The 56,511-nt window shown below is 53.5% G+C and carries 55 protein-coding genes, 3 tRNA genes and 1 pseudogene (1 of these 59 only partly in view); 16 read left to right on the top strand and 43 right to left on the bottom strand.

What is annotated here, in order from left to right:
* The 3 genes from QT231_RS16900 to QT231_RS16890 form a co-directional block, all read right to left on the bottom strand.
* A protein-coding gene (locus QT231_RS16900) for a TolC family outer membrane protein (protein ID WP_308338004.1) crosses the window boundary here: on the bottom strand, positions 1–836 show its 5' portion. It extends 748 nt beyond the left edge of the window; only the first 836 of its 1,584 coding nucleotides appear in the window; the start codon lies at positions 834–836; the stop codon falls past the left edge of the window.
* Positions 837–1,120: 284 nt separating this feature from the next.
* The gene (locus tag QT231_RS16895) at positions 1,121–1,999 is read right to left on the bottom strand and encodes a DMT family transporter (RefSeq protein ID WP_308338003.1); all 879 of its coding nucleotides are present in this window, start codon (positions 1,997–1,999) and stop codon (positions 1,121–1,123) included.
* On the bottom strand, positions 1,996–2,265 hold the full coding sequence (locus QT231_RS16890; protein ID WP_308338002.1) for a SelT/SelW/SelH family protein: 270 nt from the start codon (positions 2,263–2,265) through the stop codon (positions 1,996–1,998). Before QT231_RS16890 ends, QT231_RS16895 begins: the two co-directional genes overlap by 4 nt.
* Positions 2,266–2,357: 92 nt before the next feature.
* On the opposite strand from QT231_RS16890, the gene QT231_RS16885 reads away from it, so the two are divergent.
* The 4 genes from QT231_RS16885 (at position 2,358) to ettA (ending at position 6,596) form a co-directional block, all read left to right on the top strand.
* Positions 2,358–3,671 carry an MFS transporter gene (locus QT231_RS16885; RefSeq protein ID WP_308338001.1) on the top strand — a complete coding sequence of 438 codons (1,314 nt, stop codon included), beginning with the start codon at positions 2,358–2,360 and terminating at the stop codon, positions 3,669–3,671.
* Positions 3,672–3,910: 239 nt separating this feature from the next.
* The gene (locus QT231_RS16880; RefSeq protein ID WP_308338000.1) at positions 3,911–4,336 is read left to right on the top strand and encodes a PAS domain S-box protein; all 426 of its coding nucleotides are present in this window, start codon (positions 3,911–3,913) and stop codon (positions 4,334–4,336) included.
* Positions 4,337–4,532: 196 nt separating this feature from the next.
* On the top strand, positions 4,533–4,760 hold the full coding sequence (locus QT231_RS16875) for a PA3496 family putative envelope integrity protein (protein WP_308337999.1): 228 nt from the start codon (positions 4,533–4,535) through the stop codon (positions 4,758–4,760).
* A 174-nt stretch (positions 4,761–4,934) separates the two neighbouring features.
* Positions 4,935–6,596 carry an energy-dependent translational throttle protein EttA gene (gene ettA, locus QT231_RS16870; RefSeq protein WP_308337998.1) on the top strand — a complete coding sequence of 554 codons (1,662 nt, stop codon included), beginning with the start codon at positions 4,935–4,937 and terminating at the stop codon, positions 6,594–6,596.
* 122 nt (positions 6,597–6,718) lie between these two features.
* Here the strand turns inward: ettA and coq7 are convergent, their stop codons facing one another.
* The 6 genes from coq7 to phaR form a co-directional block, all read right to left on the bottom strand.
* On the bottom strand, positions 6,719–7,360 hold the full coding sequence (gene coq7 / locus QT231_RS16865) for a 2-polyprenyl-3-methyl-6-methoxy-1,4-benzoquinone monooxygenase (RefSeq protein ID WP_308337997.1): 642 nt from the start codon (positions 7,358–7,360) through the stop codon (positions 6,719–6,721).
* Positions 7,361–7,399: 39 nt separating this feature from the next.
* Positions 7,400–7,741, bottom strand: a complete 342-nt coding sequence (locus QT231_RS16860) for a histidine triad nucleotide-binding protein (RefSeq protein WP_308337996.1) — start codon at positions 7,739–7,741, stop codon at positions 7,400–7,402.
* Between the two features lie 11 nt (positions 7,742–7,752).
* Complete coding sequence (locus tag QT231_RS16855; protein ID WP_064234683.1) at positions 7,753–8,625, bottom strand: phosphoribulokinase; 873 nt, start codon at positions 8,623–8,625, stop codon at positions 7,753–7,755.
* Positions 8,625–9,065, bottom strand: a complete 441-nt coding sequence (locus QT231_RS16850) for a thioesterase family protein (RefSeq protein ID WP_308337995.1) — start codon at positions 9,063–9,065, stop codon at positions 8,625–8,627. Before QT231_RS16850 ends, QT231_RS16855 begins: the two co-directional genes overlap by 1 nt.
* Before the next feature lie 82 nt (positions 9,066–9,147).
* On the bottom strand, positions 9,148–10,431 hold the full coding sequence (gene purD, locus QT231_RS16845; protein WP_308337994.1) for a phosphoribosylamine--glycine ligase: 1,284 nt from the start codon (positions 10,429–10,431) through the stop codon (positions 9,148–9,150).
* Between the two features lie 67 nt (positions 10,432–10,498).
* The gene (phaR, locus tag QT231_RS16840) at positions 10,499–11,005 is read right to left on the bottom strand and encodes a polyhydroxyalkanoate synthesis repressor PhaR (RefSeq protein ID WP_308337993.1); all 507 of its coding nucleotides are present in this window, start codon (positions 11,003–11,005) and stop codon (positions 10,499–10,501) included.
* A gap of 137 nt (positions 11,006–11,142) precedes the next feature.
* Here phaR and QT231_RS16835 point away from each other — a divergent pair, with 137 nt between their 5' ends.
* Positions 11,143–11,856, top strand: a complete 714-nt coding sequence (locus QT231_RS16835) for a 16S rRNA (uracil(1498)-N(3))-methyltransferase (RefSeq protein WP_308337992.1) — start codon at positions 11,143–11,145, stop codon at positions 11,854–11,856.
* A 31-nt stretch (positions 11,857–11,887) separates the two neighbouring features.
* Here the strand turns inward: QT231_RS16835 and QT231_RS16830 are convergent, their stop codons facing one another.
* The 12 genes from QT231_RS16830 to hemH form a co-directional block, all read right to left on the bottom strand.
* The gene (locus QT231_RS16830; RefSeq protein ID WP_308337991.1) at positions 11,888–12,457 is read right to left on the bottom strand and encodes an ATP-dependent zinc protease; all 570 of its coding nucleotides are present in this window, start codon (positions 12,455–12,457) and stop codon (positions 11,888–11,890) included.
* Between the two features lie 41 nt (positions 12,458–12,498).
* Positions 12,499–13,767 carry a lytic murein transglycosylase gene (locus QT231_RS16825; RefSeq protein ID WP_308337990.1) on the bottom strand — a complete coding sequence of 423 codons (1,269 nt, stop codon included), beginning with the start codon at positions 13,765–13,767 and terminating at the stop codon, positions 12,499–12,501.
* Positions 13,768–13,836: 69 nt separating this feature from the next.
* Entirely contained in the window at positions 13,837–15,282 is a 1,446-nt protein-coding gene (locus QT231_RS16820) for a DASH family cryptochrome (RefSeq protein WP_308337989.1), read from the bottom strand.
* Positions 15,283–15,336: 54 nt separating this feature from the next.
* Entirely contained in the window at positions 15,337–15,477 is a 141-nt protein-coding gene (locus QT231_RS16815) for a DUF2256 domain-containing protein (protein WP_308338013.1), read from the bottom strand.
* A 219-nt stretch (positions 15,478–15,696) separates the two neighbouring features.
* A complete protein-coding gene (gene mnhG, locus QT231_RS16810; protein WP_308337987.1) occupies positions 15,697–16,101 on the bottom strand; it encodes a monovalent cation/H(+) antiporter subunit G in 405 nt (134 codons plus the stop codon).
* Positions 16,094–16,363 carry a cation:proton antiporter gene (locus tag QT231_RS16805; RefSeq protein ID WP_308337986.1) on the bottom strand — a complete coding sequence of 90 codons (270 nt, stop codon included), beginning with the start codon at positions 16,361–16,363 and terminating at the stop codon, positions 16,094–16,096. The genes mnhG and QT231_RS16805 overlap by 8 nt, the downstream gene beginning before the upstream one ends.
* Positions 16,363–16,836: a Na+/H+ antiporter subunit E gene (locus tag QT231_RS16800; RefSeq protein WP_308337985.1), complete on the bottom strand. Its 474-nt coding sequence runs from the start codon at positions 16,834–16,836 to the stop codon at positions 16,363–16,365. Before QT231_RS16800 ends, QT231_RS16805 begins: the two co-directional genes overlap by 1 nt.
* Positions 16,833–18,434, bottom strand: coding sequence for a Na+/H+ antiporter subunit D (locus QT231_RS16795; RefSeq protein ID WP_308337984.1), 1,602 nt, complete (start codon positions 18,432–18,434; stop codon positions 16,833–16,835). Before QT231_RS16795 ends, QT231_RS16800 begins: the two co-directional genes overlap by 4 nt.
* Positions 18,431–18,778: a Na+/H+ antiporter subunit C gene (locus QT231_RS16790; protein ID WP_308337983.1), complete on the bottom strand. Its 348-nt coding sequence runs from the start codon at positions 18,776–18,778 to the stop codon at positions 18,431–18,433. Before QT231_RS16790 ends, QT231_RS16795 begins: the two co-directional genes overlap by 4 nt.
* 18 nt (positions 18,779–18,796) lie before the next feature.
* Positions 18,797–19,228, bottom strand: a complete 432-nt coding sequence (locus QT231_RS16785) for a Na+/H+ antiporter subunit B (RefSeq protein ID WP_308337982.1) — start codon at positions 19,226–19,228, stop codon at positions 18,797–18,799.
* Positions 19,221–21,572: a putative monovalent cation/H+ antiporter subunit A gene (locus tag QT231_RS16780; RefSeq protein ID WP_308338012.1), complete on the bottom strand. Its 2,352-nt coding sequence runs from the start codon at positions 21,570–21,572 to the stop codon at positions 19,221–19,223. The genes QT231_RS16785 and QT231_RS16780 overlap by 8 nt, the downstream gene beginning before the upstream one ends.
* A gap of 229 nt (positions 21,573–21,801) precedes the next feature.
* The gene (hemH, locus tag QT231_RS16775) at positions 21,802–22,881 is read right to left on the bottom strand and encodes a ferrochelatase (RefSeq protein ID WP_308337981.1); all 1,080 of its coding nucleotides are present in this window, start codon (positions 22,879–22,881) and stop codon (positions 21,802–21,804) included.
* 131 nt (positions 22,882–23,012) lie between these two features.
* Here hemH and QT231_RS16770 point away from each other — a divergent pair, with 131 nt between their 5' ends.
* Entirely contained in the window at positions 23,013–24,638 is a 1,626-nt protein-coding gene (locus tag QT231_RS16770; protein WP_308337980.1) for a cryptochrome/photolyase family protein, read from the top strand.
* Entirely contained in the window at positions 24,638–25,042 is a 405-nt protein-coding gene (locus QT231_RS16765; protein WP_308337979.1) for a DUF393 domain-containing protein, read from the top strand. Before QT231_RS16770 ends, QT231_RS16765 begins: the two co-directional genes overlap by 1 nt.
* A gap of 8 nt (positions 25,043–25,050) precedes the next feature.
* Here the strand turns inward: QT231_RS16765 and QT231_RS16760 are convergent, their stop codons facing one another.
* From QT231_RS16760 to rnr, 9 genes are all read right to left on the bottom strand, one after another.
* The gene (locus QT231_RS16760; protein ID WP_308337978.1) at positions 25,051–25,353 is read right to left on the bottom strand and encodes a DUF6482 family protein; all 303 of its coding nucleotides are present in this window, start codon (positions 25,351–25,353) and stop codon (positions 25,051–25,053) included.
* Between the two features lie 161 nt (positions 25,354–25,514).
* Complete coding sequence (locus tag QT231_RS16755; protein WP_064234698.1) at positions 25,515–25,808, bottom strand: hypothetical protein; 294 nt, start codon at positions 25,806–25,808, stop codon at positions 25,515–25,517.
* 135 nt (positions 25,809–25,943) lie between these two features.
* The gene (gene dnaB, locus QT231_RS16750) at positions 25,944–27,332 is read right to left on the bottom strand and encodes a replicative DNA helicase (protein ID WP_308337977.1); all 1,389 of its coding nucleotides are present in this window, start codon (positions 27,330–27,332) and stop codon (positions 25,944–25,946) included.
* A 247-nt stretch (positions 27,333–27,579) separates the two neighbouring features.
* Positions 27,580–28,026 carry a 50S ribosomal protein L9 gene (gene rplI, locus QT231_RS16745; protein WP_022522724.1) on the bottom strand — a complete coding sequence of 149 codons (447 nt, stop codon included), beginning with the start codon at positions 28,024–28,026 and terminating at the stop codon, positions 27,580–27,582.
* 15 nt (positions 28,027–28,041) lie between these two features.
* Complete coding sequence (locus QT231_RS16740) at positions 28,042–28,893, bottom strand: hypothetical protein (protein ID WP_308337976.1); 852 nt, start codon at positions 28,891–28,893, stop codon at positions 28,042–28,044.
* 12 nt (positions 28,894–28,905) lie between these two features.
* The gene (gene rpsR, locus QT231_RS16735; protein WP_007113337.1) at positions 28,906–29,133 is read right to left on the bottom strand and encodes a 30S ribosomal protein S18; all 228 of its coding nucleotides are present in this window, start codon (positions 29,131–29,133) and stop codon (positions 28,906–28,908) included.
* Positions 29,134–29,166: 33 nt separating this feature from the next.
* Entirely contained in the window at positions 29,167–29,544 is a 378-nt protein-coding gene (gene rpsF, locus QT231_RS16730) for a 30S ribosomal protein S6 (protein WP_133730183.1), read from the bottom strand.
* Between the two features lie 222 nt (positions 29,545–29,766).
* Entirely contained in the window at positions 29,767–30,552 is a 786-nt protein-coding gene (gene rlmB / locus QT231_RS16725; RefSeq protein ID WP_308337975.1) for a 23S rRNA (guanosine(2251)-2'-O)-methyltransferase RlmB, read from the bottom strand.
* A 2-nt stretch (positions 30,553–30,554) separates the two neighbouring features.
* Positions 30,555–32,972 carry a ribonuclease R gene (gene rnr, locus QT231_RS16720; RefSeq protein ID WP_308337974.1) on the bottom strand — a complete coding sequence of 806 codons (2,418 nt, stop codon included), beginning with the start codon at positions 32,970–32,972 and terminating at the stop codon, positions 30,555–30,557.
* 249 nt (positions 32,973–33,221) lie between these two features.
* On the opposite strand from rnr, the gene QT231_RS16715 reads away from it, so the two are divergent.
* From QT231_RS16715 to QT231_RS16705, 3 genes are all read left to right on the top strand, one after another.
* Positions 33,222–33,308, top strand: a tRNA-Leu gene (locus QT231_RS16715).
* 60 nt (positions 33,309–33,368) lie between these two features.
* Positions 33,369–33,455 (top strand) — tRNA-Leu (locus QT231_RS16710).
* Positions 33,456–33,524: 69 nt separating this feature from the next.
* Positions 33,525–33,611: transfer RNA gene (locus QT231_RS16705), tRNA-Leu, on the top strand.
* A 144-nt stretch (positions 33,612–33,755) separates the two neighbouring features.
* Here QT231_RS16705 and QT231_RS16700 read toward each other — a convergent pair.
* Together QT231_RS16700 and QT231_RS16695 are read right to left on the bottom strand one after the other, a co-directional pair.
* Positions 33,756–34,616 carry a DNA/RNA non-specific endonuclease gene (locus QT231_RS16700; RefSeq protein WP_308337973.1) on the bottom strand — a complete coding sequence of 287 codons (861 nt, stop codon included), beginning with the start codon at positions 34,614–34,616 and terminating at the stop codon, positions 33,756–33,758.
* A 92-nt stretch (positions 34,617–34,708) separates the two neighbouring features.
* Positions 34,709–34,984: an Lrp/AsnC family transcriptional regulator gene (locus QT231_RS16695; RefSeq protein ID WP_008958975.1), complete on the bottom strand. Its 276-nt coding sequence runs from the start codon at positions 34,982–34,984 to the stop codon at positions 34,709–34,711.
* Positions 34,985–35,270: 286 nt separating this feature from the next.
* Between QT231_RS16695 and QT231_RS16690 the strand changes: the two genes are divergently transcribed.
* Positions 35,271–35,585 (top strand): high-potential iron-sulfur protein, encoded by a 315-nt coding sequence (locus QT231_RS16690; protein ID WP_308337972.1) that lies wholly within the window; start codon positions 35,271–35,273, stop codon positions 35,583–35,585.
* An 80-nt stretch (positions 35,586–35,665) separates the two neighbouring features.
* Here the strand turns inward: QT231_RS16690 and QT231_RS16685 are convergent, their stop codons facing one another.
* The 5 genes from QT231_RS16685 to QT231_RS16665 form a co-directional block, all read right to left on the bottom strand.
* Positions 35,666–37,234, bottom strand: coding sequence for a SpoVR family protein (locus tag QT231_RS16685; protein WP_308337971.1), 1,569 nt, complete (start codon positions 37,232–37,234; stop codon positions 35,666–35,668).
* Positions 37,235–37,279: 45 nt separating this feature from the next.
* The gene (locus tag QT231_RS16680) at positions 37,280–38,566 is read right to left on the bottom strand and encodes a YeaH/YhbH family protein (protein WP_308337970.1); all 1,287 of its coding nucleotides are present in this window, start codon (positions 38,564–38,566) and stop codon (positions 37,280–37,282) included.
* A 37-nt stretch (positions 38,567–38,603) separates the two neighbouring features.
* Positions 38,604–40,526, bottom strand: coding sequence for a PrkA family serine protein kinase (locus tag QT231_RS16675; protein ID WP_308337969.1), 1,923 nt, complete (start codon positions 40,524–40,526; stop codon positions 38,604–38,606).
* Between the two features lie 293 nt (positions 40,527–40,819).
* Positions 40,820–41,866 (bottom strand): low specificity L-threonine aldolase, encoded by a 1,047-nt coding sequence (locus tag QT231_RS16670; protein WP_308337968.1) that lies wholly within the window; start codon positions 41,864–41,866, stop codon positions 40,820–40,822.
* Positions 41,867–42,171: 305 nt separating this feature from the next.
* The gene (locus tag QT231_RS16665; protein WP_308337967.1) at positions 42,172–44,193 is read right to left on the bottom strand and encodes an NADPH-dependent 2,4-dienoyl-CoA reductase; all 2,022 of its coding nucleotides are present in this window, start codon (positions 44,191–44,193) and stop codon (positions 42,172–42,174) included.
* A 204-nt stretch (positions 44,194–44,397) separates the two neighbouring features.
* Here QT231_RS16665 and QT231_RS16660 point away from each other — a divergent pair, with 204 nt between their 5' ends.
* Together QT231_RS16660 and QT231_RS16655 are read left to right on the top strand one after the other, a co-directional pair.
* The gene (locus QT231_RS16660; RefSeq protein WP_308337966.1) at positions 44,398–45,309 is read left to right on the top strand and encodes a DMT family transporter; all 912 of its coding nucleotides are present in this window, start codon (positions 44,398–44,400) and stop codon (positions 45,307–45,309) included.
* A gap of 45 nt (positions 45,310–45,354) precedes the next feature.
* Positions 45,355–46,923, top strand: a complete 1,569-nt coding sequence (locus QT231_RS16655) for a bifunctional GNAT family N-acetyltransferase/carbon-nitrogen hydrolase family protein (RefSeq protein ID WP_308337965.1) — start codon at positions 45,355–45,357, stop codon at positions 46,921–46,923.
* A gap of 69 nt (positions 46,924–46,992) precedes the next feature.
* On the opposite strand, the gene QT231_RS16650 is transcribed toward QT231_RS16655, so the two are convergent.
* From QT231_RS16650 to QT231_RS16625, 6 genes and pseudogenes are all read right to left on the bottom strand, one after another.
* Positions 46,993–47,292 carry an MGMT family protein gene (locus QT231_RS16650; protein WP_022522712.1) on the bottom strand — a complete coding sequence of 100 codons (300 nt, stop codon included), beginning with the start codon at positions 47,290–47,292 and terminating at the stop codon, positions 46,993–46,995.
* 51 nt (positions 47,293–47,343) lie between these two features.
* On the bottom strand, positions 47,344–47,952 hold the full coding sequence (locus tag QT231_RS16645) for an NAD(P)H-dependent oxidoreductase (RefSeq protein WP_308337964.1): 609 nt from the start codon (positions 47,950–47,952) through the stop codon (positions 47,344–47,346).
* 464 nt (positions 47,953–48,416) lie between these two features.
* A complete protein-coding gene (locus QT231_RS16640) occupies positions 48,417–50,213 on the bottom strand; it encodes an ATP-dependent helicase (protein WP_308337963.1) in 1,797 nt (598 codons plus the stop codon).
* A 2-nt stretch (positions 50,214–50,215) separates the two neighbouring features.
* Entirely contained in the window at positions 50,216–52,354 is a 2,139-nt protein-coding gene (locus tag QT231_RS16635) for an AAA family ATPase (RefSeq protein WP_308337962.1), read from the bottom strand.
* Between the two features lie 101 nt (positions 52,355–52,455).
* A complete protein-coding gene (locus tag QT231_RS16630; RefSeq protein ID WP_308337961.1) occupies positions 52,456–52,674 on the bottom strand; it encodes a DUF2274 domain-containing protein in 219 nt (72 codons plus the stop codon).
* Positions 52,671–53,388, bottom strand: a pseudogene (locus tag QT231_RS16625) (TrbI/VirB10 family protein); the annotation flags it as partial. The gene QT231_RS16630 and the pseudogene QT231_RS16625, both read right to left, overlap by 4 nt.
* A gap of 601 nt (positions 53,389–53,989) precedes the next feature.
* Here QT231_RS16625 and QT231_RS16620 point away from each other — a divergent pair.
* The 3 genes from QT231_RS16620 to QT231_RS16610 all read left to right on the top strand — a co-directional run bounded on the left by QT231_RS16620 (position 53,990) and on the right by QT231_RS16610 (position 56,356).
* Positions 53,990–54,466, top strand: coding sequence for a TIR domain-containing protein (locus QT231_RS16620; protein WP_308337960.1), 477 nt, complete (start codon positions 53,990–53,992; stop codon positions 54,464–54,466).
* A gap of 103 nt (positions 54,467–54,569) precedes the next feature.
* Positions 54,570–55,172: a TIR domain-containing protein gene (locus QT231_RS16615; protein WP_308337959.1), complete on the top strand. Its 603-nt coding sequence runs from the start codon at positions 54,570–54,572 to the stop codon at positions 55,170–55,172.
* A complete protein-coding gene (locus QT231_RS16610) occupies positions 55,169–56,356 on the top strand; it encodes a toll/interleukin-1 receptor domain-containing protein (RefSeq protein WP_308337958.1) in 1,188 nt (395 codons plus the stop codon). The genes QT231_RS16615 and QT231_RS16610 overlap by 4 nt, the downstream gene beginning before the upstream one ends.
* The last annotated feature ends 155 nt before the right edge of the window (positions 56,357–56,511 follow it).

Genomic DNA, 56,511 nt, shown 5'->3' with positions numbered 1-56,511 from the left:
TGTACAGCAATGTTCTCAATCGCCGCATGGAACTCGGGGTTCCCCTCGAACGCCATTTCAATGGCCTGGTTAACATCAGCAGGCAGCTCATCGGCCAAGCTAGGTACGGGCGACATATTCTGCGGGGGAAGCGCGCCGACGATACGCTGATAGCGAGCCGTTACATCGTGCAGGTTCGACGCCTCAGTCATCAGGTTGGATTCAGCTAACGCCAAACGGCCGCTGATTTGCTCCAGGTCAACGCCACGGCCCGCCCCGGAAAGCGCGCGCTCTTCAATTTGCGAAAACACCCGTTGGTGCTCGCGGTAGTTATCTTGGGCTAAACGCACCATCTCGCGGTAGCGAAGCACATCAAGATAGGTGCGAAAAGCCTCAAGGGTCACTTCTTCACTTGCACCCAGCAGCTCAAAATAGGCTATCAACCGTGTGCGATCCAAGCGCTCTACTTCACTGCGAGTGGCAAACCCATCAAACACCATTTGGGTGAGCGTAAGCTCAGCAAAGTCACTGCTGTAGCTTCCGCGCCCATCATTTTGCTGGTCTTGACGCCCCATACCCGCAGAGATATCAATCGAAGGTAAATAATTCCCCTTTGCGACTCTGACATCGCTGCCAGAAGCACTAAAGTTCGCCCAAGCAGCATTTACATCGGGATTAGAAATGATCGTTTGTTGAATAGTACTGGGAAGATCAGTGTTGCCAGGCGTGTAGAGGCTAGCGGGAAGAGACTGCGCCAATGCCGTAAGCGGGACACACGCCAACGTGGTCACTGTCAGCGGCTTAAAAACATGGTGACAGAAGATTTTTTTTAGTCTCGATACGGCATTCTTTTTCATCGTCAGCGTTCCCTATAGTTAGGCACTCAGTGCACACAGCTCATTATTCGTGCGACCCATTGAGCAATATTGCACGATTGCTTCAAGTATCAGCCCGCGAAATCTCATCGCTAAGAGAGCCTATGTCCCTACGAGCGCCCATTTTTTTGAAGTAAGCCAATGGTAGTTAATACTTAATCAGCTGAGCTTAGCCTAATTTAGTTAATTTCCTACTCATCCTGAGGACATAAAACCAAATGTCACAAAAAATTACAATAAGAACATCATTAAAACACAAAAAAAATTCAGGATCGTTCGTTTCTCTGGGTTTGCTGCAGCCCAAGCCCCAGCAGAATCAGCACTAGCCCAATCAACGTCGAAGACAAAATAGGCTCACCAACGACCAAGGAAAGTAACAGTAGTGAAACAGGTGGTGAGAGAAAAATCAGGTTGGAGACTTTGGCTGTGCGCGACACTTTATGTACCGCCAACTGCCAAAGAATAAACGCCACCCCCATCTCAAATAGCCCCACATACACACCGGCCCCCAAGGCTGGCCAGCCGTGCCATTGGAAACCAGGGCCGAGCAGCAATAACAGGGTCAGCACCGGAAGGCCTACGCTAAAATTTTGCCACTGGCCTACAAGGAGTGGACGACTATCCCGCGCGTTGAGCAGCCAATAAAGCGCCCACAGAAGCGTCGAAGCAAGCGCCAGCACGACCCCTAGCGGGTCAGCGAATGAGACATTAAAAACCGCGCCTCGAGTAGCGATTACCCATACGCCCGCGTAGGCGACGAGCCCTGCAGCGATATCCATTCGCGTCAAGCGCTGACCCAACAACGGCACCGCCAAAAATGCCATCGCCAAGGCCCAGGTGTAATTCAAAGCCATCGCTTCCTGCCCAGGGAGGCGGTCATAGGCGGCGAAGAGCACCAAATAATAGGCCACCGGGTTCATCAGACCCGCCCACGCAGCCGTTTTCCAACCGGTGCGTAACGCTATGGTGATATTGCCCTGCTTGATGACCAGCGCTCCCATTAAAGCCCAGGAAACGAGTGCTGCGAGCCACATCAGTTCAACAGGGCTCATCCAGGAGAGGGCTACTTTAAAAGCCGTCGCCACCGTCGACCATAATGCGACGGCTCCCAACCCAAACAGGATTGCTTGTCGATCCTGATTCATCGATCGATATGTCCTAAATCGCGATCTGGCTCCAACAGGTCGCGTACACGCTGTTTGAGAAGCTTGATGTCCGGGAAACCGCCATCACGCTTGCGCTCCCATAACAGCACCTCATCACACCAGATCTCGAACGTACCGCCATGGCACGGGGCCAGCGATACCTCGCTCAACCCTTCACCAAAGGTTGAGAGCAGTTCCTGTGCATACCAGCCACTACGCAGCAGCCATTGGCATTGAGTGCAATAACGGATTTGAATACGTGACATCCAGACCTCCGAGTCAAGTTAATATGGCATCCTAAGAAGGCATTCTGTCATTTTGAGTTAGCCTGAGATAGATGGATCAAAAAGGAGCCCCGATGGCCGAACACAACGTTTCGCAAACTCGTCTGTATGAGTGGCTGACGGGTGATGACGATAGCCGCCTGTGCGATGACATACCTGAAAGCGCCTGCGACGAACAACCGCGCAATTTTTTTCTTCATGTATGGGCCTCTTTGGGCAATAAGCTGGCTGACGAACTGTCGAGCGCGCGCCTGGTTTTACCCTGGCTGATGGGCATTATTGGCGCCCCCGTCTGGATGGTAGGCCTACTGGTTCCCATCCGGGAGTCAGGTGCCCTGCTGCCACAAATTTTTGTGGCTGGGTTTATCCGTTTAAAGCCCAGACGCAAATGGGTGTGGGTAGCTGGCGCTCTGATCCAAGCATTCGCTGCCTTAGCGCTTGCTGTATTAGCGTTATTCGCCAACGGCACCTTGGGCGGCGCGTTAGTGCTGGCAGCGCTAGTTCTGCTCTCGCTGGCACGGGGGTTATCCTCAATCGCCACAAAAGATGTACTGGGTAAAACCATTGCCAAGCGCCGCCGTGGCACGTTAATGGGCTGGAGCGGCAGCATTGCCGGCGGCGCGACGTTGGCAGCAGGAGCGGTGCTAATGCTGTTTGAGAGCCGCCCCGGCAATTTAGTAGTGGCAATACTGCTGGCCATAGCTGCCGGCGGTTGGCTAATGAATGCCATCGCTGCCGGGCGCATTCAAGAAGCTGCTGGCGCGGTAGAAGGAGGAGAAAACGGCTGGGACAGCATTAAACTGGGCCTCTCGCTGCTGAAAAATGACCGCACTTTTTTACACTTTAATGTTGCGCGGGCACTCCTGCTCTCAAGCGCTCTTGCTCTTCCCTATATCGCTCTTCTCGGGCAGAACCAAAGCGGCACTGACCTGGGGGGCCTGGGCATACTAATTGTGGTATCGGGACTAGCCGCCATGGTGGCCAGCCCGGTATGGGGGAAACGCGCAGATCAGTCAAGTCGAGGCGTGATGCGCGATGCAGCTATGGGTACCGCTATTTGCTGCTTATTGGCCGCCAGCCTGGTTTGGCTCCCCGGCGAATGGACACACAGCATATGGCCCTATGCAACGATTTACGCCCTGCTGGTCATTGTGCACCACGGCGTACGATTAGGGCGCAAAACCTATCTCGTCGATATGGCAAGCCAAGATAACCGCGCACTCTACGTTGCCCTATCAAATACCTTAACCGGCGTATTAATGCTGTTCGTAGGTGGTTTTATTGGCGCCTTTGCACAATGGTTTGGTAGCGGCGTATTACTACTCATTTTGGCGGCTACCGCCGTCGGAGCGATCTTAAGCGCGCATCAACTACCCGAAGTCGAGTAACATGCCGCTGGCCAGCAATATGAAACACAAGGTTATTTTCAATAAACCCGCTGACGTTAGGATAGCGTTCACGATTGCAATGCGCGGCAACGCTCGCCATGATAGAGCCAGATAGCAGTGATGCGTTGGCACATTTGCTATGCTGCCTATAATAAGTGATTGGACATTCCGGCGGTTCACAGGTGTAAAAGCGGCTGTGAACCATGGAAAGGACTTGGAGCTGCAACAGGAACAACTTGATGAAACGATCCCCTTTGATCAGCCCGGAGCTGCTTGAACGTATTGTTGACGCATCGGAAGACGGCATCGTCGTTGCCGAACAGGAAGGGGATGAAAATATCCTCATCTACGTCAACAAAGGCTTTGAGCGTTTGACGGGCTACAGTGCGGATGAAATTTTGTATCGCGACTGCCGCTTCTTACAAAACGAAGACCGTGACCAGGACGCGCTAGTCGCTATTCGGGATGCGCTAAAAGATGGCCACCCTTCCCGAGAAGTACTGCGTAATTACCGCAAAGACGGCACCATGTTTTGGAACGAGCTTTCTATCACCCCTGTCTATGACGAGGCTGATGAGCTGATGTACTTCATCGGTGTACAAAAAGATGTGACGGAGCGTGTAGAGGCACAGCTAGCACTTGCGGAGTTACAAAAGCAGCGGTAAAGCAGTTGATCATTAACTTTCTCACTAAAAAAAACTATAAAGCTTGAACTTCATCCCAACTGGCGTTATATAGCGGCAAGGCGCTTGTACTGCGCTAGGCGCTTCACGTTACGGATAGCATGTGTTTTCGAACTGCATATGCACTCGTGTGAAGCCGTTGTTTCGCCGGCACGCCGGCTGGGTTGGAGGACATCACATGAGCCGTGATCCCCTAAGTCGTGAGACCCTAAGTCATGAAACCTTAGGCAGCGAAGTACTCGACTCAGACGAGTTTGAGAGCTTAGACGCCGTAAATGATGACCACTACGGTAAAAGCAAACCAAGCAAAGCAGACAGCTTACGTGCACGACGCCAAGTTGAAGCGTGGCTGGAAGAGCGTCGACTCCAGCGCGCCATTGAAGACGACTGGGACGAAGAAGAGTAGACCTTGAGTAGCTCGGCCTTCTCAGCAATTGAGTGGGCCCGGCTAGCTATACGCTCCTAGCCTTTCCTGGCGCAGACCACTATCATCACTTCCTAGTCTGTAATAACAGTCAGTAATAAGAGCCAGTAGCCCGCTGCTGTCGCTTTATTCTTTTCATCAACTTAACGGATCTCCATGGCGCAATACGTTTTCACCATGAACCGGGTCGGCAAAGTAGTGCCGCCCAAAAAGCAAATTCTCAAGGATATTTCGCTCTCGTTTTTCCCGGGCGCCAAAATCGGTGTGCTGGGGCTTAACGGTTCGGGTAAATCCACACTGCTGCGCATTATGGCCGGTGTCGATAAAGAGTTTGAAGGTGAAGCTCGTCCGATGCCCGGCATCAATGTTGGCTATCTTCCCCAGGAGCCGCAGCTAGACGACGAGAAAAACGTCCGCGACACCGTAGAAGAAGCGCTAGGAGAGATTAAACAGGCGCAGGAGAAGCTGGATGCGGTGTATGCAGCCTACGCAGAGCCCGATGCCGACTTTGATGCGTTGGCTAGCGAGCAGGCACGGCTTGAAAATATTATCGAAGCGGCCGATGCGCACAACCTTGAGCGCAAGCTTGAAGTGGCTGCGGAAGCACTACGCCTGCCCCCCTGGGAAGCCAAAGTAGGCAATCTCTCGGGTGGTGAGCGTCGTCGTGTAGCACTCTGCCGCTTACTGCTTTCCAGCCCCGATATGCTGCTGCTTGACGAGCCTACCAACCACCTTGACGCAGAGTCGGTGGCGTGGCTAGAACGTTTCCTTCACGACTACAACGGTACCGTTGTGGCTATCACCCACGACCGCTACTTCCTGGATAACGTGGCGGGCTGGATTCTTGAGCTTGACCGTGGTCAGGGCATTCCGTTTGAGGGCAACTACTCCCAATGGCTGGAGCAGAAAGATCAGCGTCTGAATCAAGAAGCCAAGCAGGAAGCCTCGCGCCAGAAAGCCATCAAGCAAGAGCTTGAGTGGGTGCGCAGTAACACTAAAGGCCGCCAAGCAAAGAGCAAAGCGCGCTTAAACCGCTTTGAAGAAATGCAGTCGGGCGACTTTCAAAAGCGTAATGAAACCAATGAGATTTACATTCCGCCTGGCCCACGCCTGGGCGATAACGTCATTGAGTTTCGTGATGTGGCCAAGCGCTTCGATGACAAGCTGCTCTACCAGAACCTCTCTTTCACCATTCCCCAAGGTGCGATTGTCGGCATCGTCGGCGGTAACGGTGCGGGTAAGTCGACGCTCTTCAAACTGATCACTGGTAAAGAGCAGCCCGATGAGGGCGAAGTTCTGGTGGGTGAGACGGTTGATATCGCTTACGTCGAGCAGCTACGCGATGGCTTAGACGACAAGCAGAGCGTCTGGGAAGCCGTTTCCGATGGTCAGGACATCCTGAACATTAACGGCTACGAAGTCTCCTCGCGTGCTTATGTGGGTCGCTTCAACTTTAAGGGTAATGACCAGCAAAAGCGTTTGTCTGAGCTCTCCGGTGGTGAGCGTGGTCGCCTGCAGCTTGCCCAAACCCTCAAGCAAGGCGCTAACGTTTTGCTACTCGATGAGCCCTCTAACGACCTGGATATCGAAACCCTGCGAGCACTGGAAGACGCGCTTCTGGCCTTCCCTGGCTGCGCCATGGTGATCTCTCACGATCGCTGGTTCCTTGACCGTATCGCTACTCACATTATGGCCTTTGAGGGTGACTCTGAAGTGGTCTTGTTTGAAGGCAACTACGCGGAGTACGAAGAGGATCATAGAAAGCGGGTGGGTAACGATACACCCAAGCGCATGAAGTATAAGCGCATTGATGCCTGATCATCAGCATCACGCTGGCAAGTCGATATTGACAGCAAAAGGCCCCGCTTTGCGGGGCCTTTTAGGTTTAAAAGCCTGGCTTTTAAACCAGGGCAAAGCCGACTAAGCGCTACCAGAACGCGTCAAAGATGATAGACGCTTTTGGTCACTACTTTTGCGGCCAAACGCACGCCCCACTTAACCGGTGCTGGAAAACGTACACCACCAGCTTCTAAGGCCAATTGTGCGTGGTGTGCATCATCAACGGCCATCTGGCGCAGTATAGCGCGTGAGCGGTTATCGCTACTGGGTAGCGACTGTTGGTGTGAATCAAGATGTTTCCCCGCCTGCTCTTCGGTCGCAGCTACCAAACCCAAACTAATACGATCACTGACCGCCCCCGAGGCCGCCCCCATGCCAAAGGAAGCAATATAAAAGAACGGGTTTAGGTAGCTCGTTCGGCTCTGCAGTTGCTCCAGACGCTCATCGCACCAGGCGAGATGATCGATCTTCTCCAGCGCCGACTGCTCCATCTGGTGACGTGTATGGGGAAGTTTCGCGGTTACACCCTGCCCTTGATAAAGTGCTTGAGCACACACTTCGCCGGTATGGTTAATACGCATTAAGCCCGCCGCATGGCGACGCTCTTGATCATCCAGCACTCCCTCGGCTACTCCTTCGCCGGGACTGGTACGCTGGGACGAAGCCGCATGGGGTATCAGCGTCCGTAAGACAGTATCAAACTGGTGTATCAGGCGATCTGAACGACTCTGTTGACGATCCATGGCAACACTCCGTTAACTTGCGATAGCAACCTGCTTAGCTCAACCGGCAGGCCAGGTGAAAGCACGCCCACCCATTAAATGCATATGAATATGGTAGACCGTTTGTCCGCCCATTTCGTTGCAGTTCATCACCACCCGATAGCCATCCTCGGCAAAGCCTCGCTCCCGTGCAAGCTTGGCGGCGGTAAACTGGAGTCGACCGATCAGCGCCAAGTCAGCTTCGTCAATATCGTTCAACGTGGCAATATGCTTTTTAGGAATAATCAACTGATGGGTAGGTGCCTGGGGATTGATATCATTGAATGCCAACACGTGGCCATCTTCGTAAACGATATCAGCAGGGATTTCGCGGTTGATGATTTTGCAAAAAAGACAATCCATACAACTCTCCTTTAACGGAAGCGTCTCTGTGCGAGAAGATGCCTAACCAATGGGGCAAGAATAAGTTCCATTGCCAGCGACATCCGCGCACCCGGCACAACCAGCGTGTGAGGACGCGTCATAAACGAATCTTTGATCATCGCGAGCAACCAGGGGAAGTCCACGGTCGAAGGATCCCGAAAGCGGATAACCACAAATGACTCTGCATCAGTGGGAATATCCTGCACTTCAAAAGGGTTAGAGGTGTCGACCGTCGGCACCCGCTGGAAATTGATGTGAGTACGCGAAAACTGCGGCTGGATATAACGCACATAGTCATCCATCCGGCCCAGGATAGTGTCAATGACCGCTTCCTGTGAGTAGCCACGCAGCTTGGTGTCACGGTCAATCTTTTGAATCCACTCAAGATTCATGGTCGGCGCCACGCCTACCAGCAGATCCACATGGCGCGCAATGTCATACTCTTCCGTGACCAGCCCACCATGCAAACCTTCATAAAACAGCAGGTCGGTACCACAGGGTAGCGACTGCCACTCGGTGAAGGTACCTACCCGGCAGCCCGCTTCGATTTTCTGCTTATCTTCAGCGTGGATATAGTGCCGAAAAGTGCCCGACCCATGCTCGCCATACTCACTGAATAGCCCTTCAAGGCGATCCAGCAAATTCGCCTCTACGGCAAAATGCGATAGCTCATCTTTGCGCTCCGGCTCTTCCCGGAAGATGCGATGCAGATCATCGCGTGTATAGCGGTGAAAGGCGTCGCCATCAACCATTGCTGCATGCACATCTTCGCGCAAAAACATGCGCTCAAAGCTGCGCCGCACGGTAGTGGTACCCGCCCCTGAGGAGCCGGTCACCGCAATAATCGGATACTCCCGAGACATCAGCCACACCTCGCACGGGAAAGCGCTTGTTTAACCTGTTCAGGCACTTCGACAGGACGCCCGCTAGCAAGATCGATCAGTAGCTGATTGATTCGTGCGGTGGCGACTATCTGCTGGGAATCCACCTGATAAATACGCTGATAGATCGTTAATGATTTGCCTTGTGGCTCAGGTACAGCAGTAGCAATCGTTAACCCATCGGGCCAGCGCGCCTCACTTTGATACTGAACGGCGAGATCAGCGACGACCGAAGGGTACCCGTGCATATCCCACTCGGGCAGATCCAAGGCCGCGAAGGCTTGAATACGCGCCTCGTGAAGCAGCGATACCAACGCATCATGCCCCAAGTGGCGGCCGTAGTTCATATCGGTTACCCGCACCGTCATAGGATGACGATGAATGACCGCCTCAGCGGGGAAGTTCAGCTTGACACGCTCCATGCCTGTTTCCTCGTCAGTGAATTAGGAAACCACTGATTAATCGGGGCATCCGTTCAGTATTTGCTTAGCGTAGGCTTACTTACTACTCTCGGGCAATCGCCCGGAATGCGATATCACGGCGATACTCGACGCCATCCCACTGAATGGCACTAGCGCCCTTGTACGCTTGCTGCTGCGCTGCTGAGACACTATCACCTAATGCCGTCACACATAGCACGCGGCCCCCGGATGTGGTGATCTCACCCTGAGCATTTTGTGCTGTGCCCGCGTGAAACACTTTGCAGCCCGTTTCTTCAGCCGCGTCTAAGCCGTGAATCACGTCACCCTTGCGGTAGCTGCCAGGGTAGCCACCAGCAGCTAAAACCACGCCCACCGCGGCACGAGGATCCCATTCGCAGCGTTGCCCCGCCAGCTTGCCCTGGGCTCCCGCTAAACAGAGTTCAGCAAAATCAGAGGTTAGGCGCAGCATAATCGGCTGGGTTTCAGGGTCACCAAAGCGGCAGTTATATTCAATAACCTTGGGGTTCCCCGCTGCATCGATCATTAGACCAGCATATAAAAATCCGGTATACGCATTACCCTCTTCGGCCATGCCACGCACGGTGGGCAGAATGACCTGCTCCATGATGCGGGCGTCAACCTCGGGGGTAACCACCGGCGCTGGCGAGTAGGCGCCCATACCGCCGGTATTCGGACCGGTATCACCATCGTAGGCGCGCTTGTGGTCTTGGCTGGTGGCCATGGGGACGACATTCTCTCCATCCACCATGACAATAAAGCTTGCCTCTTCGCCTTCCAAAAACTCTTCAATGACGACCCGAGCGCCCGCATCGCCGAAAGCGTTGGCTTCCAGCATATCGCGAATAGCTGCCTCAGCTTCGGCTTCGCTAAGCGCCACAATCACTCCTTTACCTGCAGCCAAGCCATCCGCTTTAATGACGATCGGTGCGCCCATTTTGCTTAAATAAGCAAGCGCCGGGTCAACTTCTGTAAACGTTTGGTAGTCGGCTGAAGGAATATCATGACGGGCCAGAAAATCCTTGGTAAAAGATTTTGAACCTTCCAGCTGGGCGGCCGCTTGAGTAGGGCCAAAGATAGTTAATCCGGCCGCTTGAAAACGATCCACGACGCCCTCTACCAAAGGAGCCTCAGGGCCCACAACGGTTAAGTCAACCTGCTCTTCACGGGCAAAATCGACCAAACGATCGAGATCCGTTGCGGCAATCGCTACGTTAGTCAGCTTAGCTTCCGTCGCGGTGCCCGCGTTGCCGGGGGCGACAAATACTTGCTCAACCTGTTTAGATTGCGCCAATTTCCAAGCCAGGGCGTGCTCGCGACCACCGCCGCCTATCATCAAAACCTTCATGTGCATCCTTCTCAAACGGGAGAGCGTATATCGGCGGCATTATGCCACAGCGCAGCACCAAGTGGGGTCAGGAGGAGGGTTTGTCATCTTTGTTAGCATCGCTGCTATCGCTCTCATGCTGCTCAGCATCACCTGGCTCACCGGTTTGCCCTGGCTGATTCAGAGTATTTTGCCAAAAACGCATGTTCTCTTCAGCGAGCTCACGCATAAATTCCAATGGAGTATTGCGCATTGCCTGCTTCCACTGGCTCTGCAAACGTTTCTGCTGCTCCAGCATGAGTTGCGTACCCTGCTCAAGATAACGCGACAGCGGCAGCGGTGACGTCATATCGTAAACACGGATTAACTGCGCCAGCAGATCGTTTGAAAATACTTCCGCTTCACTATCGGCTTGCTCCTGCTCGATAATGATAGAGAGCAGAATAGTTCGCGTTAGATCTTCTCCGCTTTTAGCATCCTCCACCCGAAACGGCTCTTCTTCGATGATTAAACGGCGTAGGTCTTCAAGCGTTACATAACGGCTCTGCTGAGTATCATACAACCTGCGGTTGGCATATTTGCGAATTACGCGCACGGCGCATCTCCTTAAACACTATATAGGGGCTTTTATTCCCGTTACTGGTATTGTGCCTGCACCACGCGCCTATGCAAGCCACCTTGAAAGATTAGGTAGCCGCACTGCGCCAATTTTGTGACTAATAGACCACCATTATGAATTTGATTCTGCTCAACCCCAACGATCTTACCGGCGATGGCCACGTCTGTATCACCAATTCACGCCGACTGACACACCTTCGCGATGTTCATCGTTCGTCACCCGGTGACCTGCTAACCGTTGGGGTTCAAGGCGGCACCATGGGTAAAGCACTGTTAAAAGAGCTCACCACTGAGCGGGCGTATTTCCAACTGGAGAACCTCAACGAGCCACCGCCGCCACCGTTACCCGTACATTTGGTACTAGCCCTGCCCCGCCCGCGTATGTTGGCGCGTACCTTAGAGCATGTAACGGCACTGGGCGTTAAAGAGATCACTCTGCTGCATACTAAACGGGTCGAGAAAAGCTACTGGCAATCCCCAGAGTTACGCCCTGATAAAATTCATCAGCATTTGGTGCTTGGCTTGGAGCAAGCTCGTGATACTCATTTACCTTCGGTAACCCTAAGCAAAGGCTTCCGCCCTTTCTTGGAGCAGCAATTACCTGCTTTGCTAAGCCAACGTCGCGGCTTGGTGGCCCATCCTGGCATGCCCAATGCCTGCCCAAGAGGCATAAGTGACCCTACCCTGCTACTGGTAGGCCCAGAGGGCGGCTTTATTGCTTGGGAGGTAGAGCAACTAATGCTGGCAGGCTGCGAGGGAATGCATCTTGGCCCGCGTATTTTACGGGTTGAGACAGCCGTGACTGCGCTTTTATCACGGCTGTTTTAAACCTTACTTTATTGAGGCAGGCCTGAAAGCATCAGGACTGATCATCTGCTGGGTCGTGGGGCACAACGGTCGCGTTTTCCCCGCACCCGGGCTCTTGCAAGAAGGTTTCACGCACATCCAGCAGGCCAAGGTGGCTAATGGTGCTGCGACCAAGCAGAAGCGGATAGTTCATATCTTCACGGTCGCGCAGGCTAAACTGTTCTTCGTAAATGGTATCGCCCATACAAACTTCCATCAGCACCACAGGGCGTTCATCACGGCCGCCTGCGCCGCGCACAGTAAGCTCACGGTAGAGCGGACGCTCAATTTGATCACTGAACACTTCGCCACTTGCCTGATCTTCAAGCTTCAATCGAAAGCGTACCCACTCCTCATCGTCCTGCTCGAACATCTCAATATCGCGAGCGTCCAGCGAAGAGGTTAATGCCCCGCTATCGAGCTTGGCTTTCACCTCGATATTCCAAGGCTGCAAGGTCGCTTTTTCAACCCAGCCGAATACTTGGTCATCATCCGCCATCGCCGTGGCGGCAGACAGCCCAGCACCTAACAGCACGCCCCCCAATATCACACTGTTAAAAAACGTTTTTTTCGTCAATTGCATAACATCATCCTTGGAAAGTAAAAGCACCCTTTAAACACTGCTTACCGTGAGCGCTGACGTAGCTGTTCAAGCAGCTCCTGGGTCGCAAACCCATCCGGTATTAACCCTTGATCACGCTGAAAGTTCCGCAAACCTTGCCGCGTATTGGGCCCCATGATGCCGTCAGCGCCACCCACTGAGTAGCCTACACGGTTTAATGCGCGCTGAAGTTCTTGAACATCGTCACGGGTCAGCGGCGCCTTATCCCGCGGCCAGCTCTGCTGTATGCCATCACGTCCGGCAATCGCATCACCCAGCGTCGCGACGGCCAGTGCATAACTAGTGGCATTGTTATAGCGTAAGATCGCACGGAAATTGGCACCTACCAAAAAGGCCGGGCCGTTAGCACCCGCGGGTATCACAATGGCAGCGCTATCAAAGTTCGGCAATTCGCCCTGCTGCGCCTGCACGCCTTGACTACGCCACTCAGCACTGCTGCGTCGCTCGGTCTGGGCGTAATCAAACCCTTCGGGCAGTCGTACCTCAACTCCCCAGGGCTGGTTAGCCTGCCATCCCGCTCGGTCAAGATAGTTGGCCGTTGAGGCCATGACATCAGGGATGCTGCCCCAGATATCGCGCCGACCGTCACCATCGCCATCTACCGCGTAGGCTTCGAAGCTGCTGGGAATAAACTGAGTATGGCCCATGGCTCCAGCCCAGGAGCCTTTCATTTCATCAGCGGCAATATCCCCTTGATCAATAATCCGTAACGCGGCGAGCAGTTCACCCCGGGCAAAGTCACGACGCCGGCCATCGTAAGCCAGCGTGGCGAGGGACTCCAAGGTCGAAAAATCGCCAAAATTACTACCGTAATTACTCTCAATGCCCCAAATGGCGACAATGATTTCGGCTGGCACCCCATAGCGCTGCTGCATCTGCTGCGCCGTTTCGCGGTGTTCAGCCAGCTTTTCTAACCCGTTATTAATACGCGTGGATGAAACTGCGGTATCCAAATACTCCCAAATAGGGCGCACAAACTCAGGCTGGTAACCGTCCAGCTCAATCACCCTCTCGCGGTAGCGAACGCCATCCAGAGCGTTACTTAGGGTCGCTTCACTGATGCCTTGTCCCGCGGCATACTGGCGAAAATCGCGCAGCCACTGCTGAAAATTAGCGTAGCTAACCTCAGTGGCAGTCTGAGTATCGACTTCTGACATCAGTTGAGGATTAGCGAGTGCTACGCTGGCAGCAAAAGGTGTACTTAGCGCTGCGATTAAAGAGACGCAAAACAGGGGACGGCAGCGCCGTTCAATAGAGAAATGACGATACATTATTTCGATCCTTAGGCAGTCCTTGGCATACCCAGGATGATGGCCTAGAAAAGAGCCAGATACCAGCCTTCACGACAGGCCGAAGGTAATGATTGGCTGCTCGGCTGAAGTGTCTGCCTCACCGCTAGAAATTAACCACCGATCCCACTGCTCGGGCACAACGCAGGGAGCTGCAAACGCCGAGGGATCTGCACGCCACGGCTGTTGGCGCGCTAAACCGGGAGGCAGATTTTCGAGCTGCTTCAGCCAATGCGCAACATAAAGGCCCTGAGGATCGTAATGCCCCGCCTGCTTCAGCACGTTAAAGTAGCGATCTTGGCGTGGATCGCGCCCAACACCTGCAATATAGCGCCAGTTGCCCCAGTTACTGGCTACGTCATAATCAATCAGGCAGTGCTCAAACCATAGCGCTCCCAAGCGCCAATCTACCTTTAAGTCTTTAACCAAAAAGCTGGCCACGTTTTGCCGGGCACGATTGGATAGCCAGCCCGTGTGACGAAGTTCCTGCATTGCAGCATCCACAAACGGCAGCCCCGTGGTACCGTTACGCCAGGCATCGAATGCGGCACACGGCCTGTCAGTTTGGTGGGAGCCAAACATCTTCTCTCCTTCCAACTGGGCAGCGCGAATAAAGTACTCCCGCCAGAGTAGTTCGAAGGTAATCCAGTAGCTCGATTCATTACTCCCGTTTTCAGCCTCCCACGCTTTCACCGCATCATTGACTTGGCGAGCAGACAGGCAGCCACGCGCCAACCAGGGTGAAACGCGGGTTGAAAAATTAGCTCCCAGCAGCCCATTACGGGTTTTCTTATACGTTTTACCGCCCTGTTGATGCCACAAGTACTCTTTCAGGCGCCCATGTGCTGCCGACTCTCCCCCCCTGTATGCATAACCTTGACGAACATCGGGATGCCAGGTGGCGCTCCGCTCACAAACGGCTTTGAGCGGTGGAAATCCCCTTGCCGCCTCGGGCCAGGGGGGCAGTGTAACAGGGGCGCAGCAACTGGTTGGGACAGTGCATTCACTCTCCACGCTGCGCCTAAAGGAAGAAAAGCTCGCCGGCAACGCGTCAAGTTCGAAAGGCAATGACGACTGATCCATGAGCCGTCCACTCTCGATGCAATCAAATGCCGTCTGACTAGGCAAGCCTTCCTTAACCGCCCGAATATGAGCGGTTTCCTCAACTCCTGCATGTTCAGCAACACGGACTTGTCGTGCGTTAAGCGTTGAAGCCAGTTCAATCACTACGTCACTGGGTTTGCCAATACGAACCAACAGATCACTGCCGCGCTGCAGAAGCTCTCCGCGCAACTCCATTAAACTTTGCCATAAAAAACGCAATCGCGCAGGCCCGATACGGGGTGTCGACTCACCGTCAAATAAAGGAGAGAACCACTGCTCGTCCAAGACGTAGAGGCACAGCAGATAACAAGGCCGGGAGGCAAAGTGTAAAAGAGGGTTATCAGCAACGCGCAGGTCGTCCTGCAACCAGACAATATCAATCGTGCTGTTCATGCTTGTGCCTCCTAGAGGTGCTTTGATGCCCGGTACATTGATGCTGGTACTTAGCTATGACTGCTTAGCACTACGGCGGCACCGCTCGCTGCAGTAGCGCACTTGATCCCAACAGCGCGCCCATTTCTTCCGCCATGTAAACGGCCGCTGGCATTCAGCACAGTTTTTTTGCGGCAGATTTCCTTTGCGTCGCATGGTCATGTCTAACCGCACTGTTGGCGTCATATGGTGAAAACATGGACGCATTATCTTATACAGTACAATTATTGTACATTATTTTATTATACAAACATTATCCAATTTAAATGAGAGAGAGTGTTTAAATACTCCCTACACCAGACGCAAAAAAGCCACCCGAAGGTGGCTCATTTGCGGTTACACAGTGGCTGGCGATTTGGCAAGCTCTAATCAGGCCTAGTCAGGGTCAGTCTCGCGGGGTTGGCGCTTGGCATTTTCCTGCGTTTCCAGGCCACTTTTCAGCTCATGGGTTAGGGGATCGTAGTTGGGGCGTAACTCGTCCTTTACGGTACCGCTCCACAGCTTGGATCCGACGAAGTACCCAGCGCGGCCAATCACGTGAGCCGCCACCGGAGCGGTCATCAGGATAAACACGATGATAGCGAACGAACGAGCCACAATACCCACTTCAGCAAAGTGCATAGCGGCCGCCAACATAATTAAGATGACGCCTAACGCCGCAGCCTTGGTGGTGGCGTGCATACGGGTTAACAAATCGGGCAAACGAAGCAGCCCAACTGAGGCGAGCAATATAAACAGCGCACCACCGATGATTAACGTGCCCTTTATAAAGTCAATCATCCCTTGGGCCTCCCCTTTCCAAAAAGCGAGCAAACGCAATGGCGGCTAAAAACCCCATCAATGCAATTACGATCGCGGCATCCAGAAAACTAGCCACGTCAGACTTGATGGCATAAACCCCGACCATCCCCACCACGGTTGTAGAAAAAAGCTCTAATGCCACGACGCGGTCGGGCAGGCTCGGGCCGCGCACCACACGAACAAAAGTGAGGATAAGCGCCAGGCTCATAATCACCTGACTAATAAGAATAACGGTGTCCATTAGCGAAACAGCTCCAAAGCCCGGTGTTCCATCTCTTTTAAGTTGCGCCGTAGCTCTTCCTCATTATCTAAAAACATCGCGTGGATATACAAGACCTTACGGTCATCCGACACATCCAGGCTCAAGGTTCCTGGTGTCAATGAAATCAGATTAGCCACCAGGGTAATTTCCATTTCGGTGCGTGCGGAAAGCGGCATAGCGATGACCCCAGGCTTCATATGCCAAGGTGGGGTCACAATGTCGAAAGCCACGCGCAAGTTGGCTTGAATTAATTCTTTTAGGAAAAAACCAATAAAGCCGATGAAGCGCGGTACGCGCGCCGGGTAACCCTTCAAAGAGTCGAGCTGAGGCTCAATCAATACCAGGGTGATATAGCCAAAAATCAACCCGACAAGGAGGTTTAAGCCGCTGAAATCACCGCTTAACAGCACCCAAGCAAGCCCTAGCAGTAGGTTCCAAATGGCCCCGGTCATGGCGCTTCCTCCTCGGTGGTAGTCTCTGGTGCGGCTTCCCCTAGTGGCGGTTCCAGCAGCACATCATCTGCACTGGCTGCAACGCCTAACACCGCTTCAATATACCCCGAGGGCTCGAACAGCTGATCACCGATGCCCATCATCACCCACATGATCGGCTCTGCAAGCACACCTATGAGCAGTGAAAATAACGCCAACACCATTACCGGCAAATACATCATCCACAGGCTGGGCTTTAGCAATCGCCCGTCATCGCCAGTAGGTGTGGTGGTTTCAGGAACGTTGTTATCTTCTGGGAGGGACTTCCAAAATACCTCATTCCAAATTTTCACCATGGAGTAGAGCGTCATTAGTCCCACGGCCAGCGCGATGCCGGTAACCCAATAGGCTTCAATCTCTAAACCGGCACGCACAATCACAAACTTGGCAAAAAAGCCTGAAAGCGGCGGTATCCCCGCCAGCGAGAAGGCTGAAAGAAAGAACGCTACCGACAGCCAGGGGCGCTCCCGGTACAGCCCGCCCATTTTTTTCAGCTGGTAGGTTCCCTGCAAGCGGTGGGTGATACCACTGATCAAGAAGAGATTGGTCTTCACCACCATATTATGCACGATGGCAAACACACCGCCGGCGATAGCGAGTGGTGTGTACAACGCCAAGCCCAGAATCATATAGCCAATCTGGCTGACAATATGAAACGACAATATCCGCCTAAATTCATATTGGGCCGCAGCGCCAAGCACGCCCGTTACCATGGTGAACGCAGCGCCCCAAAGCATAATGTCCTGAAGGTAGCCCATGGTTTGATCGAACATCAGCGTAAAAACACGGAACATGGCATAAACACCCACCTTGGTGAGCAGCCCCGCAAACAGCGCAGAAACGGCGACCGGTGGGGTGTGATACGAGGCTGGCAGCCAGAAAAACAGCGGAAACGCGGCCGCCTTGATTCCAAAGGCCACCATAAACATGACCGCAAGCACTTCAATCATACCGGTGTGCTCTGCCTCATCCATACGCAGCGCAATATCGGCCATGTTGAGTGTGCCCACCATGCCATAAAGCAGCCCCACCGCAGTTAGGAAGATGACTGAGGCCAATAGGTTCAGGGTAACGTACTTAATCGCCCCTTCCATCTGCGCACGCTCACCACCGAGAATCAACAACGCAAAGGAAGCCACCAGCATTACCTCGAACCATACATAGAGGTTAAAGATATCACCGGTCAAAAAGGCCCCCATCACCCCGGCGAGAAGCAAGTGCATTAACGGGTAGTAGCCATACTTTTCATGTCCGCGGCCAGAGGTGGCCAGCGAGTAGATACCCATTGCCAAGCCAATGATTGCGGTCATCAACACCATCACCGCGCTCAACAGATCCGCAATTAAGGTAATTCCAAAGGGGGCTGGCCAGCTCCCCATCTGCATCGTGACGTAGCCATCCGACAACGTCGCTACAAACAACCACAAACTGACCATCAGCAGCGCGACATTGCCTGCGACAGCCACAAAGCGCTGCATAGGGCGTGAACGCCAAAATAACAGAGAAATTGCCCCTGACAGCAAGGGCAAGAGGACGGGAAGAGCAACTTCAGGCCTCACGTATCAGTATCCTTCATCTTATCCAGATCATCGGCCTTAACAACTTCGTAGGCGCGTCGAATCAATACCACGGCGAAGGCAAGTACCCCGAAAGCAATCACTATTGCTGTCAGCACGACCGCTTGCGGTAAGGGGTCGGCCACACCGCTAGACGGCTGCATCATGCCTTCAGGAATCAGCGGCGGTGCCCCACGGGTCATGCCCGCCGTGGTAAAAATCAGTAAATTGGCGGCATTAGAAAGCAGCATCAAACCAATCACTAATTTGACGATAGAGCGGCGCAACATCATAAAAATAGCCGTCGCGTACAGCAGGCCAATCGCCACTGCCATTAAAGGTTCCATGGTGTGCCTCCTGTTAATTCAAGGTTCATCCTTGTCGACCTCCATAAGCGTCATCACCATACCGGTGACCGAACCCAGCACGGCAAAGTAGACGCCTATATCGAAAATTAGCGGCGTGGAGGCTTTAAAATCGATAACCGGAATAGTCCACCACTGAGCTGTCAAAAAGGGTTGGCCCATAAACCAAGCCGGAACCACCGAGAGCATCCCCAGCAATAAGCCAACGCCGATCAGGTCACGAGGGTCGACCATGCGCAGCACTTCTTTGGTGGCGCTTACCCCAAAGGCAAATAAATAGAGCGTAAACGCCCCCGCCGCTACCAGCCCGGCAATGAACCCGCCGCCCGGCTCGTCGTGCCCCCTTAGCAGCAGGAAAACAGAAAACAGCAACTGGAGTGGCATTAAAAAACGCGCGGCGGTATTAAGAATAATCGTGCCTGACTTAACCATCGTAAGGCTCCTTGGCAGCCACTTTGCTGCTCTCGGCGGTTTTTGCGTCGCTGTTTTCTCCATGACGCAGCTTTAACATGGCGATAACACCGATCGCGGCGAGGGCTAACACGAACATCTCGCCTAGCGTATCCAAGGCACGGTAGTCGACCAAAATGACGTTGACGATATTGCGGCCATAAGCCAACGGCGCACTGTTCTCAATCATATAGGTCGAAATCGGTTCAAACTGTTGAATGCTCCACGAGGTCATAATCAGCAGGCATATCAAGATACCCACCATAGTAGCCACCACGCCATCGCGTATGCGCTCCAGACTGGTGGAGAGATTCGAAAAGCGCGGCAGACGGAACAGCACCAGCACCAGCAAAATGACGGTCAAGGTTTCTACCAGCAGTTGGGTAATCGCCAAATCCGGTGCACTAAACAGAATAAAAATCAGCGCGATAGAAAACCCCATTATGCCGACAGACACCACTGCCCCCAGCCGAGACCGAGAAATAGTCGCGAACAGCGCCCCCATTACCATACTCCCCGCTACCACCACCTCGTGAAAACGGACATCCAAGTCAAAAGCGAATTGCGGAGAGTGGCGCAGCAGAATTGAATTACCAATCAGTCCAATGAGAGTAATCAACATCACCAGGATGTAGTTCCGCATATAGCCATTTTGCAGTAGTCGAGTTTGCCACTCAGAGAAGTAGACGATGCCATTCATCATGCTTTCATAGCCTGCCTCGGGGCCATGGCGCATCATCGGTGCCAACACAGAAAGCTTGCCGCGCACGCTGTCCCAACGCTTAAACAGCAAAAAGCCTAAGCCAAGGCTAATGATCGACATGATCAACGCAACGTTGATGCCATACCAAAGCGACAACGCCACCTCTAGCGTTTGCCCGGATATAGCAGTGGCGGTTGCCGTTAATAACGCATCGGCACCTAGCACAGCGGGCGTCAGGGCCAGCAGCAGCGACACCAGGGCGAGTAACACGGGCCCTATTAACATACTCAACGGCGCTTCATGAGGCTCCAGCGGAGTTTGGTGACGTTTACCGTAAAAAGGGCGTAACGCCACAATAAAGGCAACGGCAATCGTCAATACGGAGGCAATAAAGGCAAACAGCACCAGTAGCGTTCGGAAGCTATCGGCCCCCAGCACGGACTCAAGCATTAGCTCCTTACCGATAAAACCAAGTAGCGGCGGCACACCGGCAAACGAGAGTGCGGCGACCAAGGCAATCGTGGCGGTTACCGGCATCAGCGAACGCAGGCCCCCCATTTGAGTGACATCTTTAGTGCCGGTTTCATGGTCAAGAATGCCGGCGACCATAAACAGTGCCCCCTTATATAACGAGTGCGCCAGCAGAAACGTCACAAAGGCGGTCATCGCATATTCGGTGCCGATGCCTAATAGCATCGTCAGCGTACCCAACGCCATAATGGTCGAGTAGGCCAGCAGCTTTTTGATATTCGTGTGGTGAATCGCTAGAAACGCGCCGACCAGCATCGTTGTCGCGCCGACCACGGAAAGAATCCCGACCCACATTGCCGTGCCACCCAGCTCAGGGTGTAAGCGCGCCAGCAGATAAATGCCAGCCTTCACCATGGTGGCAGAGTGCAGGTAGGCCGAAACCGGTGTCGGCGCCGCCATGGCGTTAGGTAACCAGAAGTGGAACGGAAACTGAGCCGATTTGGTGAAAGCGCCCAACAGCAAACAGATCAGCATAGGTGTGTAGAGCGCATGCTCACGCAGGTCAGCTTCCTGGCCTAGAATCTCCGCCAGCGACCAGCTGCCGCTGGCAATCCCTAACAGCACCAGCCCAGCCATTAATGCTAACCCGCCCGCTACGGTAACAAATAAGCCCTGCCGCGCTGATTTACGGGCGTTAATGTCAGCGTGGTTAAAACCAATCAGCAAATAGGAGGTAATGCTGGTCAGTTCCCAGAAAATAAACAGCGTAAACAGCCCGTCTGCTAACACCAATCCCAGCATCGAGACCATGAAAGCGACTAAGGCGATATGAAATCGAGCAAGGTCAGGATGATCTTTAAGGTAGCCACCGGCATACACCAGCACGCAGGCACCCATAACGGTAATCAACAGCCCAAACAACAGCGACAAACCGTCCAACAGAAAGGTAAGACTAATCCCCAGCGAAGGCACCCACTGCCACTCTAAAAGCAGGCTTCCGTTCTCAATGACCTCAGGGGCTTGGAGTGCCAACCACGCCGCCAGCCCGGCAGGAAACACAGCCAGCACCAAGCTGGTGCGCTGGCCAAACCAGCCGTTCAACATTGGCGACAGCGCCGCCAGCACGAATCCCATTAAAACGGCGAATTGTATCAAGCGAAACCTCCTGAATAACGAAAGGCTCACCATCAGTCAGCGGCTAAAGCCCAGGCATCGTGCCTTATCACTGGCATGCCAGTGTTGAATAATAGTGATTCTAAAGTTGTACACCTTATAACAGTCAGTTTTGGCTGACCAGTCATACCCTTAAACGCAAACAGCCGCAGGCATCTTAATGCGCCCTGCGGCTGTTGCGAGCGAGTGTTTACGGCAAATAGTTAAACTAGGGAGCCGATAGCCATCCTGCCAATTCATTATTGATGACGGCGAGCAAAGCATCGATATGGTCATCGCGATCATTCAGGCAAGGTATATAGCTGAACGTTTCGCCACCCGCTTCTATAAAGCTATCGCGGATCTCTTCTTCAATCTCCTCCAAGGTTTCAACACAGTCAGAGGAGAAGGCTGGTGACATAATCGCAATATGCTTATGCCCCTGCTCGGCGAGTTCCGCCACATGCTTAACGGTTTGCGGGCCGACCCATTTTTCGGGGCCAAACTGCGACTGGAAAGCGGTATCCACCTCCTCTTTGCTAAAACCAAGCTTCTCACGCAGCAGGCGCGTGGTTTTCTGACACTGGCAGTGATAGGGATCACCCTCCATCAGGTAGCGCTCGGGGACGCCATGGTAGCTGGCCACCAGCTTGGTCGGCCGGGTCGAGAAACCGTCGTAGGCTTCTTGAACCGAATTGGCCAAGGCCTGAATGTAGTCAGGATGGTCAAAATAAGCCGGCACTGTACGGATATAAGGCTGCCACTTCATTTTCATCAGAGTGCGAAATGCCTGATCATTCGCCGTTGCCGTTGTCGGGGACCCGTACTGGGGGTAAAGAGGAAAGAATACGATACGCTCACAACCCTTCTCTTTTAATCGGGTCAGCACGCTTTCCGTCGAGGGGTTGCCGTAGCGCATGCAGAAGTCGACTTCAACATCGTCACCATAAAGCGCCTTTAACCGGGCGGTCATCTTCTCAGTCTGGGCACGTGTCGTTGTCAGCAACGGGCTTTCGTTCTTTTCATTATTCCAGATGCCTCGGTAGGCCTTACCCGACGAGAACGGACGCTTAGTCAAAATAATCAGCTGTAGCAGCGGTTGCCATTTCCAACCGGCATAGTCGACCACACGCTTATCAGACAGAAATTCATTGAGGTAACGACGCATTGACCAGTAGTCAGTGGCATCCGGGGTGCCCAGGTTCGCTAGCACAACGCCCACTTTGGCACGCGCTACCGGCGGATGATCGTTGGGCGCATGGGCTAAGCGGCCCTCGCCCGGCTGATCCTTGACGACATTCTCGGTCATTACTCATGCTCCTGAAAAAATAGCGATGGTGCTCGGTACATATATCAATTAATTAAATCCTATCACTTTTCGGCAAAGTGGCGGCATAAAGTTATACTATCAGCATCATTTGTATAACCCTGAGGCAACACATGTCCAAGCCTTTGCTTTTGGTTCTTGGCGATCAGCTCTCTTTTTCACTCTCAACGCTGCAAAACGTGCCCGCCAATGCCGTCGTCGCTCTGTGCGAAGTTGCCGAAGAAGCCCGCTATGTGCCGCATCATATACATAAAATTGGCCTCTTTTTGGCCGCCATGCGTCACTTTGCTCAGGCGCTGCGAGAAAAAGGCTTTCAAGTTCACTACAGCACTCTAGATGACGCGGATAACTGCCACTCACTCCTTGAGGAAGCCGAGCGCATCGCCCAACAGTATGGCTGCGATGAGATACGCGTTGCCCGGCCTGGCGAATGGCGGCTGTGGGAGGCGATGCAGCAGCGCACAGACGCTACGATTCCCTGGCGACTACTCGAGGATGATCGCTTCTTTACCACTCCCGAGAATTTCGTCAACTGGGCCAAAGGCCGCAAGCAGCTAAGGCTCGAGTACTTTTACCGGGAACAGCGCAAGCGTACCGGACTCTTGATGAAGGGCGACGAACCCGCTGGCGGCAAGTGGAATTTTGACCACGATAATCGCCAGCCTATCAAGGCAGCACTTGCGTTTCCTGACCTGCCTCAACATCGCCAAGATGCCCTCACTCAGGAAGCGCTTAGCGATGCCGAACGCCACTTTAGCGACCACATGGGCACATTGGAGAACTTTAACCTTCCGGTGACACGGCGGCAGGCACTAGTGGATCTCAAGCATTTTATGCAGCATGGGTTGGCTGACTTTGGCCGCTATCAGGATGCGATCAGCGATTCGGCGCCCTATCTGTATCACTCGCGGCTCTCAGCGGCGATGAATATCGGTTTGCTATCGCCCCATGAAGTCTGCGCAGCCGCCGAGCAGCGCTACTACGATGGTGATGTACCGATCAACGCTGCCGAAGGTTTTATCCGCCAAATTCTTGGCTGGCGCGAGTATGTGCGCGGGCTCTACTGGACACGGATGCCCAGCTACAAAAGCACCAATCAGCTAGGTTTTGAGCACGATTTGCCAGCGTTTTACTGGGACGCTAATACCGATATGCGCTGCCTGCAGCGCGCCATACAGATGACCATCGATAACAGCTACGCCCACCATATTCAGCGGCTGATGGTGACAGGTAATTTTGCCCTGCTGTGCGGGGTTAAACCCGAGGCGCTGTGCGACTGGTACCTGGCGGTTTACGCGGATGCCAGCGAATGGGTGGAGTTACCCAATACACTCGGCATGGTACTCCATGCGGATGGCGGCCTAATGGGCTCCAAACCTTACTGTGCATCGGGTAAATATATCGACAAGATGTCAGATCACTGCCAGCACTGTCGCTATTCGCCTAAGCAGGTCACAGGGCCAAAGGCCTGCCCTTTCAACAGCCTTTACTGGCACTTCCTGGAAACCAACGCCGAGCAATTGAACAAAAACCCGCGTATGAAGCTGATCTACGGCTCGCTTAGCCGGATGTCTGATGACAAGCGCGAAGCAATGCGCCAACAGGCTGAAAGCTTCTTGGCTCAACTGGAAATCTCCCCCGGCTACGGGCAAGCCTGTCATACCGCAGGCTATGCCATTGCCCCAAGCGATGCCAATGCGATCTATACCAACACGAACAGCACCAAGAAGGAGTCATAATGAGCCGCTACGCACCGCTAAACGCGTCACCCCCGGTCACGCTATTTCACGACGGCCACTGCCCCTTCTGCCAGCAGGAAGTCGCATGGCTGGAGAAGCATCGTTATCGGGAACATATAGCGCTGGTCGATATTCAGGCCAGTAACTTTAACGCCCATGAGTACGAGCAAGAATTTAATGCCATGATGGGCCAGTTACACCTGCGTGATAGCCAAGGAAAGTGGTACATCGGGATGGATGCCAGCCGTGCCCTCTATGCAGTGTTGGGCTATCGGCGGCTGGTGAAGATTTCATGCTTACCGGGTCTATACGGCGCAATGAACGCCGGTTACCGATATTTTGCCCGTCGTCGAATTCGGCTTGGGCGGTGGTGGGAAAAGCGTCAGGCTAAACGTCAGGGTTGAGGGTAGTATCAAAAAACGAGCGGCATACGCGATGTCAGTGGCTCACTGTAGTGGGCATCGCGGCCAATCACTTCATCGTGGGGCACATGCTGAACCAAGTATGCGCGATGTATTCCAGCGCGCTTAAGATCCATATAGGCATCGTCCAGCGAGCGAAATAGCATCGGCTTGGCACGCTGCATCAGCATATGGCGCTCGCCTTCAACGTCCTCAAGTTCAATCTGATAAAAACGGCTGCCCGAATGGGTAATTACGCGAATTTCAAAGTTGTCGTGACTGGCGACAAACTGTTTAAGATCCTTCAGTTCCATGGTTCCCTCCTGTTACTTGTAAATGACATTGGGGCACAGCATGACTGGGCCCCATGACATTTCTATTGCCTGGATATGACATTGTCGTTACGACATTTAATAACTAGGAGGGCAACAGTGCAAGAGAGTTCCTGACCGGAAGGTCAAGAACTCTCTTGCGTTCATTGGTACTCAGAGGGGTCGATGGCTTTGCCGAGCGAATTGCGGTCAATCCAGTTGCCGCCTTTGGTCTCTTTATAGCGGAACACGACATTGTCTCCCACCGTCACAGGCAGCTCACCGTCTTCGGTCTGGTAGCTATACTTCTCACCTGCCACCACCAAATGGTAGCGATAAAGGTCTGGCATACCCAACCACTCTTTGAAGGGGCCTTCTCGCTCTATCGCCTCTAGCTCACCGCGACCTTCTAACTTAGGAAGACGCTGCCGATTACCGCGCCGAAATCCACCTGCCATTTGTTGCTCCCGTTTTTACCTGTCGTGGGTGGGGCATTATACGAGCTCGCTCCCCATCCTCAAGTGACTCATCACTAAGCTGTCTGTACAAACCGCTCATTACAAACCACTCATCATAAACCAATCATCGTAAACCTAGTCGCCGAAGGCTTGACCGTAACTATCCGGCGCCAAATCCTCAAAGCGGGTATATTTGCCGATAAACGCCATATGTACCGTGCCGATAGGTCCATTACGCTGTTTACCGATAATTAACTCAGCAATACCCTGATTGTCTGGGTTATCTGGATTATAGACTTCATCGCGATAAACGAAGGCGATGACGTCCGCATCCTGCTCAATCGCTCCAGATTCCCTCAAATCCGACATAACCGGGCGCTTGTTGGGACGCTGCTCCAAAGAGCGGTTCAACTGGGAAAGCGCCACCACGGGGCAATTAAACTCTTTCGCCAACCCTTTTAAGGAGCGCGAAATCTCGGAAATCTCACCGGTACGGTTTTCACTAAAACCGGGGATCTGCATCAACTGAAGGTAATCGATCATCACCAACGCGATATTGCCATGTTCACGCACTATACGGCGCAACCTTGAGCGCATTTCGTTTGGCGATAAGGCCGCGGTATCATCAATAAATAGCTGCTTGTCTTTGAGCAGATTGACCGCAGAGGTTAACCGAGGCCAATCCTCATCTTCCAGTTGACCGGTACGTACGCGGGTTTGGTCGATCCTACCCAGCGACGACAGCATCCTCAGCATTAGTGATTCTGCAGGCATCTCCATGGAGAACACCATGACCGGCTTGTCGCTGGAGATAACCGCATGCTCAACCAGGTTCATCGCGAAGGTGGTTTTGCCCATTGAGGGCCGTCCAGCGATAACCACCATGTCTGATGGCTGTAACCCGGTGGTCATATCATCCAGATCACGAAAGCCGGTGGAGAGCCCGGTCATCTCACCTTTAAGGTTGAACAGCTCATCAATACGATCAACCGCCTTGGTCAGTAGATCACTCATGCCGATAGGGCCGCCGGTTTTGGGACGCTCCTCGGCAATTTGGAACACTAACCGCTCGGCTTCGTTGAGCAATTCATCCGCCGGACGCCCCTGGGGGGTAAAGGCACTGTCGGCGATTTGATTGGCGGCACGGATCAGTTTACGCAGCGTTGCCCGCTCTCGCACGATATCAGCGTAGGCGCGAATATTACTGGCAGAGGGCGTATTACGGGCAAGCTCAGCCAAAAATGCCAGCCCGCCGACCGTATCCAATTGATCACGTGCTTCCAACGCTTCAGAAAGCGTCACCACGTCCATGGGCTGACCGGCTTCAGCCAGATGGATCATCACGTTGAACACCAAACGGTGTTCGTAGCGGTAGAAATCATCAGCGACCAACCGCTCTGAGACGTTATCCCAAGCTTGGTTGTCCAGCATGAGCCCGCCTAGTACCGACTGCTCCGCCTCCAACGAATGCGGCGGCAGCTTTAACGCTGCCGTTTCTTTATCAGCAGAAGGCTGGTCCTGCATAGCGAGCTCCTTTAAACACAACGGTGTAGCCGGTGAAGATGCTTATCTTAGCCGCATGTAGCGCGACTACCAACATGATCAAGATGTTGTCTTAAAATACCCAGCAGGAATAAGCCAGATAGTTTAGGCAGCACCCAGAAAAACAAAAGGCGCGGGAGAAACCCCGCGCCTTTTGAAGCAGCTTTATCAGCTGCAGCCAGTAACTGCTTTACGTAGCTACCAGCGTCACTCTCTTTACTACTTTCAACTATTCAGCAACTACCACTACACGTACAACAGCATCTACTTCAGCGTGCAAGTGAAGGGTAATGTCGTATTCGCCGGTTTGGCGAATCGGGCCATTCGGCATACGTACTTCGCTCTTGGCAATATCGATGCCAGCAGAGGAAATCGCGTCGGCCAGGTCACGCGGACCAATAGAACCAAACAGCTTGCCTTCGTCGCCTGCTTTGGAAACCAAAGAGAGCTCGATATCGTTTAGCTGCTCAGCGCGGGCTTCTGCTTCTGCCTTGCGCTCAGCGGCTTGCGCTTCGAGCTCAGCACGCTGTGCTTCAAACGCTTCGATGTTATCTTTGGTGGCCGGCACGGCTAAGCCGTAAGGCACCAAGTAGTTACGACCATAACCAGGCTTTACAGTGACCTTGTCACCTAGGCCGCCCAGCTTACCAATGTTGTCGAGCAGAATGACTTCCATCTCGTAAACCTCTAGTCAGTTGCTGCGGGCAAGGCGTGCGCGAACGTTCGCGAATGTATCAATCAGCCCCAACAGCAGCACAATGAGAATCGTGGGCCAGGTCGTGATCAGTAGTACATAAAATACTACCAGCCACAGCCCGTTCATCCCCTTTATTCCAATAAAACCATGCACTAACGCAACGCCAGCGACCAATAGCGGAATCCAACCCAGCATCGCCAGAGCATGAGCACCTAGCAGCATACCTATCACCCCAATAACGACCAGCACGGCCAGCTCTTTAGGGGTCAAGCGCAGTGCGTGGAACTCTTCGCGGAAGCCTCCTGGGTTGTACAACCCAGCTTGCCAACTCCGCGCAAGTGCCAAACACAGGATAGCTGCCAACAGCACCACAAACCCGGTCACCCCACCTACTACCAGCGAGGCAATGGTTTGAGTATCGTAGCCCTGATTGGTAAATTCCGTGAGCATGCGATCCACTTCTTCCGAACCTTCTCGCAACTGCTCAAGCATTAGCTCAGTGCCACCTGGCGGACTGAAAATGCCAAGTTGAACCATGACGGCGGCGACCAACGTCCCCACAATCAGGGTCTCCCCCCAACGCATTCTCTCGCGCAGAATGACGGCCATCAGCGTTACTAGCAGTAAGCTAGCCAACGGAATCACGTCACCCTGAGCCCACCACCAACCGGCCGGTAGTGCTGCTGCTATGATGACTGGCAGCGCAGGTGCAAAACCTTTGCGTAGCGTCATCAACGCGGCGATGGCTGCGCCTAACCAGAACAGCCAGGGCACTAGCGTTGCTAAGGCCGCCCCGCCAGCAGCGTAAGGCGTGCCCCGCATTAGCCATCGGGCTAGTGCCAGCATCACGTTAAACGCTTACTGGTGGCTATCGGAGTAGGGCAGCAGTGCCAGATAGCGCGAGCGCTTAATAGCGGTCGCCAACTGACGCTGATAGCGTGCTTTGGTGCCGGTAATACGGCTTGGAACGATCTTGCCGGTTTCAGTAACGTAGGCCTTCAGCGTGTCCAGATCTTTGTAATCGATCTGCTTGATGCCTTCAGCGGTAAAGCGGCAAAACTTACGGCGACGGAAAAAACGTGCCATGGACTAGCTCCTTAAAACGTGCAGTGAATAAAATCAGGCAGTTTCTTCTTCTTCAGCGCGCGGTTTCTCTTCGCGACGCGGACGTTTTTCTTCTGCCGGCTTCATCATCGGGGAAGCTTCAGTAACAGCTTCTTTGCAGCGAACAACCAAGCTGCGGATAATGGCGTCGTTGTAACGGAAGATATTCTCGATCTCATCGAGAGTCTCGCCGGTACATTCAACGTTCATCAGCACGTAGTGGGCTTTGTGGATCTTGTTGATCGGGTAAGCCAAATGACGACGGCCCCAATCTTCCAGACGGTGCACAGTGCCGCTGTTTTCAGTAACGATGCTGGTGTAGCGTTCAACCATCGCCGGCACCTGCTCGCTTTGATCCGGGTGGACCATAAACACGATTTCGTAATGACGCATGGGATCTCCTTGCGGTTTGACAGCTTCCGTTGTGTGCCATTGCGAAGTGCAATAAACGACGACAAGGAAGCAAGGAGTTAACTGAAGTGCTCCGCCACCGCACTAGGCGGCCACCGGGGCATCAAACAGAACTTTTATTTCAACGACTGTTTCAATTACTAATTCTCACAGCTAACGCCCGCTTGCAGACAAACGGGCGCGTGTATCTTAGTAGTACGGCGGTTAACTTGCAAGCTGACGCTGACGAACAGCTTCAAACAGGCAAATCCCGGTGGCTACCGAAACATTAAGGCTAGAAACCTCTCCCGCCATAGGCAGCTTGGCAAGGTTATCGCACGCTTCGCGGGTTAAGCGCCGCATGCCCTTACCTTCTGCCCCCATCACCAGCGCAGTAGGGCCGGTCATGTCGATGTCAAAGACGCTGACCTCAGCCTCACCGGCCGTACCGGTTATCCACACACCGGCATCTTTTAGCTTGGCCAGGGTGCGCGCCAGGTTGGTCACTTGATAAACCGGCACGACTTCGGCGGCACCGCAGGCGACTTTGCGCACCGTTGCATTGAGCGGTGCAGCCTTATCCTTTGCCACAATCACCCCGTGGGCACCGGCGGCATCAGCGCTGCGCAGGCAGGCGCCAAAGTTGTGCACGTCCGTCACACCATCCAGAATCAGCAGTAGCGGCGGTGTAGCCGAGGGCCATGCGCGCAGCTTAAGCCAAAGCGACTCTTCACCTTCCGGGGTTAACGGCGGACAGAACGCCACCACCCCCTGATGGGCCGCACCCTGGGTTAGTTGATCAAGCAGGTCGCGGGACTGCTCTTTCACTTTAGCGCCGTGCGCTTGAGCGTGAGCGATCAGCTCCTTTATGCGACTCCCCGCCCCCTGCTGCACCCAAAGCTCTCGCGGCGCCTCACCTCTGTCCAGCAGGCTTTGCAGAGCATGAACGCCGTATACCTGATCCAGGCCATCGGGAGTCTTAGGCCCCCGCCGAGAAGACACCGACTTCATGCTCAACCCTTATTCGGTGATGGTTTGCGCGGGCCATTACGGGTGCGCCGGGGGCCACGACGCGTGGCGGGCTTCTCGCTATTGGATTTCTTGTCCCCAGCAGCTTTGGCACTATCTTTTTTAGCACCGGTGCCCTCTTCCCCACCGCGACTCTTACGCGGCTGACGGCGCGGGCGCGGCTTCTCATCATTCAGACCGAAGTCAATCTTACGGTCATCCATATCGACACGCGCCACCTGAACGGTAAGGCCATCGCCTAAGCGGTAGGTCGTGCCGGTGCGCTCACCTTTCAGGCGGTGCTTTTCAGCTTCGTAGTGGTAGTAGTCCGAAGGCAGCGATGTCACATGTACCAGGCCTTCCACGAAGAATTCATCAAGACGAACAAACAGGCCAAACTGAGTGACCGACGCGATGGTACCTTCGAAGGTCTCGCCGAGCTTGTCGGACATAAACTCACACTTCAGCCAACTCTCTACATCGCGGGTAGCCTCATCGGCGCGGCGCTCGGTCATTGAGCAGTGTTCGCCCAACTCAAGCATCTGCTCGAAGGTATACGGACACCACTTGCTAGGCGGCTCAACCGGTGCACCTTCTACGCGCAGAACCGTATTGGTCTGGCGCGGGCCGCGGATCACCGAGCGAATAGCGCGGTGCACCAACAGATCAGGATAGCGGCGAATCGGCGAAGTAAAGTGGGCGTAGGCCTGATAAGCCAGGCCAAAGTGACCTTCGTTCTGTGGCGAGTAGACCGCCTGATTCATCGAGCGCAGCATGACCGTCTGGATGATATCGAAATCAGGACGGTCGGCAATCGCCTCACGCAGCGCTTGATAATCCTGCGGCGTCGGCATATCGCCGCCGCCAACGGAAAGCCCCAGCTCATTCAAGAACAGGCGCAGCTTGTCGAGACGCTCTGGAGTAGGCCGCTCATGAATCCGGTAGAGTGCCGGCAAATCGTGCTTATCCAGGAAGCGCGCAGTCGCCACGTTGGCCGCCAGCATGCACTCTTCAATTAACTTGTGTGCATTGTTACGGCTACGTGGAACGATTTTTTCGATTTTACGCTCATCGTTAAAGATGATCGCCGTTTCAGTAGTATCAAAATCAATCGCACCACGCTCAGCACGCGCTTCGCGCAATAAATAGTAAAGCTCTTCCAGGTTCTTCAGCGGCTTCACTAGCTCGCTGTGTTCTGCCCGCAGCGCCTCACCCTCTTCGCTCTCTTCATCAAGAATCGCGGCCACCTTGTTATAGGTCAGGCGAGCGTGGGAGTTCATGACGGCTTCGTAGAAGCGGTAGCGGCTAATCGCCCCGGTTTGCGAGATATTCATCTCACATACCAGCACCAGGCGATCCACGTGAGGATTCAGCGAGCAGAGCCCGTTGGACAGTAGCTCTGGCAACATGGGAACGACTTGGCCAGGGAAGTAGACCGAGTTACCCCGGGTACGGCCTTCATCGTCCAGCGGCGTACCGGGACGCACATAGTGGGAAACATCCGCAATGGCGACGAGCAGCTTCCAACTACCGGATTTGGTTTTCCAGGCACACACCGCATCGTCAAAGTCTTTGGCAGACTCATCGTCAATAGTGACCAGCGGCACATCACGCAGGTCGACTCGATGCTGTTTATCCTCTTCCAGCACTTCTGCTGAAATACCGGCAATTTGATCGAGTACTTCAGGAGGGAATTCAGCGGGGATATCGTAACTGCGAATCGCAATATCAATTTCCATACCGGGATCCATACGATCGCCCAGCACTTCGATCACTTCACCCACGGGCTGAATCCGAGTCGCCGGTTGCTGAACGATTTTGGCCGAAATGACCTGACCATCTTTAGCGCCACCGGTGGCACTATGGGGAATAATCACTTCCTGGGTAATACGCGGATTTTCCGGTATCAGAATGCCAAACTCAGGGGTATTACTGCGATAAACACCGACCATTGTCTGGGTGTTGCGCGCAATAACATCGGCAATAGTGGCTTCATCACGACCGCGACGATCACGGCCGCTGACACGCGCCAGCACGTGGTCGCCATGGAACACCCGGCGCATTTGGCGTGGCGGCAATACCAAGTCTGGCTTTTTGCCATCATCGCGGAGCAGAAAACCGAAGCCGTCACGGTGCCCAAGCACCTTGCCTTTAATCAGGTCAAGCTTATCGATTAGTGCATAGGCGCCACGGCGATCGCGTAGCACTTGGCCGTCACGCTCCATGGCTGCCAACCGGCGCCTAACGGCTTCTATTAGTTCTTCGTCTTCCAGCCCCAGCATGCGACTCATATTTTCGTGGCTAATCGGCTTGCCATAGCTCTCTAGAGCGGCAAGCAGATACTCCCGACTCGGCGCAGGGTTACCATATTTATGCGCCTCGCGCTCGGCGTGGGGATCATCACTTAACGTCCAATACTTCATACGAGCAACTTCCTTGATGGCGTCATTTGCGAGAGGCATAAAAAAGGCGCAAACGCGGTGCGTTGCGGGCTGGATACTTCAGCGCTTGAGAGGCTGAAATGAATAGTGTTTTGTTTAGTCATAGGCGCAGTATAGCGCTGCACGTTCAATCACCCAACCGTCTTAGCCGTTGTTTAGCCAATTTGCTTTATAAAAAGCGCTTAAGGGGTCTTGCATTTAACCATCACCCCGGTATTATACGCGCCACTTGCCCAGATGGCGGAATTGGTAGACGCGCTAGCTTCAGGTGCTAGTGTCCGTATGGACGTGGAGGTTCAAGTCCTCTTCTGGGCACCAAACTGCTTTTATGCTATCTATTGGTATAAGCAGTATAGGTGCTAGGCAAGGTTTGTGTTCGCCCAGGTGGCGGAATTGGTAGACGCGCTAGCTTCAGGTGCTAGTGTCTGTATGGACGTGGAGGTTCAAGTCCTCTCCTGGGCACCATACGAACACAAACGGTAAAAAGTCAGTTGGTACTGACTAGGTTGTAAATGACTAAGCTGTAAATGATGCGCCCAGGTGGCGGAATTGGTAGACGCGCTAGCTTCAGGTGCTAGTGTCCGTATGGACGTGGAGGTTCAAGTCCTCTCCTGGGCACCATGAGTTATATGGGCCAGTCCGCATCATTGTATACTCCTCCTATGCTCTCGACTCGCTTTAGCCCAGCTCCCTCCCTTATCGCATATACATCTCTTTTTCTTTCCTCATAATTTACGCCAACACAGCCGCTTAGTACTTAAACTACTATTGATAACGCCCCGGCCGCTTCGCTACTTTCTCAAGCGCCCATCCTTGTATACGTAACTCACCTTCCAGTACAGCCTCAAGCTGTGGTTTCAGGTCTGGGAAGAAGTTAAGCCCTGTACGGGCCTCAATTTCATCGATAGTCACCAGGTAATCATCCAGTGGCTCATTGCCGCGCACGTCCTGGGGCATAATAAACGCCAGCGCTAAGGGTGCATCACTATGGGGGGCGACGATAATCTTATAAAACGCCTCGGGGACTTCTACCCAACCCACGCGATTAAACACGTTATCCATAAAGTGTTCAGGAAACACCGGCCCGGTGATCACCTGCAAGCGATCAAAACGCGGTGCGAAGTGATCCATGACCGCCTCTTCCAACCGCTGCCAGAGCTGTCGGTTCAGGTTGGGCCGCTGGGGGGTCATATTGCTCATTAGGAAGGTATCAACCTGGGCACTGCGACCATGCACGGCGGCAATCGCATAATTGGGTGCCATATGGCCTCGATCATAGCCGCTACCGGCGTAGCTGTCGGTACCCACCGGCCATAGCGTGCGCCAATCAGCTTGAAAATTTGGCCGTGGGCCAATGCTCGAATCATCGACTGCTGCAACCTGATAGCTGACCCATAGCGGATTAACCCGTACATCGGACCAGCCCACCAAGTAGCCATCATTGCGCAACACCCGGTGCATCGTGGTAGGGCGAAACGCCTCCCAAGTGGGCACTCCCATCCAGGTGTAGGCATCTTTATGCTGGCGCTCCTGAAACTCCCACAGCCCTGTCCCGACCACCACAAACAGCACGGCAATGCCTAGGCGTCGCCCCTGCCGACGCCAGCTCAAAAGCGATGTGCCCAACAGACTTTCCCCTTTTTTAAATGCTTATTTAGCGCTTTGGCTTTTTTTAATACGCTAGTGGGCGTTTTGCGGATTATCCAACCAGCAACACGTTACCACCCCAGAGAGAACATGGTTTCAAGATCGTGGCGTGAGTGAACCTGCATGGCATTCAGGGTCTCTGTATCGCTGATGCCTTCCACGGCATTCAAGCGCTCCGTCACCAATTCGGCCAAACTTTCAAAATCACGGGTGCGGGCAATCGCCACGAGATCATAACGGCCACAGGTGGAGTAAACTTCGCTAATGCCCTCTACATCGGCCAGACGCTCGGCCACGGCCTTAACTTGGCCTTTATCGGTATTGATTAAAATGACTGCGTTTTGCATGGCACGCCCCTTAGAAAAAATGGTCATAAAAAGTAATGTCAAAGCTGCGCAGAGTATAGCAGCGACGGGGAAGCGAACGCAGCACCCAGCAGCAGCGTGACCAATTGTCGCTATACCGGCAGCAGTATTCGCACAACCCTTGTACATCCGCTAGCATGTAGTTGAAGTATCGGATTTAAAGATGCAGCAATAGAGCTCCGGCTTATAAGATTATTCGGAGCATAAAGAGGTGGAAAACCACCCGATAACGTGACCAAACGTCAGACCGTGAAGATAAGGAGTAATCATGGCTAATAAGAGCCGTCGTGACTTTATGCGCAACAGCATGCTGGGCCTTGCGGCCCTTCCACTGGGAGCTGGCATTCTGTCTAAAAATGCTTTCGCCCAAGAGCTGCCACGTCTTGATCCTGCCTCAAGCAATGCCCAAGCGCTGAACTACGTGGAAGACGCCAGTGAAGCTAGCGATCACCCTGCGTATGAGGAGGGCGAACGCTGCGATAACTGCATGTTCTTCAAAGCAGACAACGAGGGTTGCCAGCTATTTCCGGAGAATAGCGTAGCGCCCGCTGGCTGGTGCCAATCCTGGACTGCCCAAGCTTAAGCGTTTAAAAGTTGATAGCCGTATAAGCACCTCTACCCCGCCTTTTGAGCGGGGTAGTTTTGTTTAAGACACGCTAACGGCTAAGAAGCCGGGCTTTCATCCTCTACCGGCCAGTGAAAACGCCGCGTTACCCGCCCCTCTTGCAAAGAGACGAGATGAACGGGAAATCCCCATAGCTGCTGCAGATGACGAATAACGGGATAAACGCTACGCCCCAAAGGACGGCGGCTATCCTGGACATGATGCAGGGTCAAAGAACGATCACCGCGAATGGCGGCTTCGACCACCTGAATATTGGGTTCACGGACAGAGAGCGCGTACTGGGTGGCCAGCGCCTCGCGCACCTGCCGATAGCCCTGTTCGTTATGAATCGCTGCGACCTCAAGGGTCTCCGCCTGATCATCATCCACGACCAAAAACAGCTTATGGTCGCGCATCACCTTCGGCGATAAAAACTGCTGAATAAACGACTCATCCTTGAAGTTGCGCATCGCAAACTCCAGGGTTTCCCGCCACGGCGTGCCCGCTATATCAGGAAACCACTCACGATCCTCATCGGTGGGTGCTTCACAGATACGCTTAATGTCCATAAAAATCGCGAAGCCAAGTGCATAAGGGTTAATTCCACTGAAGTGGGGATTATCAAAATCAGGTTGATTAATAACCGCGGCGTGAGACTGCAAAAACTCCAGCATTAGCCCTTCATCGACATTGCCATCGTCGTAGAGACGGTTCATCAGCGTGTAGTGCCAGAAGCACGCCCAGCCCTCGTTCATCACCTGGGTTTGCCGCTGAGGGTAAAAATACTGCGCCAGCTTACGGACAATTCGCACGATCTCGCGCTGCCATGGCGCCAACAGCGGGGCATTTTTTTCAATAAAGTAGAGCAGGTTCTCCTGCGGTTCGGGTGGGTAATGACCACCGCTATGTAGCCCCAGCGGGTCATCTTCTTCAGGCGACAGACTGCCCGGCAGCCGTTCGCCACCCTCAGCGTTATCGGGAATCGTTCGCCACAGCAGGTTCACCTGGGTTTGCAGGTAGCTTTCCCGCTCCTCCTGGCGCTTCGCTTCCTCTTCGGCAGAGATCGGCGAGGGGCGCTTGTAACGGTCTACCCCGTAGTTTTGCAGCGCATGGCAAGCATCCAGTAACTGCTCCACGGCCTGTACGCCGTGGCGCTCTTCACACTGGGCAATATATTTGCGCGCAAAAACTAAGTAATCAACAATTGAAGAAGCGTCGGTCCAAGTACGGAAGAGGTAGTTACCCTTAAAGAAGGAGTTGTGGCCGTAGCAGGCGTGGGCCATCACCAACACCTGCATCATCAGCGTATTCTCCTCCATTAGATAGGCGATGCAGGGGTCAGAATTGATTACCAGCTCATAGGCCAAGCCCATCTGGCCGCGCTTGTATGCTCCCTCAACAGCTAAAAACTGCTTGCCAAATGACCAGTGGTGGTAGCCCACTGGCATACCCACACTGGCGTAGGCGTCCATCATCTGCTCGGTGGTGATCACTTCTATCTGGTTGGGATAGGTATCCAGCCGATACTCATCGGCGAGCCTGGCCAGCTCCGCATCAAAACGCTCCAGTACGCTGAAGTTCCAATCGGAGCCAGTAGCAATCGGCTTACGCTTGCGGGTCGCACTCATAGCCTACTCCTCTGCACACGGTCACTAACCTGTTATACAAGGTCACTAGGACTGGCTTAAGCGACGTTTAAACAGTTCACGGAAGACCGGATAAATATCGCCCGCCTCCACAATCTGGCGCATGGCAAAGCGTTCGGGGAACTCTTTCACCACGCTCTCATACTCATGCCAAAGCGACTGATGGTCGTGGGGCGTGATCTCAACGTAGGCGTAGTACTGCAGCTGCGGCATTAGCTGTTTGACCAGTAAGTCGCGGCAGATATTCGAGTCATCATCCCAGTTGTCACCGTCGGATGCCTGGGCCACATACAGGTTCCATTGGCCCACGGGATAGCGCTTTTCGATAATGCTATTCACCAGGTTCAGCGCACTGGAAACAATCGTACCGCCGGTTTCCCGGGAGTAGAAAAACTCCTCTTCGCTCACTTCCCGCGCGGCAGTGTGGTGGCGAACAAAGACCAGCTCGACTTTCTCGTAGTGCTTCTCCAAGAACAGATAGAGCAGCAGGAAGAAGCGCTTGGCAATATCCTTGTGGTTTTGGGTCATCGAGCCGGAAACATCCATGACACAAAACATCACCGCTTGATTGGAGGGCTGCGGCTGTGCGCTTAGCTGGTGGTAGCGCAGGTCATAGGTGTCAATAAAGGGTACGCCTGCAATACGCTTCTCCAAGCGCTCAATTTCTGCTTTTAGCTCGGCGATACGAGCTGGATTACGCAGTACCGGATCCTTCCGCTCTTCGGCCTCCAAAGCATCAATCGCTTCTTTTAGCGCCCGCTTAATCGGCGCGCGCATGGCAATGCGCCGGGCATAGGCCTCCCGCATCGAACGGGTAATGCTAATCCGCGACGGCACGCCGTCCCGGGAGAGACCCGCCCGCACCATTTTGACCTCTTCCAGCGACTTCAGCGGCTTGCGCTGCAAATGAGGCAACTCTAAGCCGTCAAACACAAACTCCAAGAACTCCTCACGGCTAAGGGTAAAGGCGAACTCATCGACGCCTTCGCCCTGGTTAGAGGCGCCGCCCTCGCCTGCGCCACTGCCGCCCCCCTGGCCACTGGGGCGGCGGATTTTGTCACCGGCGACAAACTCTTTATTACCGGGGGAAACGATATTTCGTGCACCGCCCGGCCCATGCTGAAAGACCGGCTCGGAAATATCCTTCGCCGGAATCGAGACTTTCTCGCCGCGCTCCATATCGGTAATCGAGCGTCGGTTAACGGCTTCTTCCACCGAGCGCTTGATATGCTTACGGTAGCGCTCCAAAAAGCGTTGCCGGTTCACCGCGCTTTTATGTTTCGCGTTCGGCCTGCGATCAATAAAGTAGGTCATACGACCTCCTTAGACACCTATCTTAAGCACGCCCCCTTTACTGGGACTTGCGTACCCGCAGATACCACTCGGATAGCAACCGCACCTGTTTTTCGGTGTAGCCGCGCTCGACCATCCGCGCCACAAAGTCTTCGTGCTTTTTCTGATCCGAGCGGGAAGCCTTGGCATTGAACGAAATCACCGGCAACAGCTCTTCGGTATTGGCGAACATTTTGTGCTCGATCACTCCTTTGAGCTTTTCATAGGACTGCCAGCTTGGGTTCATGCCGTTGTTTTGCGCCCGCGCCCGCAGCACAAAGTTGACCACCTCGTGGCGGAAATCTTTGGGGTTTGAAATTCCCGCCGGTTTCTCGATTTTCTCCAGCTCTTCGTTGAGCGCCTGGCGGTCTAGCAACTCACCGGTTTCGTGGTCGCGGTACTCCTGATCCTGAATCCAGAAATCTGCGTAGGTCACATAGCGGTCAAAGATATTCTGGCCATATTCGCTATAGGATTCGAGGTAGGCGGTCTGGATCTCCTTACCGATAAAGTCGACATAGCGGGGCGCCATATACTCTTTGATAAAGCCCAAGTAGCGCTCAAACACTTCCGACGGCAGCTGCTCACGCTCCAATGCTTGCTCCAACACATACAACAGGTGCACCGGGTTAGCGGCGACCTCGGTGCTATCGAAGTTGAATACCTTGGAGAGAATCTTGAACGCAAAGCGGGTGGAAAGCCCCTGCATGCCCTCGTCGACGCCCGCTGCATCGCGATACTCCTGGATTGACTTGGCGCGGGGGTCGGTGTCCTTGAGGTTTTCACCGTCGTAGACGCGCATTTTCGAGTAGATATTCGAGTTTTCTGGCGCTTTTAGCCGCGACAGCACTGAGAACTGCGCCAGCATGCGTAGCGTATCCGGTGCACAGGGCGCGGCGTTAAGCGAAGAGTCCTCAAGCAGTTTTTGATAGATCTTGATCTCTTCGGTGACCCGCAGGCAATAGGGCACCTTGACGATATACACCCGGTCAAGGAACGCTTCATTGTTGCGATTGTTGCGAAACGCCTGCCATTCCGACTCATTGGAGTGGGCCAGAATTACCCCATCAAAGGGAATCGCCCCCATACCTTCAGTGGGGTTGTAGTTACCCTCCTGGGTGGCGGTTAATAGTGGGTGCAGCACCTTGATCGGCGCCTTAAACATCTCCACAAACTCCATCAGCCCTTGGTTTGCACGGCATAAACCGCCGGAGAAGCTATAGGCATCCGGGTCATCCTGGGAGTAGAGCTCTAACTGGCGAATATCGACTTTACCCACTAGTGACGAGATATCCTGGTTGTTCTCATCCCCCGGCTCGGTTTTGGAGATAGCGATCTGATTAAGCCGTGAAGGGTACAAACGCACTACCCGGAACTGGGAGATATCACCGCCATACTCTTTCAGCCGTTTCGCCGCCCATGGCGACATCACGCTGCGCAAATAACGCTGGGGAATGCCGTACTCTTTCTCCAGCAGTTCGCCGTCCTCTTCGGGGGAGAATAGGCCCAGCGGCGATTCGTAGACCGGCGAGCCCTTGATGGCATAAAACGGAATCCGTTCCATCAGCAGTTTAAGACGCTCGGCGAGTGACGATTTACCACCGCCCACCGGGCCAAGCAGGTAGAGAATCTGCTTGCGCTCTTCCAGCCCCTGGGCCGCATGGCGGAAGTAGGAGACGATCTGCTCAATGGCCTCCTCCATGCCGTGAAACTCGGCAAAGGCAGGGTAGCGGCGAATCACTTTGTTGGAAAAAATCCGTGATAGACGCGGGTCTTTCGCCGTGTCGATCACTTCAGGCTCGCCTATGGCTTCCAGCATGCGCTCGGCGGCGCTGGCATAAACCTTCGGATCACGGCGACAAAGCGCCAAATACTCCTCAAGGCTCATGTCCTCTTGCTGAACGCGGGAAAAACGGTCTTGAACGTGATCAAAGATGCTCATGGAACTCTCCTGTGGCCCATCCCCAGGCAGTCACCGTAAAGCCAAGTGTTTCGCAACGGTGTGCCAAACGAGGTGTCGCTTTTTTAGCGTAGTCAGCATTAGCAAAAAGTGATGACTAAAACCTTCAACGCTACAGCGATATAGATAAGAGAATTATTCCGACGAATAGTTGCGTTAGTTCAGGCGCCATCAATAAACGCAAAGCACTCAACCAGCAACGCCGCTACCATTGGCAGCGGCGTCGCTAGGTCGAAGGTGGCAAACAGCGGCAATAAAGAGGGTAACTGTCTGCTTTAAAGCTCGAGCACTGCGCGAATATCGGCCAACAGCTCGTCTAGCAATTCAACGGTGGTGTTCCAAGCACATACAAAACGGGCACCGCCTGCACCAATAAAGGTATAGAAGGTCCAGCCTTTGGCTTTCAACGCTTCTATGGCTGAGGGTGGCAACTCAACGAACACGCTATTGGCTTGGGTAGGGAACATCAGCGATACGCCAGGCAGCGCTTGCAGCCCTTCCGATAGGTAGCGGGCCATCTCATTGGCATGCTGGGCGTTGGTTAGCCAGGCGCCGCTCTCTAATAGTCCTAACCAGGGGGCTGAGACAAAACGCATTTTGGAGGCCAACTGCCCTGCCTGCTTGCAACGATAAGAGAAATCTTCAGCCAGTTCCCGGTTAAAAAACAGAATCGCTTCGCCAAATGCTAAGCCGTTTTTGGTACCCGAAAAACACAGTGCATCCACCCCTACTTGCCAAGTGAGTTCAGCCGGTGACGCGTTTAGGCTGGCACAGGCGTTGGCAAAGCGAGCCCCGTCCATATGCAGACGCAGATCATGCTTATCGGCAATGGCGCGAATCGCCATGAGCTCTTCCCGGGAGTAGAGCGTGCCTACTTCGGTGGCTTGGGTGAGCGATACGACTTTAGGTTTGGGGTAGTGGATATCACTGCGCTTGGTGACCAGCGCCTCAATGCCTTCCGGCGTCAGCTTGCCGTTGGCCCCTGGCGAGGTGAGTAGCTTCGCACCGTTAGAGAAGAACTCCGGGCCACCGCACTCGTCGGTTTCGATATGCGCCAGCTCGTGGCAAATAACGCTGTGGTAGCTGCGTCCCATGGCGGAAAGCGCCAGTGAGTTGGCGGCGGTGCCGTTGAAAACAAAGAAGACATCGCAGTCGTAGTCGAACATCTCGCGGAAGCGATCCGCGGCACGGGCGGTCCAGAGATCGTTACCGTAAGCCAAGTCATCGCAACGATTGGCTTCCAACAAGTATTCCATCGCCTCCGGACAGATACCGGAGGTGTTATCACTGGCTAAAAATCGCGGGCTACACTCCGAGGTCATGGCGATAGTCCTTTTATCTGGCGATCGAACGGCGCGAGCTGGGTGCCACTCGCCCCTTAAATATCTAACTATGCTTAATAGCTAGATTAGTCATTTAGTCTATCGCCATTTATGGGCTAACGTCACCTGCTCAACGTTCCTGCACAGAACTATCTCATGACGCACCGGTGACGAGGACAGGTTTCCGCGAGGGCGCTGTAAATCCATCCATGGACGCTACTTTCGCCATCCATGGCGAAAGACCCTCGCTTCAACCTGCCCTCACACCTAGTGAATGGGCGTTTATAAAATTTACTCTAACCAGCCTACAGGCCAGCGGCCAATCGAGTGCCTTGTTCAATCGCGCGCTTGGCATCCAATTCGCTGGCTTCATCCGCGCCGCCAATAATATGTACCGCTGTTCCTGCACGTTCCAGCGGCGCCAGCAGATCACGCACCGACTCCTGCCCGGCGCACACGACAATGCTGTCAACGTCTAGCACTTGCTCGACGCCGTCGCGGCGAATGTGCAGCCCCTCGTCGTCGATTTTGAGGTATTCGCAGCCGGTAAGGGTTTTCACCCCCCGCTGCTTAAGCGATGCGCGGTGCACCCAGCCAGTCGTTTTACCCAAATTTTTACCCGGCTTGGAGGTTTTACGCTGGAGCATAACAATCTCGCGGGGCACCACGGGCGGCGTCGGCGCTTTTAGTCCACCCCGTTCGTCCACCGCTAAATCCACGCCCCACTCGTCGCACCAATCGGCGATATCCAATGCCGGGTGTCCTTGGTGCGCCAGCAATTCAGACACATCAAAACCGATGCCCCCCGCGCCGATCACTGCCACTTTACGGCCAACCCGCTCAGGGGATTCGATCGCCTCAGCGTAGCTCAGCACCTTGTTATGATCGTGACCGGGCAGGCTTAGCTCCCGGGGCTGAACGCCGGTGGCCATCACTACCTCATCGAAATCGGCAAGCACTTCTGCAGTGGCGGTGGTATTCAAGCGCACCTCAACCGCATATTTCTCCAGCATCACCCGGTAGTAGCGTAGGGTTTCGTTAAACTCCTCTTTGCCGGGGATCTTACGCGCATAGTTAAACTGCCCGCCAAGTTCACTGCGCTGTTCAAACAAGACCACGCGATGCCCGCGGCTTGCGGCTGTCACCGCCGTTGCCAGCCCCGCCGGGCCCCCGCCCACTACGGCCACCCGTTTGGGCGTTTGTGTAGGCTCAATGGTCAGTTCGGTTTCATGGCAGGCACGGGGATTAACCAAACAAGAGGTTAACTTTCCAGCAAAGGTGTGATCCAGGCAGGCCTGGTTACAGGCGATACAGGTGTTGATCTCGTCCGCCAGGCCTTGTTCAGCTTTGCTTACCCAGGCGGGATCGGCCAGGAAAGGCCGCGCCATGGAGACCATATCCGCATGGCCTGCTGCCAGTACACGCTCAGCTACCTCAGGCATATTGATGCGGTTGGTTGTGATGAGCGGGATTGAGAGTGCCGATTTAATACGGTGAGTCACTTCAGTAAAGGCAGCGCGTGGCACGCTGGTGACAATGGTGGGCACCCGCGCTTCGTGCCAGCCAATACCGGTATTGATCACATTGGCCCCGGCAGCTTCGACCGCTTTCCCCAGCGTAACGACCTCTTCCCAGGTGCTGCCCTCTTCCACCAGATCAATCATCGAGAGGCGGAAGATAATCACAAAACGGTCGCCCACTGCCGCTCGAACCCGACGCACAATCTCGACCGCAAAGCGCATACGGTTCTCAAACGCCCCGCCCCACTCATCGTCGCGCTGGTTGGTACGCTGGCAGATAAACTGGTTGATCAGGTAACCTTCTGACCCCATGATTTCAACACCATCGTAACCCGCCTGTTGAGCAAGCTTGGCACAGCGCACATAGTCAGCAATTTGCTGCTCAACCTCATCGCTAGCTAGCGCACGGGGCATAAAGGGGTTGATCGGCGCCTGAATAGCCGAAGGTGCTACCAGATCCGGCGAGTAGGCGTAACGCCCGGCGTGAAGAATCTGCATGCATAGGTGACCGCCCTCTGCATGCACCGCGTCAACCACCACTCGGTGTTCCGGCAACTGCGCTTCATCAACAAGCGCGTTGGCGCCCTGGAACACCGCGCCCTCTGGATTAGGCGCAATACCGCCAGTGACGATTAGGCTTACCCCCTCCCGCGCCCGCTCGGCATAAAAGGCGGCTAAGCGTTCAAAGCCATTGGGTGCCTCTTCCAGGTTGGTATGCATTGAGCCCATCAGTACGCGGTTGGGCAGGGTTAAATGGCCGATGGTCAGAGGACGAAACAAATTCGGGTACGCAGGCGTTTGGCTCATCACGGTCTCCTTTATCTTATTAGCGTCATTATAAAACAGATTCAAACAAGCGTATGACATCCTGGACACCACGTATAGCCCCTTGATACTTGGTCTCTCGATACTTGGTTTCTAGATGCTTAGTTTCTAGATACTGGGGCCAACCGCTTGCCCGGAGCGCGAATCCGCGTCACATTACCCGGCTAACGATAAGGAACTGTAGCTATGCCCTTGATTTACTTTCTGCCACCGCTCGCTACCGTACTGATCTGGTCGGGCAATATGACCATTAATCAGCTTAGCGTAGGTGCCATTGCGCCAAGCAGCATCGCTTTTCTACGCTGGCTGCTCGCCCTGGCGGTGATGACCCCCTTTGTGCTGCCTGCGGTGTTACGCCACCGCAACGAAATCCACCGCCAGTGGCCTAAACTCGCGCTATTGGGCTTGCTCGGCATGGGCCTGTGGCAAGGGCTGGCCTATGTGGCGGCAGAAACCACGACCGCTACCAACATGGGCATTCTCGCCGCCATGGTACCGTTGTTAACAGTGCTGCTCAGTGCGCTGATTCTTCGTGAGCCGCCGTCATTAGGTGGCGTTTTAGGCGGCGTGCTGGCCTTCGTAGGCGTTACCGTGCTGCTGGGGCGCGGCAATCCGTTCTCTTTGGTGCAATTACAGGTCGCCTTTGGCGATGCGCTAATGGTCGTGGCGGCTACCTGCTATGCGCTGTATGGCGTAATGCTCAAGCGCTGGTCGATGAATCTACCGCCCTGGGTGATGCTCTACGCCCAAGTCTGTTTTGCGGTGCTGTTCTTGCTTCCCCCCTATTTGATGGGGCCAATGACCCCCATTGATAGCCAGAACATCGGACTCATTGTTTATGCGGGCATTCCCGCCTCGATCATCACCACCTTTTTATGGATGCGCGCAGTTCGCCAGATCGGCGCCAATCAATCGAGCATTTTCATCAACTTAATGCCGCTATTTAGCGCGCTGATTGCGATGGTCTTCTTAGGAGAACAAGTGGCGGGGTTCCACATTACCGGTGGGCTGCTGATTCTGGCCGGGGTGATCATGGCGCAAACGCTGACACGCCCGTTAACACGGAGTTTAACCTCGGATAAGCCGAGCAGCGTCTGATAATGCTAGAATGGCCGTCGATTTCTAACGCTGGAAAGCCCTGATATGTCCCTGGAAGAACTGCATCTTAATCTACGCAACCTGATGAGCGATGACTACGATCAGCTCAAGGCATTGATGGACGCCGTCTATCACGATATCGGCGGGTCATGGCCGAAGCACACCATCGACAAATTGATTCAGGAATTCCCCGACGGCCAAATCGCCATTGAAGACGACGGACTTCTGGTGGGCGTGGCGCTCACCGTGCAGGTGGATTACGACGAATTCTCCAACCCGCATAAGTACGACGATCTGATCGGCCATCGCGAAATCATCCTCAATGATGAAGATGGCGATGCCATGTACGGGCTGGATGTGCTGATTCACCCGGATTACCGGGGCTATCGCCTGGGCCGCCGTCTTTACGAAGCGCGTAAAGAGCTGTGCCGCTCCATGAACCTGCGGGCAATTCTTGCCGGTGGGCGTATCCCTGAGTACCACCAGCACGCTGATGAACTCACCCCGGCGCAATACATTGATAAAGTCTCCCGCAAAGAGATCTATGATCCGATTCTGTCTTTCCAGCAGGCCAATGACTTCCAGGTAAAGCGCCTACTGCGCAAATACCTGCCGGAAGATGAGCAGTCCCGCGGTTACGCCACCTTGCTTGAGTGGAATAACATTCTATTTGAGCCAGCGGCCAGCGTGCTCGACAACAAACCGACCCAGGTGCGGGTAGGCGCGGTGCAGTGGCAGATGCGCGAGTTCTCCTCGGTGGAAGCAGCACTACAGCAGATCGAGTACTTCGTCGACGCGCTCTCCGACTATCAAAGTGATTTTGCCGTTTTCCCGGAGCTGTTTAACGCACCGTTGATGGGCCTGCAAGACCGAGCTGCCCAGCAGGATCAAATGGGCGCAATTCGCTTTTTGGCCGGTTTCACCGAGCGCTTTAAGTCTGAGCTGTCGCGCATGGCAGTCTCCTACAATATCAATATTGTCGGCGGCTCGATGATTGAGGTGGGCGACGATGACCGGCTCTACAACATCGCCTACCTGTTCCACCGCGACGGCAGCGTTGAGCGCCAGGCCAAGCTGCACATTACCCCCCAAGAGCGCCGCGACTGGGTAATTGAGGGCGGCGACGAGCTACAGGTGTTTGATACCGACGCAGGCCGCGTGGGCATTTTGATCTGCTACGATGTGGAGTTCCCGGAACTTGGCCGCCTACTGGCCGACCAGGATATGGACATTCTGTTCGTGCCCTTCTGGACCGACACCAAAAACGGTTACCTGCGGGTACGCCACTGCAGCCAGGCGCGAGCAATAGAGAACGAGTGCTACGTGGTGCTCTGCGGCAGCGTCGGCAACCTGCCCTCGATTGAAAACCTGGATATCCAGTATGCCCAATCAGCGGTGTTCTCGCCCTCTGACTTCGCGTTCCCTCACGATGCGGTACTGGCAGAAACCACGCCCAACACCGAGATGATCTTTTTCTCGGATCTGGATCTAACCCGCCTGACGGTGGTGCGTGCCGAAGGCTCGGTGACCAACCTTAAAGACCGCCGCAAGGATCTATTCGATCTGCGCTGGCGCGACTGGTCGTGGAAGTCGGGCGCGAATCTCGAAGAGTGAGGTGTTAAATATACGATAACGCCGCCCAATTTGGGCGGCGTTGCTGTTTCTAAAGCTGCCTTATAGGGTTCAATCAGGCCAAACGAGGTGCGCTGGCACGCGGCCTTTGGCATCGAACAGCACGCCTTCATCACGCAGTTTGCGGTGTTGGCGTTCAGCACCGCCATGATCGGCAAGCTTCAAAGAGGATGCAATGACGCGATGCCAGGGCAACTGATGGCCATCCGGCAGGTGGCGCATCGCTGAACCCACCATGCGCGGCGTGGCGCCTTCGGTCATCGCGGCAATGCGACCATAGGTGGTCACACGCCCCGGCGGAATCTGATCGACAATGGTGTAGATCTGTTCGAGTAACTCCGGCCGGGCCATGTGATTATCCTTATTCCTTAAACTATTCCTTGAGGGCGCTTATGAGCGTGCTTAAAACCCCTCAACCAATTGATCGATAGCTTGGAAAGCTTCTTTAAGGGCAGCTGCGCGATGCTGATCCCCCATGTTCAGACCTTCTGCGTAAACCACGTCTACATCGGTAATGCCCATCAAGCCTAGCATGCTTTTAAGATGTGGCGTCTGGCTATCCATCTCGGTACCGGCATACATGCCGCCACGGGCGGCCAGAATAATTGCCCGCTTGCCCTCCACCAAGCCTTGAGGGCCATTTTCGGTATAGCGGAAGGTTTCACCGGCACGCAGTACTCGGTCAAACCAGGCCTTGAGCTGCGAAGGAACGCCCAGGTTATACATCGGCACCGCAATCACCAGTACATCATTAGCATGCAGCTCAGCCAACAGGCCATCCGAGCGAGCGGCTAAAACCTGCTGCTCAGCAGTACGCTCAGCGGCCACTACTTGCCAAGCACCTAGTTCGCTAATATCCAAGTGGGGGAGTGCGTTCTTGACGACATCACGCTGGGTGACCTCGATATCGTTACGGGCTTTAGCCTGTTCAATAAAGCGATTCGCCAACGCATTGGATTGGCCATTATCAGCCAGAATAGATGAAGTAATCACCAGGGCACGAGTTGTCATTGAAAGCTCCAAAATCATTAAGGGGAAGGAATGGGAGCTATTCTACGGCGCTTTCCTAGAAGCAAAAGCGCAACGTTTTCCGAGTTGTATTCGATTAAATCGAATTATATCGAGGTATATAAATAACGGCAGGTATCAAGCAGCAGACATGAATAAATATCTGTTAAGAAAGCAATGCAATTGCTTAGGCTGGATTGAGGCCTATTACCAAGTTGGCGACTTTGTGGGCTAGGAGCCATATGAGAGTGTCGAATTAGCAAGCCTCGGCATGCCATAGCGAGCCATTCAGTGCGACCAATTCGTTGTCCTACTAAATACAACGTCTGGACGTGCGAACCTGCTCTTTGCCGCCCCAGCCTGTTAATGCTACATGCAGCATCCCGACGCCTAGTTTCCGACACACCTGTTTTCCTGCGTTCCGGGCGATTCCGCCTCCATTTGCAATCGTTTAAATTGAGTAGTCACTAAACTTGGTCGTATGAAAACTTGCAAGATACGAGTTGCCGAGTCGCTTGATATTCTTCACCAGAGTACTGACGAACTCGCCCCCGTTCTGAAATCAGGTGCAAGTTCTTCCTTGCGCGTGACCCGGTCACATACAGCAGTTTCCGCGCACTTTCTTGGCCGTTCGGGTCATTAAAGTGCGGCACCATGTCTTCCAATAAGGCATAGGCGATCACTGCATCAAATTCCGCCCCCTTCACGCCGTGGATTGTTGAAATAGTTATTCCTGTCCGACTCTGAAATACCTTTCTAAACGTTTCGATGTCTCCAATGAATTCGCTACCCTCACTCTTCAGACGATCAACTCTAGCTTGCGAACTACCGAAGAACGCTGTGTGATGCTCTTGAAGCAGCGAGAAGAGACGAAAATCGATCGCCAAGTTGGCAAATAGCATTTCAAAGAATTTTCGGAGATAGCTGAGTCCATCCGTTTCATCTATCTTGATCGCGTTGCATTCCCTTAACAGGGATTTTCGCGTGAATTTGGAGACGCTCGCTCCGGCAGCCTCTAAGTCATTCAGGACATCACCGGCCCATCGGAGTCTGCGCACATACATTGTCGGCGACGCCTGCGTAAGTGCAATCTTCGAGAGCCTGTACCAAAAATTCTCTGTGTCACGCGCGAAGGGAACCATGCCGGGCCCATCGAACGAATACTCTGGCATGCTCGCTACCAAGCGACGTGTCATGCTTGCAAGATGTGTCCACTGTGGAGCGAGCACACACACCTCATGGGGCGCGATTCCGATGGTCTCGATGTTGAACCGGATAAGTCGGATCAATTCAGCTTCTAAGTCCGTCTTGCTTACTGTTTCGTCGAAAGAAACAAGGCTCTGGTAAGTCTTATCGCCGGATGCTGCTTCGATGCGAGTTGCATGAACGTTGAAGTTTCCGAAGTAGTCGATGATGCGCTCAGAAGAGCGATAGTTCCTCGACAGTTCCCGCTCCTCAATGTCGATGCCGGCCATTGCCTTGAAATCCCCAAAAGCTATCGGGTATCCACCAAGGGATTGATAAATAGCCTGATTGGGATCGCCAACAATGAAAGCCTTGGTCGCACCTTGGCCGGCCTTCAAGATAGCAGTGATGATTGAATACTGAATTCGCTTGGTGTCCTGATACTCATCGACCAATAAGAGAGAAAACAGCTTCCCCAAGAGAGTGCTGATCGCAGGGTGGCGGGAAATCAGCTGGTAAGCATAAAAGAGAATGAGTTCAAAGTCGATTTGCCGATTTTCTCGTAGAACTTCGAAGTATCTACCCAATATCTCGTGCAGACCGTTGTGCTTCCAAGCCTGTGGGCAGGAAAGCACATAGCCGGCTTCGGTAAAATAGAATTCGCAATCCCAGAACGTGATCTTTGGCTTCTGGTAAGGTTTGCACAAGGCTTCGAGAATTTTCTCACGCTCATGTTGATCGATCACGCGGAAGCCTCGATCCAATGCCTCGTGATAGATACCGTATGGTTTCAATATCCATTCAAGGCAAAACGAGTGGATTGTTCCTATCCATAGTCGGGATGTGTCCACCCCGAGACTCTCGATACGCTCATGGATCTCGTCGGCAGCACGGTGCGTATAGGTGATCGCAACAACAAATTGCTTATTCGACTCCAACCTAGATAACTCGTAGGCAATCTTGTAAGTCAGCGTGCGAGTCTTCCCGCTACCAGGACAGGCTATGAGAAATGCGCTATCAGGCTGCAATATTGCAGCTTCCTGCTCTAAATTCAGGTCACCTTTGTTCCATATGAACATGGCTAAAAGACCTTAAGGACGTCGTTTATACGATCGTCGGGGAAGGTAACCAGCATTTCGTTTCGGATGCCAACGAAATCGATCTCACCTCTTCTATAGGCTAGAAGCTGTTCTCTGAATTCGGTGAAAACCGCAGGCGCAGTGAAAAAATCATTCTCATCAATATAGCTCACGCGATAGCTCAATACGTTGAACCAGACTTCCTTTGTGACTATCGGATGCGCGAAAGCAATGGCGTCCAGAATGTACTCTGGGATGGCTGTTTCCGGATCGATCGTTTTTCCAAGCAAAATGGCAAACCATCCCTTCCCATAGTTATCCGCCATGGTCAGCGCTCTTTGGCCAAACCGCGCAATGTCAGTAGACTCCAGGTCTGCCTTGGCAGTCGCGATGGTTGGGGCATCCGTGTAGACATCAGAAAGAATGCCTACCATCTTGCGAGCGTTCCCGGCCGCGACAAAATCGACCTCAAAGGTGTGAGGAGCAAAGAATGGGGAAACCCATGGATTGTCTTTGAACAACTCATGCAACAATGCCTTTCTGGCAATGCCTTTTTCCTGAGAGGCTTGATACTTTTTCTTGCGACGGAGCACTCTTTCAGAATCACCAGCAACCGGCGCTGTGTCAATGATAGACTTGTCGAGATCGGTGATGATGCTGCATCGCTTTCGGATTCGATCATCGTGGAATAGAACTGCGACGTTCTGGAAGCCGGTGCTTCGGATGTTGACCAAACTGATGCCGAGCTCATCCAGGCTGACCCCAAGCACCTTCTTGATCAGAATCGGGATCAGGATTTCTTCAGCATCTCCCTCTATAAGAACGATGCTTTTGGCGAATAGCAGGTTGCTGCGCACAGCATCCAGATAGCGCTGGATATTACCGACTTCCTCAGGATCCAAACCAGTGGCGGGCTGGCAGGCCTCACATCGATCATACTCTCTGCCGAGAATGTTCACGTTCTGGACATTACTTACCTCTGAGATATGAGTCGAGTGGGTCGAGTAAATGATCTGTGTATCGTCGTATTGAAGCTTGTCAAAAAGCGTCTTCTGGATGTGTGTGTGAATGTGGGCCTCCGGCTCTTCAATTAGCAGGAAGTTGGCGATTGATTGCTTAGCTTTTTGATATTTGAATTCCAACAGCTTCAATGTGAGGAAGATCAGGTTTGCGCCGCCCAGGCTCAATTCGTGGATAGGCCCTTCGTGGCCTTCTCCTGACTCGCCAACAAACAGCTTGAGTGACTGGAACAGCTTGTCAGCTTCATCTGGCAAATCAGACTTAATTGAAAGAGATGAGGGCGAGTAAGCCTCGCCCGCTGCGTCCTTGATGGTGTCCCGTATATCGGCCCGGACTACTTGTACGTCCGACAATGCCTCAATCGAGTCATTCAGTGCTTTCACCCCATCGGTAATCGCTTGAAATGCCACAGGATCAATATCACCACTTTTGCCCTTCAAAAGTGACAACAGCGGATTGGTTCTGTTGTTGTGAAATTCCGATACGACATCTCGCAACGCTTGAACGAAAGTGAAAGAAATTTCTTTGGAAACCGATAGCACACTTGGTATCTTGGCGCCGATGGCAGGGAATTCGATTTCTTCATTGAACCGGGCGTTTTCAAAGTCACCGACCACCTCTTTGTAAAAGGCCTCATCGTTGAAGTCAGCGTCGCTTCGGCCTGTGAAGATGGTTTCGTAGTCGTCCAAAGTGACAGCACTCAGGATCGTGTCGAGACCCGTCTGGTCGCCATCGTCTAACTGAGAGAGGCGCAGTCTGATCTCCTTCTTTGGACGGAAGATGAGGTTGTAGGTGGCCTTGCCGATTGCCTCATCATCAATGCCGACCGTCCCGTGCAGGAACAAGGCTTGGACGGCTTCATCCTCCGAAATTTCCTCGAACTCAAGGCTGAGGATGATCCAATGCCCTTGCCATCGTCCCAAACCGCGATGGAAATCAGTTGAATCCAGTCGGTAGGCGGAGCGGATCATGTTGTCATCAAGCAGTAGCCGGATCGCTCGAAAAAGGTTGGTTTTCCCTGACCCGTTCTCACCAATGATTGTGTTGATGCCCTTTTGGAACAGTAGCTTGGTATTGGCAAAATTTCTGTAGTTGACCAAGCTGAGTTTGGATATGTGCATAGACTCCTCGTTTTGTTGACGAGGCACCCTAAACCCATGTATGGACGATCCTCGTGGATAAGTCCATGTTACAAGATGTTCGCCACTACTCAATGCAACTTTTAACCTTCCTGGCAATTACGTCGCTTAAAGCCTCGATCCGCGGCCACGAACTCCTCCAGCATGTGCGGTATCAACGTCACGGCGTAGACAGCCTCTCCGTAGGTCTGGGCATGCAGCGCAGCGTAGCGGTCAAGGACAGCCTTCAGGCTTGCAGGGCAAACAAAAGTCAACTTGATGGCCTGATTGCTGGGTAGTGGCAGTTTTCGAGTCGTTGTCATTGTGACAATCTCTGGTTGAAGAGCAATGGCTGGTTAAAGACGGAGCACTATGTCGCGGTTGACGATGATGCGTAACGGCATGCAAGGTCTACTGGTCAGTCTCAGCTGAATGTTGAGGTTGCACCGGTTCATTTGACTGTTGCTGTCTTCTGCACTGTCGCGGCCAGCGGTGATGACACGGTCGCCATATTGCCGGTTTTCAGGCGCGGCCAGCTCAGCCCCGACACCTAGCAGCGTTACCAGCACGGCGCCGGCAAAGATCCGATCCCACTACGCCACTCTCTAGGTCGGCATAGCCAGCTGGGGCGGCACCGACCAAGTTGTCGAGCATCAACGAGGATGGTCGGGCAAGATGATGCGGTTCCAGATGACTTGAACCCGGCTCTGCTCATAGCTGACTTGTCTGTTGTAGCGACCCAGGATGCGCGAGCCCTGCGAGATCAGCAGATGTTGTCTGGCGTCGTAGATCGGCTCTGTGACTTTTGCAATCACATCACCCGTTAAATCGGATTGGATCCCCGTCACCAGCGCTCCCGCAATTAACGTTCCAACCATGACATGATAAGTCGAGGCTGGTAATTGCAGACTCCCGGAATTACGTGTTTCTGTGTAACCAGATTGCAGGAGCTCTTTTTTTTGGTCTTAAAGATTCTGCGCAGCAGTCGGATCGGCCATTTGTTCCTCCGTCGACGCTGGCCCGGAGGCTAGCGGATCTTATGTCTGGAGCTCCCGTTGTAAACACCGTAGCGGCCTAGCCTAGGCCTTCATGGAAGAACACCGTCGAAGCCGCTGTTGCTTCAAGCTCCTCTAATTTGGTTAGATCCGCAAAAAGCACGGAAATTGGTATTAATACCAATTGAGCACTATAGATTAAAGTGCTATAGAGTTTAATGAGTTGTCATCTAGGTTTTTGAGCGCGCGACCATAGGTAGCGGCAGAATACTCATCGGCGAGAGCGTTGAAAGTAGCCAGAAAAGCACGTAGCTTGAGCTAAGACACGTTTTCCAACGTGTCAAAAGCACTTCTTTGAATCGCGACCAGATGCCGTCCTCGATCAGGCAGGTATAGGCCGCCGCCGGGAACAAAGATCATTCAAGGTCACAAACACGTAGGCCAACTGCTGCACGAGGCGACAACTACTTTTAATCTTTAACGGCTACCATGGAGTATGCCTATATACCTAGGATATTGCAGTGCTAGGTACCCGTGTGCTCAACAAAGGATGGCATCAGTTGCATAATGGTCGTAACTCTCATCCCGAGGTGCGATTCTTCTACGTTTTAACGATAGATGATGATGAGGAGGAGGAGGAGTTATGGCGAAGAATTGTTTTCTTAGCTTTCACTATAAAACAGATAACTGGCGTGTGTCCCAGGTTCGGCAGATCGGCACCATCGAAAAACAACCTCTGCTGGACTCGAACAAATGGGAAGAAATCAAGAAGGAAGGCCCTTATGCCATTGAAAAGTGGATAGCTGACAACATGAAGGGCAAAGAGTGCCTTATCGTTCTTGTGGGTGAGAAGACAGCCGCCCGTCGCTGGGTCAAGCATGAAATAAAGAAAGCTTGGAAGGACGGTTTGGGCGTATTCGCCATCCATGTCCACAATCTTAAGGATTCAGACGGCAACCAGTCGTTAAAAGGATCTAATCCGTTTACCGGACTCACCGTTAATGGGGAAACTGTCATGGGGGAAGTCTATGATCCTCCATATACCACCAGCACCAAGGTTTACGACTACATCAAGTCGAATATCGAAACTTGGGTGAACGACGCTGTAAAGGCGCGCTGAGCCAGGAATACGGACTATATCCTAGTAAGTGATATCTGCCGTCTGGAATGCCGTCAGTTCATGCGGAAGTCGGGGCGGACTTAATGTAGTAGATGGAGTCAAAATGCCACGCAGAACATTCTTTTCCTTTCATTATGAGCCTGATGTCTGGCGCGCCTGGAATGTCCGCAACAGTTGGGTTGTGAGGGAGGCCGATGAAGATAGCCGGGGCTTCTTTGACAGTAGCGTGTTTGAGGCATCAAAAAAAGAGAGTGACGATGCACTAAAAACTTTTCTCCGAAAGGGATTGGAGAACACTTCTGTCACTTGTGTCCTTGCGGGAACCCACACATGGTCTCGGCGATGGGTGCGATACGAGATTGCCCGCAGCATCATCAAGAGCAACGGCTTGCTAACTGTTCACATTCACGGCGTCCAGAACAAAAACAGCGAGACCTCTACAAAGGGTGCCGATCCATTGGCGCAAATGGGGCTTTATAGAACCGATCGGGGTATATATCTTGCTGAGTGGAAGGGGGGAAAGTGGGTGGCCTACGCAGATTACACGCTTGCGATCCCAGAGGGTGATCTGTGGTTCTCAGCACCAAAAACCAACAGCGTCGTCCAGTTGTCAACTCATTGTCTGAGCTATGATTTCAAGAACCAGGATGGCAGAAATAACATTGGCGGTTGGATTGAAACTGCTGCGGGATTGGCTGGCCGATGAGCGATAATTCAAGCAGAAGGTCACCCTATCAGCTCATCATGCTGGGTGCAGCCGACGGGCATGATATTCGCCTCCGCCGTAACGTAGATCTGGCACTTCAGGATCTAGGGATTCCGATTAACGCGATCAAGTTTCTCCGCGATGTAAACGCCTCTACCCGCAGCTTAAATGCGCCAACGATGGCAGTATTTTTCGGCTCGCCGGCAAATATTGCCGATACCGCACTTGTGACGGAGTTGATTGATGACTCTATCGTTATCGCTCCGGTCGTCTCGGATTTGTCCCAGGTACATGCAGAAATTCCGCCACAGCTCAGGCACGTCAATGCTATCGTGTTGGGATCCAACGATGAAGGCATCGCCCGCCTCGTCACACTAGTTCTTGAGACATTCCGACTGTTGCGGCGTGAGCGACGATTGTTCATCAGTTACAAGCGAACGGGATCTCAACTGCTGGCCGATCGACTGTACGATGCGTTCGATGCTCGCGGCTTTGACGTTTTTATCGACGTGCGATCGGTGCCTCCGGCCGCAGATTTCCAATCGCAACTCTGGCACAGGATGTCGGATTCCGATGTCGTGGTGCTGATCGACACACCTGGTTTCAGAGAAGGTCGCTGGACCGCCGAAGAACTGGCGCGCGCGAACGCAACCAATATTCAAATCTTGCACCTGCTATGGCCGGGGCAAAAGGAAGACCCTGCATCATCCTTCAGCCACTTCATGAAGCTTAGGCGGCGGGACTTTGTTGGATTTATTCCAATGCGGGGTCGTTGGGCGACAAAGGGGCTGGTGACGAGAATTTGCGATGAGGTCGAACGACTACGCGCACCTGCAATTGCCGCCCGCCACAGATATTTAGTCGATAACTTTTGCGACGCCGCCCGCGACGAGGGGCTTGATCCAAGCGTTCAGGTGGAAGGCTGGATTTCTCTCAAGGCTGAGCCCAATCGAACGCTCGCGATCGTCCCGGCCGTGGGGATCCCAACCTCCGATCGCATCAACGAAGTATTCGAGGCCATTACCGATTCTGCTGTTGAGATGAGAGAAATATGGGTGATTTACGACAATAGGGGCGTACTAAAAACGTGGCTCTCTCATCTAGATTGGCTTGACTCCTATCTGCCGATCCGGGCTGTGCAGATGTCGAAGGCGCCACAACTTCTAAAGGAGTTCACCGCATGATAGAGATATTTCTATCTGCCAGCGTGCCCTTGTAGTGGTCAACTAATCCCGGACAGTAATTTAAGATTTTCCTCAGCCACAACGGGAGGCATGCCATCGTTAAACGAGTGAGGGCGCTGCTGGTTGTAGTAACCCATCAGATAGCCACTAACGTC

The organism is Halomonas sp. SpR1, assembly GCF_031010175.1.
Taxonomy (GTDB): Bacteria; Pseudomonadota; Gammaproteobacteria; order Pseudomonadales; family Halomonadaceae; genus Vreelandella.
This window is presented reverse-complemented; position numbering and strand designations above follow the sequence as displayed.

Bases quoted from the DNA above. Each gene is read 5' to 3' on its own strand.
- QT231_RS16820 (WP_308337989.1), bottom strand. From the start codon at position 15,282: ATGAACAGCACGATTGATATTGTCTGGTTGCAGGACGACCTGCGCGTT.
- QT231_RS16685 (WP_308337971.1), bottom strand. From the start codon at position 37,234: ATGAGTGCGACCCGCAAGCGTAAGCCGATTGCTACTGGCTCCGATTGG.
- QT231_RS16885 (WP_308338001.1), top strand. From the start codon at position 2,358: ATGGCCGAACACAACGTTTCGCAAACTCGTCTGTATGAGTGGCTGACG.
- QT231_RS16680 (WP_308337970.1), bottom strand. From the start codon at position 38,566: ATGACCTACTTTATTGATCGCAGGCCGAACGCGAAACATAAAAGCGCG.
- rlmB (WP_308337975.1), bottom strand. From the start codon at position 30,552: ATGAAGTCGGTGTCTTCTCGGCGGGGGCCTAAGACTCCCGATGGCCTG.
- coq7 (WP_308337997.1), bottom strand. From the start codon at position 7,360: ATGGATCGTCAACAGAGTCGTTCAGATCGCCTGATACACCAGTTTGAT.
- QT231_RS16830 (WP_308337991.1), bottom strand. From the start codon at position 12,457: ATGCAATTGACGAAAAAAACGTTTTTTAACAGTGTGATATTGGGGGGC.
- QT231_RS16790 (WP_308337983.1), bottom strand. From the start codon at position 18,778: ATGGAACCTTTAATGGCAGTGGCGATTGGCCTGCTGTACGCGACGGCT.
- rplI (WP_022522724.1), bottom strand. From the start codon at position 28,026: ATGGAAGTCATTCTGCTCGACAACATTGGTAAGCTGGGCGGCCTAGGT.
- QT231_RS16650 (WP_022522712.1), bottom strand. From the start codon at position 47,292: ATGGCCCGGCCGGAGTTACTCGAACAGATCTACACCATTGTCGATCAG.
- QT231_RS16635 (WP_308337962.1), bottom strand. From the start codon at position 52,354: ATGCACATATCCAAACTCAGCTTGGTCAACTACAGAAATTTTGCCAAT.
- QT231_RS16855 (WP_064234683.1), bottom strand. From the start codon at position 8,625: ATGTCTCGGGAGTATCCGATTATTGCGGTGACCGGCTCCTCAGGGGCG.
- QT231_RS16890 (WP_308338002.1), bottom strand. From the start codon at position 2,265: ATGTCACGTATTCAAATCCGTTATTGCACTCAATGCCAATGGCTGCTG.
- QT231_RS16695 (WP_008958975.1), bottom strand. From the start codon at position 34,984: ATGCAAAACGCAGTCATTTTAATCAATACCGATAAAGGCCAAGTTAAG.
- QT231_RS16655 (WP_308337965.1), top strand. From the start codon at position 45,355: ATGTCCCTGGAAGAACTGCATCTTAATCTACGCAACCTGATGAGCGAT.
- QT231_RS16800 (WP_308337985.1), bottom strand. From the start codon at position 16,836: ATGACCGGGGCCATTTGGAACCTACTGCTAGGGCTTGCTTGGGTGCTG.
- QT231_RS16670 (WP_308337968.1), bottom strand. From the start codon at position 41,866: ATGACCTCGGAGTGTAGCCCGCGATTTTTAGCCAGTGATAACACCTCC.
- QT231_RS16860 (WP_308337996.1), bottom strand. From the start codon at position 7,741: ATGGATTGTCTTTTTTGCAAAATCATCAACCGCGAAATCCCTGCTGAT.
- mnhG (WP_308337987.1), bottom strand. From the start codon at position 16,101: ATGATTGACTTTATAAAGGGCACGTTAATCATCGGTGGTGCGCTGTTT.
- QT231_RS16850 (WP_308337995.1), bottom strand. From the start codon at position 9,065: ATGGAGCGTGTCAAGCTGAACTTCCCCGCTGAGGCGGTCATTCATCGT.
- QT231_RS16645 (WP_308337964.1), bottom strand. From the start codon at position 47,952: ATGACAACTCGTGCCCTGGTGATTACTTCATCTATTCTGGCTGATAAT.
- QT231_RS16675 (WP_308337969.1), bottom strand. From the start codon at position 40,526: ATGAGCATCTTTGATCACGTTCAAGACCGTTTTTCCCGCGTTCAGCAA.
- hemH (WP_308337981.1), bottom strand. From the start codon at position 22,881: ATGACCGAGAATGTCGTCAAGGATCAGCCGGGCGAGGGCCGCTTAGCC.
- QT231_RS16760 (WP_308337978.1), bottom strand. From the start codon at position 25,353: ATGGAACTGAAGGATCTTAAACAGTTTGTCGCCAGTCACGACAACTTT.
- QT231_RS16875 (WP_308337999.1), top strand. From the start codon at position 4,533: ATGAGCCGTGATCCCCTAAGTCGTGAGACCCTAAGTCATGAAACCTTA.
- rpsF (WP_133730183.1), bottom strand. From the start codon at position 29,544: ATGCGTCATTACGAAATCGTGTTTATGGTCCACCCGGATCAAAGCGAG.
- QT231_RS16740 (WP_308337976.1), bottom strand. From the start codon at position 28,893: ATGCTGGCACTAGCCCGATGGCTAATGCGGGGCACGCCTTACGCTGCT.
- QT231_RS16895 (WP_308338003.1), bottom strand. From the start codon at position 1,999: ATGAATCAGGATCGACAAGCAATCCTGTTTGGGTTGGGAGCCGTCGCA.
- dnaB (WP_308337977.1), bottom strand. From the start codon at position 27,332: ATGCAGGACCAGCCTTCTGCTGATAAAGAAACGGCAGCGTTAAAGCTG.
- QT231_RS16880 (WP_308338000.1), top strand. From the start codon at position 3,911: ATGAAACGATCCCCTTTGATCAGCCCGGAGCTGCTTGAACGTATTGTT.
- purD (WP_308337994.1), bottom strand. From the start codon at position 10,431: ATGAAGGTTTTGATGATAGGCGGCGGTGGTCGCGAGCACGCCCTGGCT.
- QT231_RS16835 (WP_308337992.1), top strand. From the start codon at position 11,143: ATGAATTTGATTCTGCTCAACCCCAACGATCTTACCGGCGATGGCCAC.
- QT231_RS16630 (WP_308337961.1), bottom strand. From the start codon at position 52,674: ATGACAACGACTCGAAAACTGCCACTACCCAGCAATCAGGCCATCAAG.
- QT231_RS16770 (WP_308337980.1), top strand. From the start codon at position 23,013: ATGTCCAAGCCTTTGCTTTTGGTTCTTGGCGATCAGCTCTCTTTTTCA.
- QT231_RS16755 (WP_064234698.1), bottom strand. From the start codon at position 25,808: ATGGCAGGTGGATTTCGGCGCGGTAATCGGCAGCGTCTTCCTAAGTTA.
- rnr (WP_308337974.1), bottom strand. From the start codon at position 32,972: ATGAAGTATTGGACGTTAAGTGATGATCCCCACGCCGAGCGCGAGGCG.
- QT231_RS16615 (WP_308337959.1), top strand. From the start codon at position 54,570: ATGCCACGCAGAACATTCTTTTCCTTTCATTATGAGCCTGATGTCTGG.
- QT231_RS16805 (WP_308337986.1), bottom strand. From the start codon at position 16,363: ATGGACACCGTTATTCTTATTAGTCAGGTGATTATGAGCCTGGCGCTT.
- QT231_RS16825 (WP_308337990.1), bottom strand. From the start codon at position 13,767: ATGTATCGTCATTTCTCTATTGAACGGCGCTGCCGTCCCCTGTTTTGC.
- QT231_RS16785 (WP_308337982.1), bottom strand. From the start codon at position 19,228: ATGGTTAAGTCAGGCACGATTATTCTTAATACCGCCGCGCGTTTTTTA.
- QT231_RS16815 (WP_308338013.1), bottom strand. From the start codon at position 15,477: ATGCGACGCAAAGGAAATCTGCCGCAAAAAAACTGTGCTGAATGCCAG.
- rpsR (WP_007113337.1), bottom strand. From the start codon at position 29,133: ATGGCACGTTTTTTCCGTCGCCGTAAGTTTTGCCGCTTTACCGCTGAA.
- ettA (WP_308337998.1), top strand. From the start codon at position 4,935: ATGGCGCAATACGTTTTCACCATGAACCGGGTCGGCAAAGTAGTGCCG.
- QT231_RS16665 (WP_308337967.1), bottom strand. From the start codon at position 44,193: ATGAGCCAAACGCCTGCGTACCCGAATTTGTTTCGTCCTCTGACCATC.
- QT231_RS16765 (WP_308337979.1), top strand. From the start codon at position 24,638: ATGAGCCGCTACGCACCGCTAAACGCGTCACCCCCGGTCACGCTATTT.
- QT231_RS16660 (WP_308337966.1), top strand. From the start codon at position 44,398: ATGCCCTTGATTTACTTTCTGCCACCGCTCGCTACCGTACTGATCTGG.
- QT231_RS16620 (WP_308337960.1), top strand. From the start codon at position 53,990: ATGGCGAAGAATTGTTTTCTTAGCTTTCACTATAAAACAGATAACTGG.
- QT231_RS16610 (WP_308337958.1), top strand. From the start codon at position 55,169: ATGAGCGATAATTCAAGCAGAAGGTCACCCTATCAGCTCATCATGCTG.
- QT231_RS16690 (WP_308337972.1), top strand. From the start codon at position 35,271: ATGGCTAATAAGAGCCGTCGTGACTTTATGCGCAACAGCATGCTGGGC.
- QT231_RS16640 (WP_308337963.1), bottom strand. From the start codon at position 50,213: ATGTTCATATGGAACAAAGGTGACCTGAATTTAGAGCAGGAAGCTGCA.